General features: G+C 60.6%; 30 protein-coding genes, 1 tRNA gene and 1 other RNA gene (1 of these 32 only partly in view). 22 read left to right on the top strand and 10 right to left on the bottom strand.

Features of this window, described 5'->3' with window-relative positions; translation table 11 throughout:
* Together DXB86_RS07080 and DXB86_RS07075 are read right to left on the bottom strand one after the other, a co-directional pair.
* On the bottom strand, nucleotides 1-784 hold a 784-nt coding region (locus DXB86_RS07080), incomplete at its 3' end, for an IS3 family transposase (RefSeq protein ID WP_147330828.1).
* Between the two features lie 83 nt (nucleotides 785-867).
* Entirely contained in the window at nucleotides 868-1,746 is an 879-nt protein-coding gene (locus tag DXB86_RS07075; RefSeq protein ID WP_117736641.1) for an ATP-dependent sacrificial sulfur transferase LarE, read from the bottom strand.
* Nucleotides 1,747-1,919: 173 nt separating this feature from the next.
* Here DXB86_RS07075 and DXB86_RS07070 point away from each other — a divergent pair, with 173 nt between their 5' ends.
* Entirely contained in the window at nucleotides 1,920-2,570 is a 651-nt protein-coding gene (locus tag DXB86_RS07070; protein ID WP_117736640.1) for an HAD family phosphatase, read from the top strand.
* A 237-nt stretch (nucleotides 2,571-2,807) separates the two neighbouring features.
* Here DXB86_RS07070 and DXB86_RS07065 read toward each other — a convergent pair whose 3' ends face one another.
* Nucleotides 2,808-3,941 (bottom strand): LacI family DNA-binding transcriptional regulator, encoded by a 1,134-nt coding sequence (locus tag DXB86_RS07065; protein ID WP_233504175.1) that lies wholly within the window; start codon nucleotides 3,939-3,941, stop codon nucleotides 2,808-2,810.
* Nucleotides 3,942-4,499: 558 nt separating this feature from the next.
* On the opposite strand from DXB86_RS07065, the gene glmS reads away from it, so the two are divergent.
* The gene (gene glmS / locus DXB86_RS07060) at nucleotides 4,500-6,347 is read left to right on the top strand and encodes a glutamine--fructose-6-phosphate transaminase (isomerizing) (protein WP_117582939.1); all 1,848 of its coding nucleotides are present in this window, start codon (nucleotides 4,500-4,502) and stop codon (nucleotides 6,345-6,347) included.
* Between the two features lie 118 nt (nucleotides 6,348-6,465).
* On the opposite strand, the gene DXB86_RS07055 is transcribed toward glmS, so the two are convergent.
* Nucleotides 6,466-7,167, bottom strand: coding sequence for a GntR family transcriptional regulator (locus tag DXB86_RS07055; protein WP_226790702.1), 702 nt, complete (start codon nucleotides 7,165-7,167; stop codon nucleotides 6,466-6,468).
* Nucleotides 7,168-7,360: 193 nt separating this feature from the next.
* Between DXB86_RS07055 and DXB86_RS07050 the strand changes: the two genes are divergently transcribed.
* From DXB86_RS07050 to tnpA, 4 genes are all read left to right on the top strand, one after another.
* Nucleotides 7,361-8,395 carry a YeiH family protein gene (locus DXB86_RS07050; RefSeq protein WP_117736639.1) on the top strand — a complete coding sequence of 345 codons (1,035 nt, stop codon included), beginning with the start codon at nucleotides 7,361-7,363 and terminating at the stop codon, nucleotides 8,393-8,395.
* Nucleotides 8,396-8,661: 266 nt separating this feature from the next.
* Nucleotides 8,662-9,879 carry a helix-turn-helix domain-containing protein gene (locus DXB86_RS07045; protein WP_117736638.1) on the top strand — a complete coding sequence of 406 codons (1,218 nt, stop codon included), beginning with the start codon at nucleotides 8,662-8,664 and terminating at the stop codon, nucleotides 9,877-9,879.
* A gap of 234 nt (nucleotides 9,880-10,113) precedes the next feature.
* The gene (locus tag DXB86_RS07040; protein ID WP_147330827.1) at nucleotides 10,114-10,539 is read left to right on the top strand and encodes a hypothetical protein; all 426 of its coding nucleotides are present in this window, start codon (nucleotides 10,114-10,116) and stop codon (nucleotides 10,537-10,539) included.
* Between the two features lie 190 nt (nucleotides 10,540-10,729).
* Nucleotides 10,730-11,188, top strand: a complete 459-nt coding sequence (gene tnpA, locus DXB86_RS07035) for an IS200/IS605 family transposase (RefSeq protein ID WP_117736636.1) — start codon at nucleotides 10,730-10,732, stop codon at nucleotides 11,186-11,188.
* Nucleotides 11,189-11,327: 139 nt separating this feature from the next.
* On the opposite strand, the gene DXB86_RS07030 is transcribed toward tnpA, so the two are convergent.
* Nucleotides 11,328-11,849 carry a nitroreductase gene (locus tag DXB86_RS07030; protein ID WP_117564325.1) on the bottom strand — a complete coding sequence of 174 codons (522 nt, stop codon included), beginning with the start codon at nucleotides 11,847-11,849 and terminating at the stop codon, nucleotides 11,328-11,330.
* A gap of 294 nt (nucleotides 11,850-12,143) precedes the next feature.
* On the opposite strand from DXB86_RS07030, the gene DXB86_RS07025 reads away from it, so the two are divergent.
* The 4 genes from DXB86_RS07025 to DXB86_RS07010 all read left to right on the top strand — a co-directional run bounded on the left by DXB86_RS07025 (nucleotide 12,144) and on the right by DXB86_RS07010 (nucleotide 16,857).
* Nucleotides 12,144-12,434: a hypothetical protein gene (locus DXB86_RS07025; protein ID WP_055251737.1), complete on the top strand. Its 291-nt coding sequence runs from the start codon at nucleotides 12,144-12,146 to the stop codon at nucleotides 12,432-12,434.
* 181 nt (nucleotides 12,435-12,615) lie between these two features.
* Nucleotides 12,616-13,116: a MarR family winged helix-turn-helix transcriptional regulator gene (locus DXB86_RS07020; protein ID WP_117736635.1), complete on the top strand. Its 501-nt coding sequence runs from the start codon at nucleotides 12,616-12,618 to the stop codon at nucleotides 13,114-13,116.
* Entirely contained in the window at nucleotides 13,116-14,840 is a 1,725-nt protein-coding gene (locus DXB86_RS07015) for an ABC transporter ATP-binding protein (RefSeq protein WP_117736634.1), read from the top strand. The genes DXB86_RS07020 and DXB86_RS07015 overlap by 1 nt, the downstream gene beginning before the upstream one ends.
* A gap of 1 nt (nucleotide 14,841) precedes the next feature.
* Nucleotides 14,842-16,857, top strand: coding sequence for an ABC transporter ATP-binding protein (locus DXB86_RS07010; protein WP_199411015.1), 2,016 nt, complete (start codon nucleotides 14,842-14,844; stop codon nucleotides 16,855-16,857).
* 113 nt (nucleotides 16,858-16,970) lie between these two features.
* Here DXB86_RS07010 and cysE read toward each other — a convergent pair whose 3' ends face one another.
* Nucleotides 16,971-17,675 (bottom strand): serine O-acetyltransferase, encoded by a 705-nt coding sequence (gene cysE, locus DXB86_RS07005; protein WP_117582946.1) that lies wholly within the window; start codon nucleotides 17,673-17,675, stop codon nucleotides 16,971-16,973.
* A gap of 223 nt (nucleotides 17,676-17,898) precedes the next feature.
* On the opposite strand from cysE, the gene DXB86_RS07000 reads away from it, so the two are divergent.
* Entirely contained in the window at nucleotides 17,899-18,546 is a 648-nt protein-coding gene (locus DXB86_RS07000; RefSeq protein ID WP_117736633.1) for a DedA family protein, read from the top strand.
* 289 nt (nucleotides 18,547-18,835) lie between these two features.
* Nucleotides 18,836-19,888 (top strand): branched-chain amino acid aminotransferase, encoded by a 1,053-nt coding sequence (locus DXB86_RS06995; protein ID WP_117564331.1) that lies wholly within the window; start codon nucleotides 18,836-18,838, stop codon nucleotides 19,886-19,888.
* 561 nt (nucleotides 19,889-20,449) lie between these two features.
* Here DXB86_RS06995 and DXB86_RS06990 read toward each other — a convergent pair.
* Nucleotides 20,450-21,001, bottom strand: coding sequence for a LemA family protein (locus tag DXB86_RS06990; RefSeq protein WP_082421874.1), 552 nt, complete (start codon nucleotides 20,999-21,001; stop codon nucleotides 20,450-20,452).
* Nucleotides 21,002-21,212: 211 nt separating this feature from the next.
* On the opposite strand from DXB86_RS06990, the gene DXB86_RS06985 reads away from it, so the two are divergent.
* The gene (locus DXB86_RS06985; protein ID WP_158551589.1) at nucleotides 21,213-21,797 is read left to right on the top strand and encodes a TetR/AcrR family transcriptional regulator; all 585 of its coding nucleotides are present in this window, start codon (nucleotides 21,213-21,215) and stop codon (nucleotides 21,795-21,797) included.
* Nucleotides 21,798-21,800: 3 nt separating this feature from the next.
* On the opposite strand, the gene DXB86_RS06980 is transcribed toward DXB86_RS06985, so the two are convergent.
* Nucleotides 21,801-21,890 (bottom strand) — tRNA-Ser (locus tag DXB86_RS06980).
* 51 nt (nucleotides 21,891-21,941) lie between these two features.
* Here DXB86_RS06980 and tadA point away from each other — a divergent pair.
* Both tadA and ffs read left to right on the top strand, forming a co-directional pair.
* Nucleotides 21,942-23,723: a tRNA adenosine(34) deaminase TadA gene (gene tadA, locus DXB86_RS06975; RefSeq protein WP_117736632.1), complete on the top strand. Its 1,782-nt coding sequence runs from the start codon at nucleotides 21,942-21,944 to the stop codon at nucleotides 23,721-23,723.
* Between the two features lie 449 nt (nucleotides 23,724-24,172).
* Nucleotides 24,173-24,268, top strand: an RNA gene (gene ffs, locus DXB86_RS06970) — signal recognition particle sRNA small type.
* 353 nt (nucleotides 24,269-24,621) lie between these two features.
* On the opposite strand, the gene DXB86_RS06965 is transcribed toward ffs, so the two are convergent.
* Nucleotides 24,622-25,590 carry an LPXTG cell wall anchor domain-containing protein gene (locus DXB86_RS06965; RefSeq protein ID WP_117736631.1) on the bottom strand — a complete coding sequence of 323 codons (969 nt, stop codon included), beginning with the start codon at nucleotides 25,588-25,590 and terminating at the stop codon, nucleotides 24,622-24,624.
* Nucleotides 25,591-25,851: 261 nt separating this feature from the next.
* On the opposite strand from DXB86_RS06965, the gene DXB86_RS06960 reads away from it, so the two are divergent.
* The 4 genes from DXB86_RS06960 (at nucleotide 25,852) to DXB86_RS06945 (ending at nucleotide 35,125) form a co-directional block, all read left to right on the top strand.
* Nucleotides 25,852-27,696 (top strand): ABC transporter ATP-binding protein, encoded by a 1,845-nt coding sequence (locus tag DXB86_RS06960; protein ID WP_117736630.1) that lies wholly within the window; start codon nucleotides 25,852-25,854, stop codon nucleotides 27,694-27,696.
* Nucleotides 27,697-29,556: an ABC transporter ATP-binding protein gene (locus DXB86_RS06955; protein WP_117736629.1), complete on the top strand. Its 1,860-nt coding sequence runs from the start codon at nucleotides 27,697-27,699 to the stop codon at nucleotides 29,554-29,556.
* 127 nt (nucleotides 29,557-29,683) lie between these two features.
* Nucleotides 29,684-30,235: a flavodoxin family protein BilS gene (bilS, locus tag DXB86_RS06950; protein WP_117736628.1), complete on the top strand. Its 552-nt coding sequence runs from the start codon at nucleotides 29,684-29,686 to the stop codon at nucleotides 30,233-30,235.
* A gap of 801 nt (nucleotides 30,236-31,036) precedes the next feature.
* Nucleotides 31,037-35,125 (top strand): fibronectin type III domain-containing protein, encoded by a 4,089-nt coding sequence (locus DXB86_RS06945; protein ID WP_117736627.1) that lies wholly within the window; start codon nucleotides 31,037-31,039, stop codon nucleotides 35,123-35,125.
* A 686-nt stretch (nucleotides 35,126-35,811) separates the two neighbouring features.
* Here DXB86_RS06945 and DXB86_RS06940 read toward each other — a convergent pair.
* Entirely contained in the window at nucleotides 35,812-38,112 is a 2,301-nt protein-coding gene (locus DXB86_RS06940) for an LTA synthase family protein (RefSeq protein WP_117736626.1), read from the bottom strand.
* A 214-nt stretch (nucleotides 38,113-38,326) separates the two neighbouring features.
* Between DXB86_RS06940 and DXB86_RS06935 the strand changes: the two genes are divergently transcribed.
* From DXB86_RS06935 to DXB86_RS06925, 3 genes are all read left to right on the top strand, one after another.
* On the top strand, nucleotides 38,327-39,196 hold the full coding sequence (locus DXB86_RS06935) for a nitroreductase family protein (protein ID WP_117736625.1): 870 nt from the start codon (nucleotides 38,327-38,329) through the stop codon (nucleotides 39,194-39,196).
* A gap of 159 nt (nucleotides 39,197-39,355) precedes the next feature.
* Nucleotides 39,356-41,383, top strand: coding sequence for a KUP/HAK/KT family potassium transporter (locus DXB86_RS06930; RefSeq protein ID WP_117736624.1), 2,028 nt, complete (start codon nucleotides 39,356-39,358; stop codon nucleotides 41,381-41,383).
* Between the two features lie 136 nt (nucleotides 41,384-41,519).
* Nucleotides 41,520-43,133 carry the 5' portion of an ATP-binding protein gene (locus DXB86_RS06925; RefSeq protein WP_117736623.1) on the top strand. It continues 12 nt past the right edge of the window, so the window shows 1,614 of its 1,626 coding nt (coding positions 1-1,614); it begins with the start codon at nucleotides 41,520-41,522; the stop codon falls past the right edge of the window.

Here is a 43,133-nt window from a genome sequence, read left to right as displayed (position 1 = left end):
GTTGTTGAGCGTTGGTCAAAATGGTTGTTTTTACAGTAGCGCTAACATCGGTGAGCCACAGGAAGTTCGGCAGGGCCGAGCGGAAGTCGCGGCGCACGAGGTTCGGCGGGGCCGGCGTCGGCTCGCCCGCATAGGAGCTGTAGGGCCTCCTCTTCCTCCTCATCCACCTGGGGACCAGGCCCTCCTCGCGCATGATGCGGAGGACGACCTTCTCCGAGGCGCGCACGGGCTCGTCGAGCTCGCGCAGGCGCGCCGTCACGAAGCGGTACCCCCGCGCCCCCTCACCGTCCTCGGTGAAGATCCTGCGCACGAGCGCGCGCAGGGGCGCGAGCCGGTCGGGCCTCGCGATCGCGCGGCGCTGGTACTCATAGGAGCTCTTTGATATCCCCAAGGAACTCGTGAGTTCTCTCAAGGACCACTTCCCGCACGGCCTCAGGCGGTCTATCACCAGGGTCTTCTCCCTGTTCGACATCCCGTCGAGGCTCGCGGCTTTTAAAACGTCGTTCACCGCCCTGAGGACGGCGTTCTCCAGGACGAGGCGCTCTATCAGGGCGTCCTTGTCGTCCGGGTCGATGTCGGGGTACACCGGACCGTCCCCGACGACCTTCGGCAGATCCATCTTCGCGACCGCCCTCCCGACGGTTCCGCCCGCGGCCCCGGCCCTCGTCCAGCGCGCGACGGCGCTCTTGCTCGGCCCGTCGAGCTCCCGGGCTATCTCCCTGCACGAGAGCCCGGAGCGGCGTAGCTCCCCGGCCCTCTCCACTACGGCTCTACTGTATGTCATGCGGACTCCAAACCGGACCTGATGGTCCAACTTTTTGTCCGCAGTCCCAACCTGCCAAAATAAACCTGTCCCTTTTTGGTAGGTTACTGGTTCATGTTGCCGTGGATGTAGGGGGTGACCTCGGGGGAGATATGGCCGCAGCCTAGGTTGCGCAGGGCAGATTCGATGGCGGCGGGAAGCGGGGCCTTGCCCTCGTCGTTGACCGCGGTGCTGCCGAGGGCGGCGATCTTGGCGACGTCTGCCGGCGCGGCCTCGATATGCATGCAGCCGCCGACGAGACGTGCGCGGACCTGGCCCAGGCCAAGGTCGTGCAGGTAGTCCTCACAGGTGCGGATTACATCGACCTTCTCGCGCGTGAGCTCCTCGCCCGTGGGGACTCGCGTGGCCAGGCAGGCTCCTGCCGGCAGGTTCCAGACGGGATAGCCCCAGGCGCGTAGCAGCTCGCGCTCCTCGTCCTTGGTAAAGCCGACCTCCATAAGCGGCGAGCGCACGCCGAGCTCCTGGGCGGCGCGCATGCCGGGGCGGTAGTCGCCGCGGTCGCTTGCGTTGCTGCCGTCGATGACGGTGGGAAAGCCCAGCGACTTGGCGTGGTTGACGATAGCAGTAAAGCCGGCGCGCTTGCAGTGGTAGCAGCGGTTGGCGTCGTTGCAGGCTACCTGGGGGAGCTGCAGCTGATCGACCGAGAGGTTGAGCACGGGGAGCTTAAAATGCGGCCCCTCATCGGCCTGCCCGTCAACCGCCCGCTCAAACGAAGCCTGCTCGGGCGTGCCGATGAGCGGCGTGGTGAGGTGAACGAGAAGCGTGCTGGCGGGCATGATGCGGGCGCAGACCGCGGCCAAAAAGCTGCTGTCGACGCCACCGGAAAAGCCGATGGCGACGCGCCCGTATGCTAAAAGCAGCTGCTCGAGCGCTGCGAGTTTGTCCTGAAGCCCCTCTGCGGGTGCGGTGGTGTCTGAAAGCATAAGTCGATCCTTGCCGTTGAGTACTCGGTCGAAAACTATAATCCTACCGAGCCGCTTGTCATAAGACTTCTATCTATGTAACGAAAGTGCAATATGCTATATACGTTATATACAAGTTTACAGGTGCGGTAAAGTTGCGGGAGTACAGCAGCGCGAAGCGATGGGGGACCGATATGATCAAGGCCGTTATTTTTGACATGGACGGAACGCTGGTCGATACCGAGCGGTTGGGTATCAAGGCGTGGAAGGCGGGCGCGGCCGAGCTGGGATTCGCGATTGATGATGCGCTGATCCATCAGTTTATCGGTCGCACGCTGCCCGATGTCATGGAGATCCTTGATGAGCATTACGGCAGCTGCGAAACCGCTGAGGCAATCTATCGTCGCCATAGGGAGATTCGCGACGAGATGGTCAAGACCGATCTGGAGCTTAAGGACGGTGCCGCCGAGTGCCTCGACGAGCTGCTGACTGCGGGCTATCACGTGGGTCTTGCGACGTCATCGCGCCACGTTACGGCCGAGCGCAACCTCAAGACGGTTGGCCTCTTTGACAAGTTTGAGACGGTGACCTGCGGCGAGGACGTCGTGCGCGGCAAGCCCGACCCCGAGATGTACCTGCTCGCCTGCGAGCGCGCGGGCTTTGCCCCCGAGGAGTGCGCCGTGGTCGAGGACTCACGCAACGGTTGCGTCTCGGGCATCACGGCCGGCTGTCATGTCTTTGCCGTTCCCGACATCGTGCCGCTGCCGCAGGACGTGGTGGACGGCTGTGAGGCTGTGCTCGATACGCTGTTCGATCTGACGGCCGCGGTCAAGGCCGTGTGTTAGCGTTCGCACGCGAGTCGCCATGCCCCACGCCCGATCCCGCAGGACGGCGACGGCAACGGCGCCTGCGCGGAAGCGCTGTTCTAAAAAATGGAATTGAATCCATTTTTGCAAAAAAGCTAATGAAAAATGGATTACATTCCATAAAAATCCGTAGCCGCAGGTTCGGCTAAACGGGGAAGGCCCGTGGGGTCAGCAAAAACGCCGCAGCGGGGCTGTTTCCGTTGCGGCGTTTTTTTGTTACAGGTAGGCGCCCAGGTTGATGTCGGTTGTCGGGACTATGGGTTGGCCCGTCGGATGCGGCTTGGCATTTTGGGTGCTTACGCGCTCGAGCAAGAAGGGACGCACGATTTCCTGACGGTTGATGTCCTCGATGGCCGTGACCGCGGTGACGGTGCGCGCGGCAGAGCCGATGCGGACATGCTTTGTCTTCGCCGGCGCCTTGTTCTCGATTTGCTCCATGAGCAATTGAACGCCCTTGCGGCCAATCTCGTAGCCTGGGGGTGCTACCGTGGTGAGCGGGACCGCCCCGCTCCAAGCGAGTGGGTTGCCGTCGCATCCGGCCACGCGAACCTGCTCGGGGACGGAGATGCCTTTGTCGGTCAGCGCCGAGATAACGCCCGAGGCCAATACGTCGGTCAGGCCGACCACGAAGTCGGGGCGCTCGTCCGCGGGGCGCTCAGCGATTTGGGCACCGATGCCGTAGCCGTCGGCAGCGGTATTCCATTCGCCGGCGTCGATGACTTCGATCTTGATATCGGGATGCAGGGCGAGGGCCTTGTGGATGCCAAGTACGCGCAAGGTGAGCTGCATGAATGCCGCTCTGCCCACAACGGTGATATGGCGTGCGCCACGGGCAACGGCGAGCTCGGCGATGATGCGACCTTGGGCTTCGTTATCGGCAGCCACGTAATAACCGGGCTCGGAGCAGTGGATGTCCAGATGGACGATCGGCACGGGCACTTTAGTCATGGCCGGGTGCCAGTCGGGGGACGCCATGGGCTGAACCATGACGCCGGACATCTGAGTGCCCATAAAGTAGCGCAGGTAATGGTCTTCGAGAATGTCGTCGTTGTCGGCGTTAGCGATGAGCAAGTCATAGCCGTGCTTGCGTGCCTCGTTGTGGGCACCGCTGGCAATTTGGAGCGAAAAGCCGTGGTCGAGACGGGGGAGGACCAGGCCAAAGGACTTGGTGGTGCCGCCCGCGAGCTGACGGGCGCTTTGGTTGGGCAGGTAGCCCAAGCGATTGATGGTCTCGTTAATGAGCTTGAGGGTCTCGGGACGCAGTTTTTCGGGGTGGTTGAGCGCGTTGGATACCGTGCCCAGCGAGACCCCTGCCTCGCGCGCGACGTCGCTGATTTTTACCTTTGCCATAGCGGCCCCTTTGATGCGTTTCAAGTACAAGCCAGATTGTAGCATCGCCCGCCCCTGGGGTGTCAAAACCTGCCAATTAGGGACAGGTTTATTTTGGTAGGTTTTATCTGCGAAAACGCCGTTGCCAGCGCGACCACCACGAAGGGGACAGGCACCTTTGTGGTGGTTTGAGACGCCCGGGCCTTCAATTGTCTCGATCTGTAACATCTGGACGGCAAAACCGCCTCTACCTGTTACGGATCGAGACATAGTGCTGGGGCCGAACCGTAATGTCTCGATCTGTAACACAAAGCCGGCTTATTGCGGCCCAGATGTTACAGATTGAGATCTTTCGCCGGGATAGGCCGCCGCCCCGGTCCAAACCACCACAAAGGTGCCTGTCTCCTTCGTGGTGGTTTGGACCGGCTGGGCATGTGTGCATCGGGTGGTATCTAAGTTGAGATACCACTTCTGGTATATCAGCTTGCGCTTGCGTGAGTACAATACTCGAACGTTATACGTCTCAGCGCCCCCTGTGCGTGGACGTCTTGCAGTCACGCGAACGAAGGGATTTATCCTATGTGCGGAATTGTCGGCTACACCGGCTCTGATATTGCAAAGAACATCCTGGTCACGGGTCTTAAGCGTATGGAGTATCGCGGCTATGACTCCTCGGGCGTCGCGCTCGAGGTGGGTGAGGGCGCCGCGGCGCACCTCGACGTCATCCGCCGCGTGGGCAAGGTCGCGGGCTTGGAGAGCGAGCTTTCCAACATCGACAGCGACGCTACCTGCGGTATCGGCCACACCCGTTGGGCCACCCACGGCAAGCCCTCCGTCGTTAACGCCCATCCCCACACCAGCTGCGACGGTCGTATCGCCATCGTCCACAACGGCATCATCGAGAACTTCGCCGAGCTGCGCGAAGAGCTGGAGGGCCGTGGTCACCACTTTAAGAGCGAGACCGATACCGAGGTCTTCGCGCATCTGATCGAAGAGGCTTATGCCGAGACGCACGACCTGATGGCCTCCGTGCGCGAGGCTTGCACCCACGTGGTCGGTGCCTATGGTCTGGCCGCCGTGTGCGCTGACGAGCCCGGCGTGATCGCCGTGGCCCGCAAGGATTCCCCGATCGTAGTCGGCGTGGGCGAAACCGGCTCCTATGTTGCTTCCGATGTCATCGCGCTCATCGACGCCACCCGCGATGTCGTGGTGCTCGAGGACGGTCAGTTTGCCAAGCTTACGCCCGCGGGCGTCGAGTACACCGACGAGGCCGGCAACGTCATCGAGCCCAAGGTCACCCACATCGACTGGGACCTGGACATGGCCGAAAAGGGCGGTTATCCCGACTTTATGCTCAAGGAGATTCACGAGCAGCCGCGCGTCGTGCGCGATACTCTGGTGGGTCGTATGACCCCCGCCGGTGAGCTCGATATCGACGAGCTGGGCCTGTCCCTCGAGGAGCTCAACGACATCGATCGTGTCTACGTGATCGCCTGCGGCACCAGCTATCACGCCGGACTCATCGCCAAGAACCTTATTGAGGGCTGGGCTCGCATTCCCACCGAGGTCGAGGCTGCCAGCGAGTTCCGCTACCGCAACCCCATCATCACACCGACGACGCTCGTCGTCGCCGTGTCCCAGTCGGGCGAGACGGCCGATACCCTTGCCGCCATTCGCGACGCGCGCATCAAGGGCGCCAAGGTCTTTGGCATCACCAACGTGGTGGGCAGCCCCGTGGCGCGTGAGAGCGACGGCGTCATCTACACCAAGGCCAACAAGGAGATCGCGGTCGCCTCGACCAAGAGCTTCATCGGCCAGGTCGTGAGCCTGACGCTGCTGGCTTTGCTGTTGGCGCAGGTTAAGTACCGTCTGACCACCAAACAGGCGCGCATGCTGTTCCGCGAGCTTTCCGATACGGCCGAGCAGATTCAGTGGATTTTGGATACCCAGACCGAGGCCGTGCATGAGGCCGCCCTGCTGTGCAAGGACGCGCAGTCGGCACTGTTCGTGGGTCGTGGCATGGGTGCTGCTATTTCCTACGAGGGCGCGCTCAAGCTCAAAGAGGTCAGCTACCTGCACGCCGAGGCCTACGCCGCCGGCGAGATGAAGCACGGCCCCATTGCCCTGATCGACCCGGGCTTCCCTGTCATCGCTGTGGCCACCAAGAGTGCCACCTACGACAAGACCGTGTCGAACCTCATGGAGTGCAAGGCGCGCGGCGCCAAGGTTATCGTCGTTGCCACCGAGGGTGACGAGGAAATCAACAAGATTGCCGACTGCATCATTCGTGTGCCGGCCGTCCGCGACGTGTTCAGCCCCATCACGGCGAGCGTCCCGCTGCAGTTGCTTGCCCGCGAGGTGGCCATCCTGCGCGGCTGCGACGTCGACCAGCCCCGTAACCTGGCAAAGAGTGTCACAGTCGAGTAGTTGGTTCCGCCGTTCTAACGACCAAGGCCCGGCTCCGCGTCATCAGACAGAGTCGGGCCTTTTTGTACGGAGAAACCACCGCAAAGGTGCCTGTCCCCTTTGTGGTGGTTTTGGCAGGTTAGCGGAGCTTGCTGGTCTCGAAGTACTCGGGGAACTGGTCCAGAACCTCGGTTTGGTTGCGGAACATCATGTGCAGGTGCTTGCTGACCAAAAAGCTCGCTTCGATGGGGTCGCGACCGGCGATAGCGCGGCGAATCTGCTTGTGCTCGTTCACGATGTCCTGATTGTCGAGAACCTGCGTGGCGGCGCGCAGCCAGCGGAAGCGCTCCAGGTCGGCATTAGTCTCCTCGAGCCACGACCACACAGTGCTGCGGCATGCGATGCTAAAAATCATGTGATGCATGAGGTTGTCGCTCAAAAAGAAGCCGATGCGATCCTCTTCGGCCATGGCCTTTTCCTGCAGCGCGATGGCGCGGTCGAGCTGCTCGATGCCGGCCGACGTGGCGCGCGCACAGCACTCCACGATCACCTGTTTTTCCAGATGCTCGCGGATGTAACAGGCACTCTCGGCAAGGGTGAGGTTGATGGGTGAGACGTAGGTGCCGCTCTGGGGCACGGTGCGCACCAGCCCTTCCTGCGCCAAGCGAACCAAAGCCTCGCGCACGGGCGTGCGACCCATGTCCAGGTCGTCGCAAAGCTGCTTGACGCCCAGCTTTTCGCCCGGCTTGTAGTCCAGATAGACGATCTTGCGTCGAATGGTGTGGTAGGACTGGTCCTGTAGGCTCGTTTCCTGCTCGCCGACGTGCATCGATTCTTCCATAGCGCCTCGCAACTGTTCTATCAAACTCATATGTCAGTTGTTAATTATGCCGCGAATCAGCTTTCCGCGGTGGGTAATTCGGCTGTCGCCCGAGAACTATTGCGGCATCTTAGTCTGTGTTTGCGCAAGGCTATGCCCAATGTTGCCGTATCATAAGCCGTCGCAAACGTGAAAGAGAAAGAAGGAATCCCATATGCAACTGGCGAATATCGTACGCGAGCGCTGGAAGGGTGTCTTGTTCTGCCTGATCATCGCTATCCCCGCGACGTTGCTCGGCAAACAAATTGAGGTGGTCGGCGGGCCGGTATTTGCCATCCTCTTTGGCATGGTCCTGGCGCTCGTCTTTCCCAAGAATCGCCGCGAACAGCTCGCCGCCGGTGTCACCTATACGTCTAAAAAAGTCTTGCAGTACGCGGTTATCCTGCTTGGCTTTGGCATGAACCTGTCCCAGATCCTGTCCAAGGGCGCCCAGTCGCTGCCGATTATCGTGGCGACGATCTCGACCTCGCTTGTCATCGCCTTCGTGCTCTGCCGCGTTATGAACGTGCCGAGCAAGATCGCGACGCTTGTGGGCGTGGGCTCGTCGATTTGCGGCGGTTCTGCCATCGCTGCGACCGCGCCCGTCATCGATGCCGACGATCGCGAGATTGCCCAGGCTATTTCGGTCATCTTCCTGTTTAACGTTATCGCGGCGCTCGTGTTTCCAACGCTCGGCGGTATGCTCGGGCTGACCAACGAGGGCTTTGGCCTGTTTGCCGGCACCGCCATCAACGACACCTCGTCCGTAACGGCTGCGGCGAGCGCTTGGGACAGCATGCATCCCGGCGCCAATGTGCTCGAGAGCGCCACGGTGGTCAAGCTCACCAGGACGCTGGCCATTATTCCCATCACGTTGGTTCTCGCATGCTGGCAGATGCATCTGGCGCGCAAGGCCGGCGGCGACGCCAAAAGCACGTTCTCGCTTAAACGCGCGTTTCCCATGTTTGTGCTGTTCTTTGTGCTGGCGAGCGTAATCACCACGGTGCTTCAGCTTCCCGCGTCCATTACGGCGCCCATCAAGGAGCTTTCGAAGTTCTTTATCGTGATGGCCATGGCGGCTATTGGCTTTAATACCGATATCGTTGAGCTGGTCAAAAAGGGCGGCAAGCCCATCGCGCTGGGCTTTTGCTGTTGGATTGGCATTGCGTGCATGAGCTTGGGAATGCAGCACGTGCTGGGAATCTGGTAGAGAAGTAGCCAGTTTGCGTGTTGGCTGCTGGTGAGCGCATGCCTGCGGTGGAGCGATAGGAGCTCTTGCGGGTATGGCTTGTCCGCAGGTTTATAAGTCCCGAAGAGCTCTTATCGCCCCGCCAGGATGGCGATGCGGGGCAACACCTATACTCGCAGGACGGCGCTCTCTGCCCTATAGTGTTTGGTGAGCAATATCGTTCAATTTTGAAACACTCGGTCGTGCGACCGTCGGCGGTTGCATGTCGCCGCGGACAGGGGCAAATCATGGATAGCGTTGCCAAGCTGAACATCTTGACCGAGGCCCTGGCTGCTGCCGGGGCCTCGGCATTGGCAATCGATGCGCGGGGGGACGTCGCGATTTCGACCATGAATGACGCGGCGCTTGAGCGGGATGTGGCGGCTTTTGTCGCTGAGCGCCTCGACCGTATAGGAGACGGCGCGCGTCTGGTTATGGGACGTGCGGGTGCGCGCCTGAGCCTGACCGTTCGCCCCACCGACAAAGAGGGCGGGAGGCTTTGGGTCGTTGTGGTCCGCGAGGTGCGCGGTGCCGCGGCGCATGCGGGCATCGAGTGGCTCAACGCCGACGAAGTTGAGGCCCGCTACGAATCGAGCGCGTACGGCATCGTTGAGGGGGCGGCCTCGGTGGCTGCGCCGGTCGCCGAGAGCTACGCGCGCGGCGTGCCCCTTATGCTCGAGGGCGAGCTGGGGGCGGGTCAGGTCGAGATAGCCAAGCGCCTCTATCTGGACGGTCCTTTTGCCGATCAACCCTTTGTTTCCGTCGCGCTCGATGAGCTCACCGATCGCGGTTGGCGCCATGTGCTCAAAAGCTCCGAATCGCCGCTGTTTCAAACAGGGCTGACCCTTTGCATTGAGGGCTGGAATGCGGTTGGCCCCCAGCGCCTCCGCGAGCTCGTTTCCACGATGGCCGACACCGCGTTGGCGACGCGCTGCCATGTGGTGCTGACGGCGAATGACATGCCGGGCGGCAGCGAAAGTGATCAAGCTGCCTTTGTGACTGAGCGCTTCGCCTGTGCGGTGAGCGTGGCGCCGGCAATCGCCGAGCAGGGAGCCGCGTCGACGAAGGTTGCGCGCTATTTGGAATATCTCGCTGATGCATTTGGGACGGCAGCGCCCACGTTGTCTGCCGCGGCGGCAAAGACGCTCGATGTTTACCGCTGGCCGCGCAATTATCTGCAGCTCCGCGAGGTCTCGGAACGACTGTATATATTGGTGGGGGCGGGCACGGTGGACCGCGCTGTGGCGGAGGAAGTGCTCGCCCAAGAGGACGTGATTAAGACCGCAACCTTTGGCGCCCCGACACTCGAAAGCGACCTGTATATCCTGCGACCGCTGGCCGATACCGAGCGAGATATCGCGCATCTGGTTGTAGATCATCTCCACGGCAACCGAACCCGTGCGGCGGAGGTGCTGGGCATAAGCCGAACAACGCTGTGGCGCTTACTGAAGGACGATGACCGTTGAGCGAGGCGCCCGTAACCGCGCGCGACGCGTGTGCTACAGTCCAAAGCGTTATTGTTTCGATTTGGTTACGGCGTGCGGGGGCGTATGGCTGAGACTACAAAACCGAGCCGCAGAAGGCGGAGCGCCGCGCCGGTTAACCGACGCACAACATCGGTGACGTGGGGCAAACACGCCTCGGGGTTTGACGGCTCGTTCAAGCGCACTAAATACGGCTATCCTTCGACAGGTGCCCGCTTGGCAATGCAGGCAGAGTCCTCGCTGTGGGACCGCAAACGCGTGGTGGGTTCAAAGCTCAAGCACGACGGCACGCTCGGCTACATCAGCCGCGGGGCGGCTCGTCGCAGCGGACTCAATCCGGCTGGTTGGCATCGTTATGTTCCGATCGCGGTCGTCGTTGCAGTGATCGTCATCGCACTCGCTGCGCTTGGCTACGCCGGCGACGGTGCCAACTTGGACGCGATGTTTAAATCGCCCGAGCTCGCGCATGCAGGCACAGAAATTGTCGAGGGCGCTCAGGCCCAGACGGGCGTCGCGCCCCAGCGCGGTATCGTTGCGGCGGCCTCCACCATCGCCGACGCTCAAAAGGACGAGGGCGAACAGGGCGACGGCGCCGAAACGACCCACACGAACGAAACGACGACAACTCCATCGGCAAGATAAGTTGCGAGCGGGTCCGCCGTTCGTTAGAACGGCGGAACTAATTCAAGACTTTAGTCTGCTGGCCGCGCAGCAGCCAGCTTTAAACCACCCGCTACGCGGGTGGAGACAAACGGCTTTACAAAGCCACCCCTCCGACCGATATTGACGATTGTTCAGGCCGTCAAGAATTCGAGTCGAAGGGGTGGTCGCCATGGCCCAGAAGGCCTACAGCCTTTCCCACACGAAGTGGATGTGCAAGTACCACATCGTGTTCACGCCGAAGTATAGGCGCAAAGTGATCTACAACCAAATCAGGAGCGACATAGGGGAGATCCTCAGGAAGCTGTGCGAGTACAAGGGGATCGAGATAATCGAGGGGTACCTGATGCCCGACCACGTGCACGTGCTGCTGGCGATACCGCCGAAGTACAGCGTGTCGAGCGTGATGGGCTACCTGAAGGGGAAGAGCTCGCTGATGGTATTCGACAGGCACGCCAACCTCAAGTACAAGTTCGGCAACAGGAAGTTCTGGGCGGAGGGCTACTACGTGTCCACCGTCGGCCTGAACGAGGCGACGATCGCCAAGTACATCAGGGAGCAGGAGTCCCACGACATCGCGCTGGACAAGCTGAGCGTGAAGGAGTACGAGGACCCCTTCAAGAGGAGGTGATCCTGCCGGTTCGACCGGCGCGCCACGGGTCAAGATGCACTAGGCCTGGACGAAGTCCGGGCCCGCGCCTTTAGACGCGAGCCCGGGGCCCGTGGGTTATACCCTAAGAGCAAACCACCCTTTTTAAGGGTGGTTCTGATTACCTAACGTACACCACGTTGTCGCGGCGGGGTTTGGGCTCGGGTAGCGTGTCTTCGGCATAGCCCAGAATGCAGTGACCGACGCCGCGCAGGCTGCCGTCGGCGGGCAGGCCCCAGCTGGCCAGCAGCTCCAGGCCCTCGGGCGAGTCAAAGACCTCATGCGCGCGGTGAATCCAGCATGAGTCGACACCCAGTGCATAGGCGGCGTTGAGCAGGTTGCCCATGGCGAGCGATCCGTCTTCCAGGTGCGTGGGCACGCTGCGGTCGACCAGTACCACCACAACGGTCTTGGCGCCATAGAAGGGGTCGCTGTTGCTGCCCATGACCTGTGCGTTGAGCTGCGAGAGGCGCTCAACGGTCGTGGGGTCGGTGACGGCGACAAACGTCACCGGCTGGCGCCCCATGCCACTGGGTGCATACTGGCCGGCCTCGATAATGCGTGCGAGCTTTTCGGCCTCGACGGGACGATCACTGTATTTGCGGCAGCTGCGGCGGTGGATGAGTGCTTCGATAGTCTCCATGGTGTCTCCTTGCGGTGGCGTTGCAGATGCCCCGTTCATACCCGTCGGGCTCAAACGATAGACGGTCAATTGCCCGGCCAAAAGGGTAGATCCCAATTGGGAAAGTAGGTTTGCATAAAAGTACCTTCAGAATGTGACAAACAAATGGGATGGTTAAACGTTTTATCCCGTCTACCCTGCGGTTTTTTACCACTTGCCTAAATGACGAACGCATAACCTCTGATAAAGGTATTACTAAAGGAGTACCAACGTTTATCAATGCGCCGTGGTGGCGCCGGGCCAGGAGGTAACATCATGTTCCAGGCTGGAGATGTCGTCGAGACCGACTTCGAAGGATTTCTGAAGCTGCTGCGTTCCAAGACGCGCGCTTTTGTGACGATTGACGATCACGAGTACTACATCACGCACACCGATGGCTATTGGCGTGTTCAGGATTGCGAGGCCCTCAACGACAAGGGCCACTTTACTGACTGCTCCGAGCTGGTCAACACGGTCTGCGAGGTCGTCGAGCTGCCGTGGATTGCCGGCAAGAGCCTGCATGACAGCTTCTCGGGCGCTACGGTCTATGAGGCCGTCGCCGCTTAACGGGCAATAAAACCCGATTTTCACGTGACCGCTGGCGCTGCCCCCGCGCCGGCGGTCTTTTTCTGCCGATAGGCCATAAAAGTGCAAGCATTTGCGGAGAGCCTGTTGACGATAGTCAAAACTCGGACTAATCTAGAGATACAAAATTGGTCAAAAATCGGACAATCGAATGGTGGGATAGATGAATAGTGCGGTTACGCTGGTCGACTTCGACCGGTTGCTCAATGGACTCGACCATATCTATTCGGAGTTCTCGCGCGCCTGCGGTCTTTCGGACTGCGCTTACTGGATGCTCGTCGATACCAGCACGGCGGGCGGCAGTGTTGCCGTAAGCTGTCTGACAAGCGAATGGTTCTACAGCAAGCAGACTATCAACTCGGCAATTAAAACCTTGACGGCGCGGGGCTTCGCAACGTTGGAGTTTGCCGAAGGCAGCCGTAAGAACAAGGTTGTGCGTTTGACCGAAGCGGGCATGCGGTTTGCCGAGCGTTATGCGTTGCCGGCACTCAAGGCCGAACAGCGAGCATTTTGCGCGCTTGAGCCGTGTGAGCAACGCGAGATTATGCGCTTGATCGGCAAATTCTCCCAGGTGCTCGATGAGGAGTGCGAGACATTTAAGCAGCAGGTGGCAGCTGCAAGCCAGACGCAGGATCAATGTGAGGGGGAGTCGTGCGACTGTTAATGAGGTTTCTGAAGCCCTATCGAGGGCTTGTCGCAGTGACGCTGCTGGTGCTGCTGGTTGATAACGTCGGCACGCTGTTGGTTCCCACGATGCTGGCGAACATGGTCAACACCGGTATCACCACGGGTGATGTCGACTACATTTTGCGCAATGGCCTCTACATGCTTATCGCGACCGGCATGGCCAGCGGCGGCGCGGTGCTGGGCTGCTATCTTTCGGCCCGCCTGGCGGCCAACGTGGCCTGCGATATCCGCAACGCCGTGTACGACAAATCGCTCGAGCTGTCCGCCAGCGACTTTGAGCGCTTTGGCACGGGTTCGATGATCACGCGCTCGCTCAACGACATCAACGTGATCCAGCAAGCGATCCTGCAGACGATTCAGCTGGTGCTGCCGGTACCGTTCTTGGCCGTGGCGGGCATCATCTTTGCCTGGTTTATCGATCCTGCCATGGGCACGCTGCTGGGCGTGGTCGTTGCGATCGTGCTGGTGGCGGCGGTCTTTACCGTTGCCAACGCCGCGCCGATCTTTATGCGCCTGCAGAGCTTTATCGACCGCATGAACGTGGTGCTGCGCGAGAACATCGTGGGCGTGCGCGTCATCCGCGCATTTAACAAGGAGCGCCACGAGGAGCAGCGCCTGGACGAGGTGTTTAGCGATTACGCGGCCAATGCCATCAAGGTCAACCACCTGTTTGTGGGTCTCGACAGCTCCAGCTTCTTTCTGATGAACATCGCCGAGGTAGCGGTGCTGTGGGTTGGCGGCAACCGCGTGGGTGCCCACGCCATGCAGATCGCGAGCATCTCGGCGGTGCTGGAGTACGCGATCCTGATCCTGTTCTTTGTGATGATGGCGCAGATGGTGGTGCTGACGCTCCCGCGCGCCGCGGCGTGTCTCAACCGCGCGCAGCAGGTGCTCGAAATCGAGCCGAGCATTGTGGACGGCAAGGCTACGCTGGGCGACGGGGCGCCTGAGTCCGCAGACGGCGCCGACGCGGTGGCCGTGTTCGACCACATGTCGTTCCGTTTTGACGATGCCGACGAGGACACCCTGTGCAACCTGAGTTTTGCCTGCCGCCGTGGACAGACGACCGCGATCGTGGGCTCAACGGGCTCGGGCAAGTCAACGGTGGCCAAACTCTTGCTTCGCTTCCACGATGCCACGAAGGGCGCCATTCGCCTGAACGGCGTCGACCTGCGCGACCTTTCGCAAGACGACATCCGCGGGCGTATCGCCTATGTGCCGCAGAAGGCATGGCTGTTCTCGGGTACGGTGGCGAGCAACCTGCGCTTTGGTAACGAGGGTGCGACCGAGGCTGACATGCTCCATGCGCTCCAGGTTGCCCAGAGCACCTTTGTACTCGATCAACCGCAGGGGCTCGATACGCCGGTGGCCCAGGGCGGCACGAACTTCTCGGGCGGCCAGCGCCAGCGTTTGGCAATCGCCCGCGCACTCATGAAGCGCGCCGACCTGTATATCTTCGACGACAGTTTTTCGGCCCTGGACTTTAAGACCGATGCGGCACTGCGCCATGCGCTGCAGGACGAGACGTGCGATGCCGCGGTGCTCATCATCGCCCAGCGCATTTCGACAATTTTGCATGCCGATCAGATTGTGGTGCTCAAGGACGGCGAGGTCGTGGGCCTGGGCACGCACGACGAGCTCATGGAAACCTGCGAGGTGTACCGCGCTATCGCGGAATCGCAGATGAAGGGAGGTGAGTAGCATGACCGAGGAGCTCAAGAAGTGCGGTGACGCAATCGATTCGAACGCTGTGGACGCTGGCGAGAAAACGGTCGAGCGGGCTGCCGCGTCGACCGAGCTGGATGACGCCGCCAGGGCTGCGGCCGAGCGCGAGGCTCGTCGCCAGGCGCTGTACGAGGAAAACGAGCGTGCCGAGGACGAACGTGCCCGTGCCGAGGCAGAGCGCATGCGCGATGTTGACGACGAGGACGAGGACGAGACGCCCCGGGATACCTGGGCGACGGTGCGCCGCCTGTGGAGCGAGGCCGCCGGCGACCATTGGCGTTTCTATATCGTGTTCGCGAGCATCGTGTTCTATGCCATCTTTAACACCGCGGCGCCGGCCTACAGCGCCCGCGTGATCGATGAACTGTGGGGGCACATGAAGGTGGCGTTTGCCAACGGAACCACCTTCAACATCACCTGGGAGAACTGCGGCAAGACCATCTTCGTCTACTTTATGATCTGGACTGCCGCTGCCTCGTTCTATGCGCTCCAGAGCTTTTTGATGTCGAGCGTGGCCGAACGCCTCAACCTGCGTCTACGCAACCGCATCGCACAAAAGCTCAACCGTCTGCCGCTTGCCTTCTTTGACGCGCATCGTCCCGGTGAGGTCGTCAGCCGTGCGACCAACGACTTGGACAAGATGTCCGAGAGCATGCAGCGCGGATTGCTGCAGCTGCTTGTGTCGATCGGCACCGTGGTGGGCGCCGTGGGCGTGATGTTCGTGTTTAGCGTGCCGCTTACGCTAGTCTTTTTGTTCTTTACGGCGTTGTCGCTGCTGGTGACCAAGGTGGTTTCGCGCCGTACGCATGATGTGACGGGCGAGCGTCAGGAGTGGGTGTCCAAAATCACGAGCGCGGTCGAGGAAGGCTATTCGGGCCGTTTGGTGATTCGCGCATTCAACCGCGAGCACCAGAGCTCTGCCGAGGTGCACGAGGCCTCGGGCGAGCTGGCGCGCGTGAGCACCAAGGCCGACTTTATGATCAACGCCGTCGGACCCGCGGTTCGCTTTATTGGTCGCCTGGCGCAGATTGTGATTGCGCTCGTGGGCTGCAGCATGCTGGTCGCCGGTCACATGACCGTCGGCGTGTTCCAGGCGTTCTTCCAGTTTATCTACGAGGCGTCCGAACCCATGACGCAGCTGTCGTTCACTTTTAACTCGCTGCAGAGCGCGCTGGCGAGTGCGGAGCGCGTTTTCGACCTGCTTGATGAGCCCGAGATAGAGGCCGATCCGCTGCCGGACGAGGCCGCCAAGCTGCCGGGTCGCATTGAGGGCCGCGTCGCTTTTGAGCACGTGCGCTTTGGCTATGCGCCCGACAAGCCGCTCATGCGCGACGTGTCGTTTACCGCCGAGCCGGGCCAGAAGATTGCCGTGGTGGGAACCACGGGCGCAGGCAAGACGACGCTCATCAACCTGCTCATGCGCTTCTACGAGATTGACGGCGGGCGTATTACGCTCGACGGCGTGGATACGAGCCGCATGGATCGCGGCGAGCTGCGACAGCAGTTTGGCATGGTGCTACAGGACGCCTGGCTGTTCGACGGCACGATTGCCGAGAACATCGCCTACGGCTGCCCCGAGGCAACGCGCGAGGAGATTGTTGCGGCCGCTCGCGCCGCCCAGGTCGACTTCTTTGTGCGCACCATGCCTCAGGGCTACGACACGCGCGTAGCCAACGATGCCGAAAGCATCAGCCAGGGCCAGCGTCAGCTGCTGACCATCGCACGCGTGCTGCTCAACAACCCGGCGATTCTCATCCTGGACGAGGCGACCTCAAGTGTGGACACGCGCACCGAGCTTGCTATCGGCCGCGCCATGGACGCGCTCATGCGCGGGCGCACGAGCTTTGTGATCGCGCATCGCCTGTCGACGATCGTGGACGCCGACCTGATCTTGGTCATGGACCACGGCAACATTATCGAGCAAGGCACGCATAAGGAACTGCTGGCTGCCGAGGGTGCTTACGCCGACCTCTATCTGAGTCAGTTCGCATAATGTGACAAAGGGACAGTCCCGCATGTCACATCAAAAGGAATGGCGCGCCGGGGATTGATTCCCTGGCGCGCCTTTTGCGTCGGTGCCGATATTGTTTTGTGCCGCTTGCGTTCCTAACGTTCGTCCATGAGCTTGGCGACGAGGGCCTTGAGCTCGGCCACCTCTCGCTCGAGTTCTTTGACGCGGCGGGCATTCTCGGTGATGCCCTGGCGGTTGAGGGCACTCTGCTCGGCGGCGTCATCGGGCATGTACTCGCGATGCTGCTTGGCGTCGAAACTCTCCTCGAACACACGGCAGCCGTTGCGCTTGATGATGCGTCCTGGCACGCCCACGACGGTGCAGTTGTCGGGCACGTCCTTGACGACAACCGAGTTGCCGCCGATTTTGACGTTGTTGCCAATGCGAATGTTGCCGAGCACCTTGGCGCCTGTGCCCACGGTGACGTTGTTGCCCAGGGTGGGGTGGCGTTTGCCGGTCTCGTTGCCGGTACCGCCGAGCGTGACGCCCTGGTAGAGCACGCAGTTGTCGCCCACGATGGTGGTCTCGCCGATGACGACGCCCATGGCATGGTCGATAAAGAAGTGCTTGCCGATCTGTGCGGCGGGATGAATCTCGACGCCGGTGATGTGGCGGGTGATTTGCGAGAGCACGCGGGCGAGCGAGCGATGACCGTGCTCCCAGAGCCAGTGCTCGGGCACGTGGTTCCACTTGGCGTGCAGGCCAGGATAGGAAAGGAAGATGACTAGACCGTTTTGCGCGGCGGGATCCTGCGCTTGGACGGTCTTGATGTCCTCGCGAATGGTATTGATAAAGCTCACCGGCCGCCCTCCCTTAGCGCCATGGCAATGCGATTCAATAAAGTATAGCGATTCGCTAGGGATTAGGAAGGACAATCTTGGCGGCATTGCGCAACAGGTGTCAGTTATGCAAACTTGCTGGTAATGGGGTCATGCTTTTGTGGGGTTGCGCACGAGGGGGCGCCGCAACCGTATACTGGTCAACTTGGACGTATCCGCGCCCACAACTGAGAGGTTTTACTTCATGGGTTTCATCAATTTTATCGCCGAGCTGCTCAAAGACCCGCGCACCGCGATTGCCAGCTGGATCGCCGCCGGCCCGCTTATGGCCTACGGCTGCGTGTTCCTGATCATCTTTATCGAGACAGGCGTGGTGTTCTTCCCGTTCCTTCCTGGCGATTCGCTGCTGTTTGCTTCGGGTTTCTTTGCCCACAACGGTGGCTTTAACATCGTGGCGCTTCTGGCCGTCGCATGGGCGGCTGCCATTTTGGGTGATCAGTGCAACTTTATGATCGGTCATTTCTTTGGCAAAAAGATCATTGCTTCGGGCAAGGTGAAGGCCATGACGCCCGAGCGCATCAAAAAGTCCGAGGATTTCTTGGACAAGTGGGGTCACCTAGCCATCTTCCTGGGCCGCTTCTTCCCGTTTATCCGCACCTTTGTGCCCTTTATCGCCGGCATGGGCGGCATGCACTGGCGCAACTTTGTCATCTTTAACGTGCTGGGCGGCATTACCTGGTCGACGGTCTTTACGCTGCTGGGCTACTTCTTTGGCGGCATTCCCTTTGTGCAGGAGCACTTTGAGCTGCTGATTATCGGCATCGTCGCCGTGTCGATCATCCCGACTGTGGTCGGTCTGGTTAAGGCTAAGCTGGGCAAAAAGAACGCGTAGCTCGAGCCAGCGCGCAAACCGTGCCGTTGAGGCCTGTCACCGCTTACGGTGGCGGGCCTCTTTAGTTTCGGTCAAATGAAAATACTTTACTTAGTTAAAGAAAAGCGTTTTATCAGACGCGTACGGGGAGTACAATCTCGTGCATGCGAATCGACGTGCCATCGGCTTTGATGCTGTTCGCGTGTCCCGTCCGGCTCTACGCTCCGGGCGTGCGACGTTGCGACGCGGTCGGCCTCGGTCCTTGCGTGCGAGTTCGCGAGTATGCAACTTTGTATGTAAGGAGCGACATATGACTGTCGAGAAGAAGGATATCGATTGGGGTAGCCTCGGCTTTGGCTACATGAAGACCGATTACAGCTACGAGGCTCATTGGAAGGATGGCGAGTGGGACGAGGGCGGTCTGACTACCGACCACACCCTGCATGTCTCCGAGTGCGGTGGCATCTTCCATTACTGCCAGGAGGTCTTTGAGGGCCTGAAGGCTTACACCGCCGAGGACGGCAGCATCGTCTGCTTCCGTCCCGATATGAACGCCGAGCGCATGTATAACTCTGCCCAGCGCCTCGAGATGCCCCCGTTCCCCAAGGACAAGTTCGTTGAGGCCGTCAAGCAGGTCGTTTCTGCCAACGCCGCCTGGGTTCCGCCCTTCGGCTCCGGTGCAACCCTGTACGTGCGTCCGTTTATGATCGGCTCCGGTGACGTGATCGGCGTGGCTCCCGCTCCTGAGTACACGTTCCGCATTCTCGTGACCCCGGTCGGTCCGTACTTTAAGGGTGGCCTCAAGCCCGTCAAGCTGCGCGTTTCCGAGTACGACCGCGCCGCACCGCACGGCACCGGCAACATCAAGGCTGGCCTGAACTACGCCATGTCCCTCAAGCCCACGATGGAGGCCCATCGCGAGGGTTATGCCGAGAACCTGTATCTCGACTCTGAGTCCCGCACCTATGTCGAGGAGACCGGCGGCGCGAACGTTCTGTTCGTGAAGGAGGACGGCACGCTCGTCGTTCCGCAGTCGCACACCGACTCCATCTTGCCCTCCATCACCCGTCGTTCGCTTGTTCAGGTTGCCGAGGACCTGGGCATGACCGTTGACCAGCGTCCCGTCGAGTGGGCTGAGGTCAAGTCCGGCACCTTTGTTGAGTGCGGCCTGTGCGGCACCGCTGCCGTCATTTCCCCGGTGGGCGAGATCGACAACAAGGTCTATGGTGCCGATGAGACCGTGACCTTCCCGGCTGGCTACACCGAGATTGGCCCCGTGATGAAGAAGCTCCGCGAGACCCTGACCGGCATCCAATCTGGTGCTGTCGAGGATAAGCACGACTGGGTTTACACCGTCGCGTAAGCTGCCATAGCTGTTCGGCCCGAGGGCAACCTTCCTTTCCGGCGCGTCCTCGGATATGCAAGAACCTCCGCAGCGCACTTCGTGCGGCGGAGGTTCTTTCGTCCTGCGGAGTGCGCCGGAAAGGAAGGTTGCCCTCGGGCCTGCGTTACCTCGGCGCTGCCGTTACGGGCAATATAGATCTGAATGAAAGATGGCGCGCGGCCTTTTAGGCCGCGCTTTTGTTTTGGTTCGCGCCATGTGGGGGTGATGGCGACGTGCATTTTTGCGAGTATTCTGCAATCGAAGGCCCCTGCATACCGACCTCGGGCAAAAAATCGGGATTTCTCGATGTTTTCTACGAATGATGGGCGGGGTTATGGGCTGACAGCGTTTGATTTGCAGGGTTATTCGCGGTCTTTGGCATTTATCGTAGCGCCCGAAGCTCTTGGTTATGTTGAATACTCCTGAAAATGCACGGCGCTTAGAGGGGGACCTTCGCGAAAAAGGAAACCGCCCCGTCGAAGTATGCATTCGACGGGGCGGTTTATGCATTTGGCCGATTAAGGATGCGCTGCCAAACTACTAGAACTTGACGGTCGGGGCCTGGCGGGCTGCTTCGGCGGCCTCGAAGCCCTGGCGCTCCTTAAACTGGAAGATGCCGGCAAAGATGACAGCCGGGAACGTCTGAATGGCGTTATTGTAGCTGAGCACGCAATCGTTGTAGCTCTGGCGTGCATAGCTAATCTTGTTCTCAGTATCCTCGAGCGATGCCTGCAGCTGCGTAAAGTTGGTGTTCGCCTTAAGGTCGGGGTAGGCCTCGGCTACGGCGAAGAGCTGGCGCAGCGCACCGGTCAGCACGTTGTCGGCTTCCATCTTGGCCTCGGGCGTGGTGGCCTTGACGGCGGTGTTGCGCGCGCTGATCACGGCGGAGAGCGTCTCCTGCTCGTGCTTGGCGTAGCCCTTGACGGTCTCGACAAGGTTGGGGATCAGGTCGTTGCGGCGCTGCAGCTGCGTATCGATGTTCTGCCAGGCGTTATCGATGCGATTACGCTTGGTGACCATGTTGTTGTAGATGCCGGCGATGGCGCAGACAATCACAATGACAACAACGATGCCGATGATGACGGTAATCATGATGTCTCCGTTTCGAATGGCCGCGGCGGCATGCGCCAGCTGCCGTTGGTATAACGCTACTAGTATACCCGCAACGTTTTGTCGTGCCGAACTTTCCGGTAAGCGTTATGTTTTCGGCGGGGTTGGCACCGGGGCAAAGCGCGCGAGGTACAGGTGTAAGATATGCGACAGATTGACGAACGTTGTCTTTGCCCTGAGGATGGCGATACCAGTGGACCTTCGCATTAAGAAAACCTACCGCGCCCTGTTCGATGCCTTCACCGAGCTTCTCGAGGAGCATCGTTTTGAGGACCTGACGGTTGCCATGCTGTGCGACCGTGCCATGATTCGCCGCACGACGTTCTACAAGCACTTTCGCGATAAGAACGATTACTTTGCCTTTTATATCGATGAGCTCATGTCGGGCTTGCCGCAAAAACAGCCCGATGAGGCCGGCGCAGTGTCTGCCGAGGACGTGCGCGCGCTTCGGCACGCGATTTTGGACGATGCCATGGATTTGATTCTGGCGCACGAGCAGCTCATGGATAACATTTTGGCAAGCAGCATGTCGGGCATGCTGACAAACGTTATTTGCGACCGCATTGCCCGCTCCATCCGCGAGCGTGTGATGAACGTGCTTGCCGAGGATGCCCTGGCCCCCGTGTCACTCGAGACGACGTCTGAGTTTGTCGCCGGCGGTATTATTCGACTTTTCACGATATGGTGGGAATCGGGCCACGATCTTGAGCGTCGACCTGAGATGGCCGACGTGGTCGATGCGCTGTTTGAGCGGACCATGACACCGGTGCATCATTAAAAGTGGCGGAGAGAGGGGGATTCGAACCCCCGGAACGCTCTCGCGCTCAACGGTTTTCAAGACCGCCGCATTCAACCGCTCTGCCATCTCTCCGTGAGTCGTAATGATAGCATCGTTTTGAATTTGCAACAGGGAAGGCGAACGATGACGAGCACCGAAATCGACGAGAAGTTCATGCGCGAGGCGTTGGCGGAGGCGCGCGCCGCCGCGGCGGTGGGCGAGGTGCCCATTGGCGCTGTGGTGGTGCGCGCGGGTGAGATTGTCGCGCGGGCGCATAATCGTCGTGAGCTCGATCAGGACCCTTCGGCGCATGCAGAGTTCGCGGCCCTGTGCGCTGCCGCTCGGTCGCTCGGTCGCTGGCGCCTTTCCGACTGTACGGTCTACGTGACGCTCGAGCCCTGCTGCATGTGTGCGGGGCTTATGGTTAACGCGCGCGTAGGACGCTGCGTGTATGGCGCGGCTGATGCCAAGGCGGGCGCTCTGGGTTCGCTGTATGACCTGAATGCCGATTCGCGCCTGAATCATCGGTTTAACGTGACCGCCGGCGTGCTGGCAGACGAGTGTCGTGAGGTGTTGAGCAGCTATTTTAGTAGGCTGCGTGGCACCGATGGTGCTGGCTGCGGTTGTGGGGCCGATCTTGAAGCACACGCCGCTCACGCCGCAGCACTTGCAGGTGTCGGTGAGGATACTGACACGGCGGTTGACTTTGGTCCTGCGTGCCGCCGACCCCGCCGTGTGCTGTTGGCGATCGACTCCTTTAAGGGCAGCGTTTCGAGCGCGCAGGCGGAGGCGGCGGTTGCCGAAGGCGTGTGCCGCGTTTGGCCCGATGCCGAGCTGAACGCTTTGCCGCTGGCAGATGGTGGCGAGGGAACGCTCGATGCCGTTGCCGCGTGCGGCGGTGAGATTGTGACCTGCGAGGTGGCAGGTCCCCTGGGCAAGCGCACGTCTGCCCGGATGCTGGTTGATGTCGAGCGCGAGTCCGCGGTCATCGAGATGGCCGAGGCGGCCGGCATTGGGTATTCGCCTTGCACGGAGTCGTCGGCGCTGGTTGCTACAACCTATGGCGTGGGCGAGCTCATGCTTCGCGCAGTCCGTGCTGGGGCAAAGACTATCTATATTGGTCTGGGCGGCAGTGCCACCAACGACGGTGGCGCCGGCATGCTGCAGGCGCTGGGCGCGCACCTTGTCGATGAATGTGGTCGCAATATCTCCCCCAGCCTTGCGGGCCTTGAACACGTGGCGAGTATCGATTTGGCACCAGCGCTTCGAGCGCTGCATGGCGCGCGCATCGTCGTGCTTTCCGATGTCGAGAATCCGCTCGTGGGGCGTCGCGGCGCCTTGGCGGTGTTCGGCGGGCAGAAGGGTTTGCCGACGGGTGATGCCGAGGTGCTTCGCAGGTACGACGGCTGGATGGTCAGCTATGGCCGCCTGCTCGATGCGGCGATTGCCAAGGCGCGAGCCCAGGATCTGCTGCGTGCGCCTGAAGGCGCGCGGGCATTTGGCTCGGTGCTCGGTGTGCCCGGTGCCGGTGCTGCCGGTGGCCTGGGTGCTGCGCTGCTGGCACTGGGTGCGGAGTTGCGCTCGGGCGTGGAGACGGTGCTCGGTCTGGTTGGGTTTGACGAGCGCGTGCGCGATGTCGACCTGGTCATAACGGGCGAGGGTAACATGGACGAGCAGTCCGCTGCCGGCAAGGCGCCGGTGGGCGTGGCCCGTCGTGCGAAGCGCTATGGCAAGCCGGTGGTGGCCGTCGTAGGCGGTCGTGCCGACAGTCTGGATGCGGTGTATGGGCAAGGCATCGACTTGGTCCTGCCGGTCTGCCGCAAGCCCATGTCCCTTGAGGCGGCGCTCGATCCGCACGAGGCCAAGACGAACCTCATCTGCGCCGGCGAGTCTGTCGCGCGAGCCTACGACCTCGGCCGCATCTAAGCCTCTCCGGGCAGGCCTCAATAAGTTGCGGTGAAATAGTTCCCGTTTGGCGGCTCAGATAGCAAATACAGGAACCATTCCATCGCAACTTCGAGATTGGCTATCCGAGGCTGAGCGCCTTGGGCCTTGAGTTGGACCGTCCGCCACAAAACGCGGGCATCTACTACGTTTAACCGACCACCCTCGACCACCCCGGTTTTTGCGAAATTAAAACAGCAGGTAGACGGCTTGCCGATTTTCGAAAAAGCCGGCCATGGTCGACCCCTGCGGCTTAAACGTAGTAGATGGGCCCCTTCCGTGCCACAGCGTCAGGCTAGTCTTTTTGGGACGGGGCTTTTTTGACTACTTGTCGATCTGATTGCCCAAGTAGTCAAAAAAGCCCCGTCCCAAATTAGCTACCTTGCCGTGGAGGACGGGAGCAGGTAAGATATACCGAGCGCCTAGCGCGTTCGATGGGTTCGGATGACGACATGTTCCGAATCTGGTCAGGTCCGGAAGGAAGCAGCCATAAGGAGCCTCTGTCGGGCATCCGGATCCATCGAGCGCACGGGCGCTTTTTGGTGCCGCGGCATGGCCCGGCCGGCGACGAGGTATTTGGTGTCTCGCTGGTCCTCGGCTGCGCCTGCGGGATCGCTCGACTACCAAATGCCTCGTCGCCGGCCGGGCCCCGTCGTCCAAAAATCACCCGTAAAGGCGCGTTAGTCTAATTAAATCTATCCCTTAAGGAATGCGGCTTGCTAGTGTTGTCTGGGCATTGATGGCTACGTGGTTCAAGAGACGGCGGCGTTGGCATCTGTTTTAACAAGTAAAGAGGCCCGCTTCCTTCGTTTGAGTTGGGGAAGCGGGGCCTCTTTTGGTTTTGAGCTTGTAGATTGGCAAAGGCGGCGTTTGCTGGCAGCTACCTTGAGTTCTTGAGGCGGCGTGTGGCTGTGGCGGTTATTCCGAGTCCTGCGGCGGCGATTCCTGCGAGTGCGATTGCGCTCGGTGTTGTGTCGCCCGTATTTGCAAGCTTGCCGCCTGCATTTGCTTGTTTGGTGGAGCTCGGTCGAGCGTCTTTGCCTGATGTGGGCGAATTGGCGGGCAGCGTTGTTCCGGACGGCTGCGCTGAGCCGGCGGGCGGTGTCGTCTCTGCCGGTTTCGCTATCTCGGGCGAGGTGGCCTTGTCTGCCGCGGCCTTTGCCTCTTCGTATGCTTTGCGGGCGTCGTCATAGGCCGCTTGCGCCTTTTCCAAATCGCCGAGGAGCGCATTTCGCTTGGTTATGTCCTCGTCGATGTGGGCTTTGGCTTCCTCTGCCTCACTTTCGAAATACTGAACCTGTCTTTCCTGGCTTTCGAGCCGGCGTTGGCAGTGGTGAAGATCATCTTCACAAGATTTTTCTCGCCTTTCTGCCGACATGATCTCACTTCGCAACTGCTTAATAGTTTCGTTAGAAGCTCCGTCGTCGATTGCCTTATTTAATTCTGCCTGAAGGCCGCTTGTCCGGTTGTGGGCCTCATTGTATTTGGCTTGGGCTGCATCGACGTTCGCTTGCATGGCGGGAAGGGGTTCCCTCCGTTTGGCGGCTTCCGTCACCACCATGTCGTAGATCTCTTGAAAAGCGGCAATGTCATCATCGATTTTCGCAAGTTTCTCGGGGCTTGCGGCGTCTTTTGCGGCCTCGAGGGTTTTGAGCGCTTCCTGCATGGCTGCATACGCTTTTTCTTTAGCGGCGGTCGCATCTTCCGTCTGCAAGGCAACTGCACCGGTGGGGGAACTGGTTTCTGCCGCGATCGCCGTTACGGGGGGGGCGATTCCCGCGACAAGTGCCGCGGAAAGGGCGATGCCCACAGTTGCTCGTCTTGCTCTTCTTGCGAGAATGTCGTTCATCTCGGCACCTCATTTCAAGGGTCGGCGACTAACTTGGTAGCACTACTGTAAGTATACCAAGCGATTGGTCCGCCGGTGGCCGGGTATGCGCATACACCTCTCTGCTTCTCTGTAACCTTGATTGGCAACTTCATCCGAACACTTCCCACTTCTCTGTAAACCGAATTCCACTAGAAATGACGAGCGGCTTACTCATCAGTTGGGGCGACAGTACTATCATGGTTCGAATTGAGTGTGAATGATGATAGGGAGCGCCTTTTTATGATTGAGCTGCTCAGGCGTTTTGGTGGTAAGTTTCGCCGGTATATGGTGATTGGCCCAGCGTGCAAGCTGATCGAAGTGATCTTTGACCTGCTTACGCCGCTGGTGATTGCCCAGATGATCGATAAGGGCATCGGCGCACACGATGTCAACGCCGTCGTCCACTACGGCATGGTGCTCGCCGCCATGGCTGTGATCGGCATCTCGTTTACGCTCGTCTGCCAAAAGATGGCGGCGCTCACCTCGCAGGGCATGGGTACTGACATTCGCGGCGCACTCTACAAGCACATCAACAAGCTGAGCTATGCTGAGCTCGATCGCTTTGGCACGCCGTCGCTCATCACGCGCATTACCAACGACGTTAACCAGGTGCAGCTTGCTGTGGCGCTGGGCGTGCGCATGCTCATCCGCTGGCCCTTCCTAGCGGTGGGCTCCATGTGCGCAGCCCTTGCCATCGACCTTAAGCTCGGTATCATCTTTTTGATCTGCACGCCCGCCATTGGCCTGGTGTTTTGGTTTGTCATGGCGCGCTGTATTCCGTATTACAAGCAGCTGCAGGCAAAGCTCGACCGCATCGCGCTTATCTGCCGCGAAGGCCTTTCGGGCGCTCGCGTGGTCCGTGCGTTTGTGCGTGAAGATCACGAGCGCGAGCGCTTTGCCCAGGCTGCCGATGACCAGGCCAATACTGCCATCGCGGTGGGCAAGCTCTCGTCGATTCTCAACCCCGTCACGTTTTTGGTGATGAACCTGGGCGTGTGCGCCATCCTGTGGGTGGGCGGCATCCAGGTCAACGTGGGCGAGCTCACGCAGGGTCAGGTCATGGCGTTTGTGAACTACATGACGCAGACCCTGACCTCCATCGTGTACGTTGCCAACCTGGTCGTGGTCTTTACCAAGGCGAGCGCCAGCGCGTCGCGTATCAACGAGGTGCTCAATTGCGTGCCGAGCATCACCGACGAGGACAACGAGCCGGTCACACTGCCCAAGCCGGGCAATGTCGCTCCAGTTCCCGCGCTGAGCTTGAGCCATGCGAGCTTCTCCTTTGGCGCCGGCGCTGCCAACGCCGTCAACGATGTGACGCTGGAGCTGCCGCTGGGCAAGACGCTCGGTATCATCGGCGGCACGGGCAGCGGCAAGTCCACGCTCGTCTCGCTTATCCCGCGCCTGTACGATGCGGGCACCGGCAGCGTGAGCGTGATGGGCGCCGACGTGCGCACCTGGCCGCTCGACCAGCTGCGCCATGTGGTCGCGACCGTTCCGCAGCGCGCGTCGCTCGTGAGCGGCACCATCCGCAGTAACCTGACCTGGCGCGACGAGGCAGCGACCGACGATGAGCTCTGGGCGGCGCTCGATATGGCGCAGGCCAGCGAGTTTGTGCGCAACAAGCCCCAAGGCCTGGATGCCCCGGTCGAGGCGGGCGGCAAGAACTTTAGCGGTGGTCAGCGCCAGCGCCTGACCATCGCGCGTGCCCTGGTGGGCTCGCCCCAGATTCTGATCATGGACGACTCCGCCTCGGCGCTCGACTTTAAGACCGACGCGGCGCTTCGCCATGCCATCCGCGAGCGCAGCGTGCGCGGTGCCGCCGAGGGCGGGCTGCCGCTGACCACGGTGATTGTGAGCCAGCGCGTCTCGACCGTGCGCGACGCCGACATGATCTGCGTGCTCGATCACGGCTCGGTCGCGGGCCTGGGCACGCACGATGAGCTGTATACGACCTGCCAACTATACCGCGAGATTTGCCAGTCGCAGCTTCGCCGCGAAGAGCTCGAGGGCCAGCAGGGGAGCGCGTCGCCCGCGTCCGCCCCGGTTGCCCCGGCATCCACTTGCGCAAAGGAGGGCTGCTAAATGAATCCGTATACTTCTTCCGGTTCGGTCGCCACGATGACGGCCAACGTGTCCGGCAACGATAACCTCAACGACTTGGGTGACGGCCCGCGTCAGCCCGGCGACCCCGAGCGCTACCCCGTGGGCGCGGTAACTCGCCGCCTGCTGGGCTACGTCCGTCCGCATCGCATTTCGTTTACGGCGTCGTTTGTGAGCGCTGCCATCTCGGTGATCTTACAACTCTATACGCCCATCCTCATCGGCGAGGGCATCGACCTCATCGTTGCCGCCGGGCAGGTGGACTTTGACGCGCTGCTGCCGCTCGTTACCAAGCTTGCGATTGTCGTGGTGGGCGCGGCGGCCTTCCAGTGGCTGCAGGGCTACTGCGTCAACCGCCTGTCCTACGAAACGGTGCGCGACATGCGCGTGGAGGCGAGCGACAAGCTCAGCCGCATGCCGCTCAGCTTTGTCGACAGCCATGCCCACGGCGACCTTATGAGCCGCGTGGTCAACGACGTCGACCAGGTCGGCGACGGTCTGCTGCAGGGCTTTACCCAGCTCTTTACCGGCGTCATCACCATCGTGGGCACGCTTGCGTTTATGCTCTCCATTAACCTGACCATGACGCTTGTGGTGGTACTCGTCACGCCGCTTTCCATTTTTGCAGCCGGCGCCATCGCCAAGCTTTCCAACAAAAGCTTTACGGCACAGCAGCGTATTCAAGGGCAACTCGGCGGTCATATCGAGGAGTATGTGGGTGAGCAAAAGCTGGTGGACGCCTTCGCCTACGGCCCGCACGCTCGGCAGCGCTTCGATGCCCTTAACGCCGAGCTCTATACAGCAGGTGAACGCGCGCAGTTTATGGGCTCGCTCTCCAACCCCGGCACGCGCTTTATCAATAACATCATCTATGCCGTGGTCGCTGTGATCGGCTGCGTGGGCGTGGTCACGGGCGTGCCTGCGGCGCTCACGGTGGGCGGCGTGCAGATTTTCCTGTCCTACGCCAACCAGTACACCAAGCCGTTCAACGAGGTCACCAACGTCATTACGCAGATCCAGACCGCGTACGCCTCGGCGCGCCGCATGTTTGCGCTGCTCGATGCGCGCGAGCAGGAGCCTGATGCGGCGGATGCCGTTGAACTTGCCGCCCCGCAGGGTGAGGTGACCTTTGAGCACGTGGACTTTAGCTATGTGCCCGATCGCAAGCTGCTGCAGGATATCTGCATCGAGGCCAAGCCCGGCATGCGCTTTGCCCTCGTTGGCCCCACGGGCTGCGGCAAGACTACGCTCATCAACTTGCTGCTGCGTTTTTACGATATCGATGCCGGACGCATTGCGGTGGATGGCCGTTCCTCGCGTGACTACACGCGCGCAAGTCTGCGCCGTGCCTTTGGCATGGTGCTGCAAGATACTTGGCTGTTCGAGGGCACGGTGGCGGAAAACATCGCTTACGGTTGTCCCGATGCCACACGCGAACAGGTTATCGAGGCGGCCAAGCGCGCGCATGCGCACAAGTTTATCGTGCAGCTGCCGAAAGGCTACGACACGGTGATCGGCGAGGACGGCGGCACGTTTAGCCAGGGTCAAAAACAGCTGCTGTGCATCGCGCGCGTCATGCTCACCGACCCGGCGATTTTGCTGCTGGACGAGGCGACCTCGAGCATCGATACCCGCACCGAGCTGCAGGTGCAGGCGGCATTCGACGAGCTCATGGCTGGCCGCACAAGTTTTGTGGTGGCGCATCGCCTGTCGACGATCCGCAATGCCGACTGCATTCTGGTGATGCGCGACGGACGGATTATCGAGCGCGGCACGCACGACGAGCTGCTAGCGGCAGACGGCTTCTACGCCGATCTTTACCGCAGCCAGTTTGCCCAGTGAGCAAGCCCGTGGGGCAAATTAATCAATCGACAGACGGTGGTTTACATCTGTCACGTTAGTACTAAGATATTCATCTAATAAATTGCATTAGTGGCTTTAGTTTTGGGGGAAACGAGGCAACGTGACTATGACGTGCTCTTTGGTGGTTAACAGCAAGAGCGGTAATACCAGGATGGTTTCGGGCGCGATCAAGCGCGCTCTGCAGGCTGCGGGCGTTGAGTTTGTCCATGCCGCGGCGTTGAGCGACGATGCGGATGCAGAACAGGTTGCGCTCGAGGCGCAGGGCGCCTGCGCGGCCGACACGGTGCTCGTCGGTTTTTGGTGCGACAAGGGCGCGTGCACGCCTTCGGTCGCGGCGTTGCTCTCTGCCTTGCACGGCAAGCGCGTGTTCCTGTTTGGCACCTGCGGCTTTGGGGCCGACCAGAGCTATTACCAGCAGATTGTCGACCGCGTAACTTCCAATCTGGCCGAGGATGCCGAGCTTGCGGGCTGGGCGATGTGCCAGGGCAAGATGGGTCCCGCGGTTAAGCAGCGCTATGAGGCAATGCTCGAACAAGATCCCGACAACGCCCGATTTAAGATGCTGCTCGACAACTGGGTTGCCGCGAAGGACCACCCCACCAAGGAAGATCTGGATAACATGGCTGCAGCCGCCAAAAAGGCCGTGCTGGGGGAGTAGCTCCCATCGCTGACGGCGGTCGGTCCATCTTTCTAAATGTAACGTCCTCCCGGGCGTCGGGGCACGAAGTTCCCTGCTCTACAGTCCTGCGCAAGACGAAGGCCACATTAAGTGGCCTTCTTTGCGTGCGGAACTCGCGATGAACTTCGTGCCCCGCCGTCCGGGAGGACGCCTCTTTATTGATGGGAGGCCTGATAGGTCGATGGTTCCGTGCCCGGATGCGTCCAAAGTGGGATGGGCTTTCCGGATGGGCAGGCTTTCGAAAAATGCGTCCCGGAATTTGCCTTTGGAATGGGACGTAGTTTCCCGTTGAGGTGCTTTGCGGAAAGTGCATCCCACTCTGGGCGGTCGAAGTGGGACACACTTTCCCAAAGGCGCTCCAACGGGAAATTGCGTCCCATTATTCGGTCAAGAAACGGGATGCATTTTCCCAATGAGAGCAAAACCGGAAAATGCATCCCACAATCAGCCCTCAAAGTGGGACGCCGTTTCCCAATGAGGCTCAAGCGGAAAATGCATCCCGGAATTTGCGCTCAAAGTGGGATGCGGTTTCCGGTTGAGGGTCTAAGGGGAAAGTGCGTCCCAGAATCGACGCTTGAAATGGGATGCAGTTTCCCGATGAGGCACTCGACGGAAAATACATCCCAGAAATGGCCTTTGAGCTGGGATAAGATTTCCGCGGCATCTCGGATTCTCAAAAATGAGACACGCCGTTGGCGAAAATGAGACACGTGATATCGGGCATCGGACGTATCATTTGCAAAAATGAGTCCACTCCACTCGAGTAAAGCGAGGTCCCTCATGTACGTTCCACACCCCCGTATCCGTAGGCTGTCGAAAATCCCGCTTGTTGGGACGGCGGCGCTTGCTGCGTTGATCGCCACGAGCGTCGCCTGCTTCACGGCTACGCCCCAGGTTGCCCAGGCGGCAGACGCGCCCGCAATCACCGATATGACCGAGCAGGATTATCAAGCCCTGGGTCTGGGCACGAGCGAGGACATTCCGGCCGATACCGTTGGCCCCTATTCCACTGATACCCCCACGACGTTTGCCACGCGCAGCGAGGTCTATATGGCAGCTAACGGTAGCCATGGCAATCGCTACACTCTGCGCGACAAGCTCGAGAACGTCGAGCGCGGTGACATTGGCGGCAGCAGCAAACTCACCGATGGCTATGGAAGTGTGTGGGGCGCCGCAAAGTTCTGGCAAAACGTCAACAACTTCGATACGAACAGCGATCTCTACAAGCATAGCGACTACGGTGGCGGCACCTGGTCGTACCTAAGCAACAATGAGTCCTCAACAGTACTCGCCAACGACAACAACGGTTTCTCGGGCATTCACGCCACGAGTGTTGAGTTCTGCAGCGACGCCAGCACGGGCAAAAAGAGCCGCGTTGCCGAGCTCCGTGCCTACGGCGACAGTTCCTCCACGACGATTGACGGCAAGTCATACGCCGGAAAGGTTGAGCTGGTCCTCTACTCGTTTAGCAACGGGCGTACGCGCACTCTCGACACACACCTGCCGGTGACGGTCAACACTAATATGATGTACGAAGGCCGTTTTAAGTACCTGGATGCCGGTTACCTGCAAGAGCACGACGCCGTCTTTGATGTCGAGGCGGGCGATGTCGATGGCGACGGCGTCGACGAGCTTTTTGTCTACGCGGGCTGCTATGTCGACGAGAACGGCGTGCGCAAGGCTGTAGTCGACATGTATGACTTGGAGGGCGGCAACTGGAAGCAAAGCGTCGTCAAGATCGATGCCGGTAACGCCGCGGACTACACCACGCACAACAAGGGCGGAAACGACTCCTGGACGCAGCTTCAGTCAGCTCCTGTCGTTTCGCCAGCGGCCGGCGACCTCGATCGCGATTTTTGCGATGACCTCGCCATCGTGGTCTCGGCACCCTACGGCAAGAAGAATATTGATAAGTCGACGCATTGCGAGCTGTTTTCGTGGGATGCATCCAAGGGTGCGCTCGTCCATGTCGATGCTCTGGGCGACGCGGGCGCAATCTCCCTCTCCGCGAACGGCAAGACCATGGTCGCTGCGAATGCGACGTTCGGCACGTTTGCCGCCTACGATGAAGAAGGAAAGAAGACGGGTGAAACCGTCACGGGCCTTATTCTTGCGGGCTATGACTGGCAACGCAGCGCTTTTGATTACGGCGCTTCTGACGGCAGCAAGGGGCTGTACGGCGCGCTGTACCGCTACGCGTATTTTGACTCGGAGTCTGGCGAGTTCAAGCTTTCCGATTGCAAGGAATACAGAGACGGGCTCCTCGCCTCCTATGGGCTGATGCATGTGCCCAACAGCGCATGGAAGGATAGCGCTCAGGATAAGCGCTATCCGTGCACCTTGGCGCCTATTGCCCTTGCCACTGCCAACCTTGACGGCCTGTCCGAGCAGCTGGCGGTCGACGAGGTGCTCGTGGGCGGCGATGTGTTCCGCGACTTTGCCTGCAACACGGCACAGAGCGGGGCTCAGGGCTTGGGGTCCATGGTCGGAACCATGAGCATGAGCGGTCAGCAATACAACAGCAGCAACAAGCATGACCACAAGGGTATAGAGCAGGTGTGGATCAGCGACGTCAAGGCGGGCAGCGTCTCGGGTTCGGACCGCTATAACGAGAGCTTTATCGCCGTGGTGGGCAAGCACCGCGACGAGGACCTGCGCAAGAACGATGACTACTATTGGATGACCGCCTCGCATTTTTCGCTCGACGAGAACGGAAAGGTGCGCCGCGGCGAGGAGCAGGTGATTAGCGAGAGCAACCGTCGCGGCACTACCTATGGCACATTTATCTCGCTCGCGCTGCCCGATGTCGACAACGACAGCGTCAAGATTACGTACAAGGACCGCTACAAGGTCTATACCAACCCGCGCGTGCTTGCCGTGCTGCAGGATGCGCCCTATGTTGAGGATCTGGAGCAGGCATACGGCTATCTGGTGTTGGGCGGCACGTCATACGGAGAGGAAAAGGGCACGGGGACATCCCAGGGCTATACCATTGGCGCCGAGTTGGGCGTTGCCGTCGAGGTGCAGACCGGTCCGCCCCTGGTCGCGATGAATGCTTCAGTCGATTTTGCCGCCGAGGGATGCTATGACTACCGGAGCGAGCGCACGGTCAGCGCAAGCGTAAGCTATGAGTCGCATGCCGGCGAGGGTGACAAGGCCGTGCTCTACACGATTCCGATGGTCTATTACGAGTATGAGATTGAAAATGAGGAAACTGGTGGCAAGGGCGTGATGGCGGCACCCGTGTCGCTCGGCGCGCAGACCTCGGTCGTTAATGTCGAGGCCTATGACCGCATTGCCAAACAGCACAATATGACGCCGCTCAGCTACTTTTTGACCAACCGGTCGGGAGAACCCGGAACCTATCAAACGACGCCCAACGGCGAGACTCCCGTTGGGGATTCCTTTGGCCTGGGCAAGCCTGGCGTAACGCGCGCCTACACGCACGATGGGTTTAACGGCGCCGCCGCGCAGTCGGGGGCGAGCATTGAGCAGACCATCGAAGTCGAGGAGGGCAAGGAGCAGGAGCTCGAGCTCGGCTTGACGCTGAACGGCAGCGTTGTCATGGGCGCGAAGCTCGCAAAGCACGAGTTGTTTGGCGGCCTGTGCTTTGGTGCCAACGCCGGCTTTACTACGGGTAACTCCTCGAGTGAATCGACCGAATACGGCGGCACCGTCGACAACCTGCCCGAGGCCGCGCAGGGCAAGTACGGTTTTGTGTGGCGTCTGGGCGTCAACGCGGTGGATGTCGACAAGTTCGAGGCAGACTCGGGCGACAAGCTCGGCACCAAGGACACCGACCAGTTCTGGATCGTGGGCTATGACGTTAAGGACGTCGAGATGCCCGACGCGCCGGCCGTGACGGGCTTTACGGCAAACGCCGTCGATTCGACCAGCGTTACGTTTAGCTGGGACGATGTACTCGCAAACAAGAGTGGCTTTAGCTACGGCGTGGGCATGCTGCAGAGCAATGCGGCGGATGCGGTCGTCAATAGCTGGAAGATTGCCGACAACACGCAAACCTCGCTCAAGTGGGATGGGCTGCAGCCCAATACGGAGTATCGATTCGCCATCGCCGCCGTTAAGAATGGATCCACGACCGAAACAGGTATTCGCTCGGCAATCATCACGGTCAAGACCATGCCCGATGGCATGACGATGACCGTGAGCGGACCTGCGGCGGATGCTGCGGAGGGGTCGGATCTTGGATACGACTCTTCGGTTGAGCGCACGGCGGGAAGCCACCTGACGCTCTCGGCGATTGGCCATGTGAAGCAACTCGGTGCCGACGATAGCGAAACAGGGCTGGCACCGACCTATATGTGGTACCGCAAGGGCCGCGGCGAGACAGAGTTTAAGCTCGTGGGTGCCGATGGCAACCTCGCGGCTGGAACGGCCTCAAAGCTCGAGATTGACCTGACCGCAGACGATGACGGTGCGCAGTATTGCTGCCACGTGGGATACAACGACGTGGGCCTCGACACCGGCACGACGCTCGTGAATATCGAGGCCGAGGAGACGGCGCCCACAACGGTGAACGCCACCCCGATCCGCACGCGCCGCCTGTTCTCACAGGCAAGTGCGGGCGCCAAGAAGTTCCTGGACCATACGCTGGTAAACACCGCCGGCCCAACCGATTCCGAAGGCTCAAAGGACCCCGAGACTCCTGAGACCCCGACGAACCCGGACAAGCCCAAGTCCGACAACGGAGCTAAGACCGACACCAAGGTCAAGACTACGACCACAGCGAAGAACCTCGCAAACACCGGCGACCAAACATTCGCCCTAGTCGCCACCGCAGCAGCAGCGGGAGCAGCGCTCGTAGTGATAGCCCTCATCATGCTGATCAAGCGCCGCAAGACCCACTAGTAGCCAGTCGAACATATCGACAACCCAAAAACCCGGGTAGCCAAAAAACAGGCCACCCGGGTTTTCTGTTGAGTGGAGACTCCGCAAGCGGAAACTGCATCCCACAATTAGCGCCCGGAACGGGACACATTTTCCGTCAAGCCCTCATCCGGAAAATCCATCCCAGTTTGAGCGCCCAGACCGGGACGCACTTTCCCAAAGGGTCCTCAACGGGAAACTGCGTCCCATAATTAGGCCGAGAAATGGGATGAACTTTCCCAATGAGAGCCAACCGGAAACCACGTCCCAGAATCAGCCCCCAAAGTGGGACGCACTTTCCCAACGAGCCTCAACCGGAAAATACATCCCGGAATCCAGCTGAATAGTGGGACACACTTTCCCAATCGGGTCCCAAGCGGAAACTGCATCCCATTCCAGACAAGAATTCCGGGATACACTTTCCGCAAACAAAGAAGGCCACATAACGTGGCCTTCAACTTATATATGTTCGGCGATACACCCAAGACAAGCCACGCCCCCAACATCAGGGCGTCTGTCCGGGCGGAGGCATATAAGGTTCATCGCGAGTTCCGCACGCAAAGGAGGCCACTTAATGTGGCCTCCGTCTTGCGCAGGACTGTCCGAGCAGGGAACCTTATATGCCTCCGCCCGGACAGACGTTTCAGTTATGAACTCGCAGCTAGTCGCTACTTGATCTTCGTCGTGCCCGGTGCCAGGTTAGGGTCGGTCTCGTTTGCCTCGGTCTGGAAGTGCTCGGTGTACACGTTCTTGCCGTCGCGGAACATCTCGTAGTACTGCATCTTGGCGTAATCCTCGCGCGCCTTGGTGGCGGCTGCGGCAGCGGCGTCGTCACCGGTGACGTTGGAGGAGAGCGCCCAGCGCAGGCTGGCGTCCTCGTAGCCCACCGAGTTGATGGCGGGCAGCGACTCGCGCAGCGTCATGTGCGCCTTCTGGTAGTCGGTCAGCGGTGCGCCGATCAGTTGCATGAGCTGAGTGGACAGGTAGTTGGTGGACAGGTCGTCAACCTCGCTCGTCTGGTCGCAGCCGGCAACGTCGTAGTTGGCCCAGATGATGTAGTCGGTCTGCCACAGACGCTCCTGATGCGTAGCGTCGTCCTCGCCGGTAAACCACTTGTCATTGAACTTGGACGGGAAGAACGGCTGATGGTCGCCCCAGAACACCACGACCACCTTGCGGTCGAGCTTGCTCAGGGCGTTGAGGAAGTAGCGCAGCGCCTGGTCGGACTGCTCGATGCACGAGACGTACTCGTCGACATCGGACAGCGTGCCATCCTCGACGGTCTTGGCGTCCAGGTCGGTCGTGTCGATGTTCAGGTGCATCTGCTTGTCGACCGGCAGCAGGCCCGTGTCGTAGCCCGAGTGGTTCTGCATGGTCACGTCGAAGATGAACTGCGGGTCGGCGTTCTGGTCGAGCAACTCAAGAATCTTGTCGTAGGTTGCCTGGTCGGTCACCATGCCGCGCAGGGTATCGGCGCCCTGGAAATCGTTGATGGACAGGAACTGGTCAAAGCCAAAGTCCTTATAGACGTTCTCGCGGTTCCAGTTGGTCGCGTGGTTGGGGTGCATGGCCGTGGTGGAATAGCCGAGCGATTTGAACTGCTCTGCCAGGTTCCCGGTCGTTTCCATGTTGTAGATGGTGTAGGGGTACACGCCCGAGCCCAGGTTGGCCATGGAGTTGCCGGTCATAAACTCAAACTCGGTATTGGCCGTGCCGCCGCCGTAGGCGCTCACGTAGAGCTTTCCGCGGCTGAGGCAGTTGGACAGGTTCTTAAAGTACTGCGGACCTTCGTAGCCGGCGCGCATGTTCTGGTAGATCGACAGATCCGAGAACGTCTCGTTCATGATGGCGATGACCGTGGGCTTCTCGCTGTCGAACTGCTCCTTTGCGGCGGCGCGCTCGTCGCTCTTGGCCGCGTCGGACTTGTCGTAGGCCTTGGCGTACTTTTTGAGCGTGGCCTTGGCATCGTCGACGGAGTAGTCGGCGGGTTTGGGCGGCTTGATGGACTGTGCCGCACTAATAAAGGCAGGCAGGTAGCCCTCGCGCCAGTAGCTCTCGAGCGGGCGCCAGGTGTAGACAGTGATGCCGAGGGTGTTGTAGTAGTCGATGAGCGTGACATGCGCGGTCACGCCGCCCAGACACAGCACCGCCACGAGCAGGTTGGTGAGCAGCATGCGCTTGGCGTTAGCGGCGCCCTTCTGACGGTGCGGTGCCACCAGGCCGGCGTACTCGCACAGCAGCATGGCGATGGCGGTAAAGCCCATGGACAGCACGCAGAACAGCGAGATCGAGAAGGTGTAGCCGTTGCCGGCGACCGCGGCGGCGGTGGAGATGGCCGAAAGGTCGCCCGGCTGGATGGGCATGGATTTAAACGTGATGACGAAGAACTCGGCAATGCCCAGGACAAAGAGGGCAAAGGCCAGGACCGCGGGAGCTGCGCCGTGGCGCTGGAATAGGAAGAACAAGCCGACCATGAGCACGGTGATGATGACCCATTCGAGCAGAATGCACAGGGGGTAGACCCAGGTAAAGTCGTGGTTGGACGAGACCTCCATGCCCAGCAGCGCAAAGACGCCGGCGAGCAGCAGGCACAAGACGGCGGCGACGAGCGGTTTGCCCACAAAGGCTCCGCGCAGGCGGGCGAGCTTGCCGGTGGGGACGGGGGCATCGGACCCGGCGAACGCAAAGACGCGCGGGGCGATGCGGTCGCGGGCAATGCTGGCCCAGGCGCATCCGGTAAGGATGGCGTTGGTCAGGATGAGCATCACAAAGGCGAGCGGCTCGTTTTGGGCGACGAGGCCAATGGCGCCCCAAATGGTCAAAAAGAGCTGGAACAGGCCGAAGGCGACACTCCAGGCGATGGCGCCTTTGGCGACGGTGCCCGACTGTGCGCGAATGGCCTTGGCCTCGCGCAAGACAAGGTAGACGGTCGCCGCAAGACCGACGAGCGAGATGGCGGCAGCGAACATGCTGAGACTCCTCACAAACTTAAAACCTACGAAAGCGGGGATTTACCCGATTGTTACCAAGATATGCGCTGCAATTGGTGGCTGCGCACAACAACCAGCCATATTAACGCGCACGTGTGGCGGTGTGGCGCAATGTAGTGGCGACCTGCGCGATAATGGACGGGAATTACACGGAAACGTAAAGGCTTCTTAAAGAAATGGCGAGGATGAGGCGATGAACGAGCGGGTTTGTATGACGAGTGCGGGCGACGTGGGTGCCGGCATGGACGCGGGCGGCTATCCGGTCGAGACTACGGGCAACGCGGTGCTGGACATTTTGGAGCACCGTTCGTCTACGCGCGCCTTCGCGCGCGATGACAGTGACCGTCCCGTAGCGGTGACCGACGAGCAGCGGGCGGCGATTTTGCATGCGGCGAGTCGCGCGCCATCGGCAGGCGCCATGATGATGTATTCCATCGTGAGCATTCGCGAGCAGGCTACGCTGGACCGTCTGGCCGACCTGTGCGATCACCAGCCCATGATCGCCAAGGCGCCCTGGGCACTTATATTTGTGGTCGATTATGCCAAGTGGATCGATCTGTTTGAGCACGTGGGCTGCTTTGAGCCCGAGTTTGTCGAGCGCACGGGCAAGGCGCCCCGCCGCGCGCCGGGTTTGGGCGACTTTGCCATCGCGGCGCAGGATGCCGTGATTGCCGCTCAAAACGCCGTGGTCGCCGCCGAATCTCTGGGGCTGGGGAGCTGCTATATCGGCGATATCGTCGAGAACGCCGAGGAAGTTGCCGCACTGCTGGACTTGCCTGCCTATACCATGCCGCTGTCGATGCTCATCATCGGCACGCCCCGCAAGGAGCGTCCGGCGATCGCGCATCCCGTGGTGAACCTGGTGCACGAGGAGCGTTATTGTCGCGCCGACGCCGCGACGATGGATGCGCAGGTGGCCGAGATGGATGCGATGTTTCGCCCGCACGCCCGCGAGGTGGGCGAGCGCGTCATCGACATCTACACCCGTAAGCACACGAGCCCCTTTATGGCCGAGATGAGCCGCTCTATGGAGTGGTGGTTCAAAAACTGGCTCGGAAAATGACGAATGTGACAAAGGGGGCGTCCCTTTGTCACATTCCATATCGCCGCGGTGGCCTAAAGGCCGCATAAATGTTTATCTAGCTGGGAAAACGGTGCCATTAAAATATGGGCTGATTACATATAATCCCGTCGAACGTTAAAATTGGGAGGAAACCGGCTTATGGAACAAAAGGCAAAGGAAGTAGCCTCGCACGCTGCGATTCCTGTGAGCATCTCGGCGATGCTCGTCACGCTGGGCGTGGTGTATGGCGATATCGGCACCAGCCCCATGTATGTAACCAAGGCGCTCGTTGCCGGCAACGGCGGCATCGGAAGCGTCACGCAGGAGTTCGTGCTCGGCGCGCTCTCCCTTGTCGTGTGGACGGTCACGCTGCTGACGACCGTCAAGTACGTGCTGATCTCGCTGCGCGCCGACAACCACGGCGAGGGCGGCATCTTTGCCCTGTACAGCCTGGTCAAGCGCTGCGGCAAGTGGCTCATCATCCCCGCCATGCTGGGCGGCGCGGCGCTCCTCGCCGACGGCATCCTGACGCCTGCCGTTACCGTCACCACGGCCATCGAGGGCCTGCGCACCATCCCGGCGGTCCATGCCGTGCTCGGTGACGACCAGGGTCGTGTCGTCGCCATCACGCTTGCCATCATCATCGCGCTCTTCTTGGTGCAGCGCATCGGCACGGCCAAGATCGGTCACGCCTTCGGCCCCATCATGACGCTGTGGTTTTTGTTCCTGGGCGGCACGGGCCTGTTCTTTGTCTGCCAGTATCCCGCGGTGCTGCTGTGCCTCAACCCGTTGCGTGGCATCGCTTTTCTGCTGAGCCCCAACAACCATGCGGGCATCATGATTTTGGGCAGCTGCTTCCTCGCTACCACCGGTGCCGAGGCGCTCTATTCCGACATGGGCCATGTGGGCCGCGGCAACATCTATGCCACCTGGCCGTTCGTTAAGTGCTGCCTGCTGCTGTCCTACATGGGCCAGGGCGCGTGGCTTATCAACAACGCCGGCAACCCGGAGCTCATGGGTATCGCCGACCTCAACCCCTTCTACCAGATGCTCGCCCCGGGTCTGCGCCCCTTTGCCGTCGGCCTTTCCACCGTCGCGGCCATCATCGCCTCGCAGGCGCTCATCACCGGCGCATTCTCGCTGGTGTCCGAGGCCAGCCGCCTGGACCTCATGCCGCATATGCAGGTCTTCTATCCTGCCGAGACCAAGGGCCAGCTCTACATCCCCATGGTCAACAACGTCATGCTCGTGGGCTGCGTCGTCGTGGTGCTGCTGTTCCAGAACTCGGCGCACATGGAGGCCGCGTACGGCCTGGCCATTACCCTGACCATGATGTGCACGACAATGCTGCTCTTCTTCTATCTGCACGTGGAGCGCAATCTCAAGGTCGCGCCGTGGATCTTTGCCGCCTTCTTCCTTATGCTCGAGGGCTTCTTCTTTGTGAGCTCGCTCACCAAGTTCTTCCACGGCGGCTATTTCACCATCCTTATGGCCGCGCTCATCATGGGCATCATGGTGTGCTGGTACAACGGCACGGCGGTCGAGCAACGTCAGTTTACGCTGCTGCCGCTGCGCAGCTATCTGCCGCAGCTCAAACGCCTGCGCGACGACGATCGCTACGAGCTCATGAGCGACAACATCGTGTACCTGACCAAGGACACCAACACCGACTATATCGACCGCGATATCGTCTACTCGATTTTGGACAAGCACCCCAAGCGCGCTCGTGCCTGGTGGTTCGTGAATGTCGAGACCATGGACGAGCCGCATACCTTTGCCTACTCGGTCGAGACGTTCGGCACCGACTACGTATTCCGCGTGCATCTGTACCTGGGCTATAAGATCAACCAGCGCGTCAATGCCTATCTGCGTCAGGTTGTTCAGGACCTGGCTGCCAGCGGCGAGCTGCCGGCGCAGACGCACGATTACTCGGTCTACAAGGATCCGGGCAACATCGGTACGTTTAAGTTCGTCATGATCCGCAAGCTGCTGGCGCCCGAAAGCGACGTGGAGCCCAGCGAGCGTACGGCCATCACACTCAAGTACATCATCCGCCGCGCCGCCGGCACGCCTGCGCGCTGGTACGGCCTGGAGAACTCCAACGTGAGCTTTGAGTACGTGCCGCTGTTCACCAAGTTTAAGGCCGTGAGCAAGATGCAGCGCCTGGCTCCCGACGAGCGTCCGTAGTCGACGTCTGCTGTTTGTCTAGCGACCGCGGGCTGCAAAGGCTATACACTTGGAACCACCACAAGGAGGCCACCACCACAAAGGTGCCTGTCCCCTTTGTGGTGGTTTTTGTTTTTGAGAGAGGGGCGGGGCGCTGATGGACGTCCATGCGGACGGCGATATTGCCGAGAACTTTTGGTGGCGGCGTACAACGCTGACGCGTCGCAGCCCTCTGTATGACGCCTGCGTATCGGCGGGGCTGCTGGTCGCGGCGACGGTTGTGGGCGCGCTGCTCGACCATCCGGGTCTCGCGCCGAGCATCATGATCGTCTATGTGTTTGCCGTGCAGCTGTGCGCCTTCTTTACCTGGAGCCGCCTGTATTGCCTGCTGAGCTCGGCTGCTGCCGTGGCGCTCTATAACTTCTTGTTTGTCGACCCGCGCTACTCGCTGTCGCTCATCGACCGCGTCTACCCCGGCATGTTCTTCATCATGTTTGCGGTCTCGCTCGTGTCGAGCTCGATCGCGTTGGCCCTGCGTCGCGCCCTGGCGCAGGCCGCCGCCAGCGACCGTCGCACGCAGATGGTGCTCGAGACCAACCGTATGCTGCAGCGGTGCGGCGATCAGCAACAGATTGTGCATGCTATGGCAACGCAACTGGCGCGTCTTTCGGACTGTCCGGTCGTGTGGTATAGCGCCGATGCCGACGACGATGACCTGCTGCCGCGCACGATGTACACGGCCGTGGGCGATGCCGCGCCGGTGCACGAGCTGGCGCCGCAGATGCCGCCGCGGCTTTCGGCATCCGCCTATGTGGGAACGCCGCTCGATGCCACCTATGGCGGCTCGGCGTTCTTTGGCATATACCTGACCGTGCACTCGGGTGACACCATGGTGCGCGCGGGCGATCCCGCCTCGGTGGTGGGGGTGCTCGCCATTGTCGCCGAGCCCGATGCGCTGACGCCCGAGGAGCGGACGCTTGCCGATGCCATCGCGAGCGAAGGCGAGCTGGCGCTCGATCGCGCCCGCGCCATGGAGGCCCGTGAGGAAGCGGCGGTGCTCGCTAAAAACGAGCAGCTGCGCGCCAACTTGTTGCGCTCCATCTCGCACGATTTGCGCACGCCGCTTACCAGCATTTCGGGTAATGCCGACGTGCTGCTCGACCAGGGCTCGACCGGCACGGCCGTGCTTGACGACCAGACACGCCGCGGTATGCTCCTATCCATTCGCTCGGACGCGCAATGGCTCAATGCTACCGTCGAGAATCTGCTCGCCATCACCAAGCTCGAGGGCGGCGGCATGCATCTGTCGACCACACTCGAGCTCATGGACGATATCGTCGAGGAGGCATTGCGCCACGTAAACCCGGCCGTGCGCGAGCACGACCTTAAGGTGGTGGCGTGCGATGAGCCGGCGCTTGTCAACGTCGACGCGCGTCTGATGGTGCAGCTGGTGGTCAATCTGGTGAACAACGCCATCACCTATACGCCTGCGGGTTCGCATATCGTAATCTCGATTGGCGTCCATGATGGATGTGTGGCGTGCTCGGTTGCCGATGACGGCCCGGGCATTGCGCCCGAGGACCGCGAGCGAATCTTTGAGTCGTTCTACACCGCCAACCATGGCCTGGCCGACAGCTGCCGCAGTGTGGGCTTGGGGCTTTCGCTTTGCCGCTCCATTGCGCTGGCACATGGCGGTAGCATAGGGGTTGCCGCGGCGGCCCCGCACGGCTCGGTCTTTACGATTGAGCTTCCCGCCGCCGACGTTTCGTTT

Source organism: Collinsella sp. OM06-18AC (genome assembly GCF_003438785.1).
In the GTDB taxonomy this organism is placed as follows: domain Bacteria; phylum Actinomycetota; class Coriobacteriia; order Coriobacteriales; family Coriobacteriaceae; genus Collinsella.
Note: the sequence above shows the minus strand (reverse complement) of the source record. Positions and strands in the feature narration are given on the sequence as shown.

Bases quoted from the DNA above. Each gene is read 5' to 3' on its own strand.
- DXB86_RS07075 (WP_117736641.1), bottom strand. From the start codon at position 1,746: ATGCTTTCAGACACCACCGCACCCGCAGAGGGGCTTCAGGACAAACTC.
- DXB86_RS07070 (WP_117736640.1), top strand. From the start codon at position 1,920: ATGATCAAGGCCGTTATTTTTGACATGGACGGAACGCTGGTCGATACC.
- DXB86_RS07065 (WP_233504175.1), bottom strand. From the start codon at position 3,941: ATGGCAAAGGTAAAAATCAGCGACGTCGCGCGCGAGGCAGGGGTCTCG.
- glmS (WP_117582939.1), top strand. From the start codon at position 4,500: ATGTGCGGAATTGTCGGCTACACCGGCTCTGATATTGCAAAGAACATC.
- DXB86_RS07055 (WP_226790702.1), bottom strand. From the start codon at position 7,167: ATGGAAGAATCGATGCACGTCGGCGAGCAGGAAACGAGCCTACAGGAC.
- DXB86_RS07050 (WP_117736639.1), top strand. From the start codon at position 7,361: ATGCAACTGGCGAATATCGTACGCGAGCGCTGGAAGGGTGTCTTGTTC.
- DXB86_RS07045 (WP_117736638.1), top strand. From the start codon at position 8,662: ATGGATAGCGTTGCCAAGCTGAACATCTTGACCGAGGCCCTGGCTGCT.
- tnpA (WP_117736636.1), top strand. From the start codon at position 10,730: ATGGCCCAGAAGGCCTACAGCCTTTCCCACACGAAGTGGATGTGCAAG.
- DXB86_RS07030 (WP_117564325.1), bottom strand. From the start codon at position 11,849: ATGGAGACTATCGAAGCACTCATCCACCGCCGCAGCTGCCGCAAATAC.
- DXB86_RS07025 (WP_055251737.1), top strand. From the start codon at position 12,144: ATGTTCCAGGCTGGAGATGTCGTCGAGACCGACTTCGAAGGATTTCTG.
- DXB86_RS07020 (WP_117736635.1), top strand. From the start codon at position 12,616: ATGAATAGTGCGGTTACGCTGGTCGACTTCGACCGGTTGCTCAATGGA.
- DXB86_RS07015 (WP_117736634.1), top strand. From the start codon at position 13,116: ATGAGGTTTCTGAAGCCCTATCGAGGGCTTGTCGCAGTGACGCTGCTG.
- DXB86_RS07010 (WP_199411015.1), top strand. From the start codon at position 14,842: ATGACCGAGGAGCTCAAGAAGTGCGGTGACGCAATCGATTCGAACGCT.
- DXB86_RS07000 (WP_117736633.1), top strand. From the start codon at position 17,899: ATGGGTTTCATCAATTTTATCGCCGAGCTGCTCAAAGACCCGCGCACC.
- DXB86_RS06995 (WP_117564331.1), top strand. From the start codon at position 18,836: ATGACTGTCGAGAAGAAGGATATCGATTGGGGTAGCCTCGGCTTTGGC.
- DXB86_RS06990 (WP_082421874.1), bottom strand. From the start codon at position 21,001: ATGATTACCGTCATCATCGGCATCGTTGTTGTCATTGTGATTGTCTGC.
- tadA (WP_117736632.1), top strand. From the start codon at position 21,942: ATGACGAGCACCGAAATCGACGAGAAGTTCATGCGCGAGGCGTTGGCG.
- DXB86_RS06965 (WP_117736631.1), bottom strand. From the start codon at position 25,590: ATGAACGACATTCTCGCAAGAAGAGCAAGACGAGCAACTGTGGGCATC.
- DXB86_RS06960 (WP_117736630.1), top strand. From the start codon at position 25,852: ATGATTGAGCTGCTCAGGCGTTTTGGTGGTAAGTTTCGCCGGTATATG.
- DXB86_RS06955 (WP_117736629.1), top strand. From the start codon at position 27,697: ATGAATCCGTATACTTCTTCCGGTTCGGTCGCCACGATGACGGCCAAC.
- bilS (WP_117736628.1), top strand. From the start codon at position 29,684: ATGACGTGCTCTTTGGTGGTTAACAGCAAGAGCGGTAATACCAGGATG.
- DXB86_RS06945 (WP_117736627.1), top strand. From the start codon at position 31,037: ATGTACGTTCCACACCCCCGTATCCGTAGGCTGTCGAAAATCCCGCTT.
- DXB86_RS06940 (WP_117736626.1), bottom strand. From the start codon at position 38,112: ATGTTCGCTGCCGCCATCTCGCTCGTCGGTCTTGCGGCGACCGTCTAC.
- DXB86_RS06935 (WP_117736625.1), top strand. From the start codon at position 38,327: ATGAACGAGCGGGTTTGTATGACGAGTGCGGGCGACGTGGGTGCCGGC.
- DXB86_RS06930 (WP_117736624.1), top strand. From the start codon at position 39,356: ATGGAACAAAAGGCAAAGGAAGTAGCCTCGCACGCTGCGATTCCTGTG.